The organism is Streptomyces sp. NPDC058307, from assembly GCF_042880295.1.
Classification (GTDB): domain Bacteria; phylum Actinomycetota; class Actinomycetes; order Streptomycetales; family Streptomycetaceae; genus Streptomyces.
Genome location: NZ_JBHVYZ010000010.1, coordinates 2,342 through 59,201 on the forward strand (window position 1 = coordinate 2,342; position 56,860 = coordinate 59,201).

Genomic DNA, 56,860 nt, shown 5'->3' on the forward strand with positions numbered 1-56,860 from the left:
CGTATCCCGCCCCGGTCAGCCGACACTCGTGGCCGGTGCCGGTGCCGGTGCCGGTGCCGGTGGCAGGGGCATGTTGTGCTTGTGGGATGCGGCCGACGGCCGGCTCGTCCATGGACCGCTGACAGGACATCCTGACCGTATCCGCTCGATGACGGTCCTGCCCCTCCCCGACGGCCGCATCCTCCTGGCAAGCGGCGGCGACACCGGGACGATCGCCGTGTGGGACCCCGTCACCGGGCGGCCGGTTCGCGACCCGGCCGGCAACTGGCCCGGCGGGGTGACCGGGATGTGTGCCGCGACCGTCCCCGACGGTGACACCCTGCTCGTCACCGCCACCCCCCGAGGCGCGGTCCGGCTGTGGAATCCGGACACCGGTGAGGCGGTCGGGCGCCTCAACCCGTATGGAAGCCCGATCCGTTCGATCGCAGCCGTTGCGATCGCCGTCGGCCGTACCCTGATTGCGGCCGCGGACACAGGGGGCCGCGTACACGTGTGGGACCCGGCCGTCGACGACCCCTGGGAACCAGGCGCGGCCGTGCAGTTGAGCGGACGCGCGCTCGACGATGCCGATCACCGTGCGGCAGCGGTGGCTGCTGTGCCCACTCACGACGGAACCGTGCTGGCCACCGCAGACGACCGCGGCGCGGTCATGCTGTGGGACCCCGCGACGGGTGGCCCCGTCGGTGACGGTCTGCCCGCCTCGACAGGCACCGCCGGGGTTCCGGTGATGACTGCCGCCATGCCGCACGGCGGCCGCACTGTCCTGGTCATCGGCACCAGACTTGGGCGCAACCTGCGGGTATGGGAACCGGAGAGCGGCACGGTGCGGCACATCGCCGTGGACGTGGCGGTCACCTGTCTGGCCACCGCAGGCCAAGACCTGATCGTCGGACACGACCGGGGAGTCCTCCGACTACCGCTCACACGGCAGTGACCTGTCCCGTGGCGCAGGGCCTGTCCGGGCACGTGCCGCTCCCGCACCACCGGGCCCTCGCCGGGCCGGAGGTGAACGGCCTGACGGCCGATCCCTGGAGACCGGCCGTCACACCGCGGGGCACGTACAGCGAAGCGCCCGTCACCAGCCGGTACCGAAGGTCTCGCAGCCTCGCGACTTCCCGATGGGCCCGATTTCAGGCGGAGGTACCAGTGACCGCGGTGCCGGACCTGGTCAGTGTGTACGTCACTCGCGCCCCGCTCCAGAAGTAGAAGGTGAGGGTCACGGCGGCGCCGTCGGTGACCTCGCCGAAGAACGCGCTCGGCAAGGTGATCGTGCCCGCGGTGTAGTCCGGCGTGAAGGCCACGTTGAACTGCTTGTACGTCGTCCAGGACTGCGGACCGGCGGGGCTGCCGTCGGCGTAGACGGCTTCCATGGTCGCCAGCTTGTCGCCGTTGAAGGCGGTGGGTATCACCAGCGAGGCGGTCGTACCTGTCGCGCTCGTCAGCACCGGCTTGTCGTAGGTGATGACGTTGACGGCCCAGGGGGTTCCGTCCGTGAACCGGAGGGACAGGACGGCATTCGTGCCGTGCTCCTGCGACGCGGTCAGCCGGCCGAGCGTCGCCGCCGCGATCGTCAGCGTGCTGCCACTGACGGTGTAGTCCACGCCTCGGACCAGGTGGCGGGCGCCGACGACATCGATCCTCGTCAGCCGTGTGCCGTTGAGATTCAGCGTGATCGTCGCGTCCGCCGGGGTCCCGCCCTTGGGCACGAAGAGCTGATCGGTGGAGGCGGTGCCGGAGCGCCCGGTCCAGCTCGAACGGATCTGCGCATAGAGGCTCGGGTCGTTCCATTGCAGAGTGCGGCGGTTGAAGCGACTGCCGTTGTCCCACAGCATCGTGGTCAAGCCCCGGTATCGCGCGTAGTGGCCGAGGTACTCGAGGTACTTGAGCGTCTCCCCCTCCTCGACCGTGCCGGGGCCGGAGTCCCAGCCGAGCAGCCCGTACTCACCGATGACGGCCGGGATCCCGTTGGCCACGAAGGCCTTGTGGACCAGGTCGAACGTGTCGGTCAGGTCCTGCTGGGTGGCCGCGTTGAAGGTCGTGTAGCCGGCGAGGTTCACGCTGAAGGGCCAGAAACTGTAGTAGTGGACCGAGGCCACGAGATTCGGGTCGTCGAGCGCGGCGAAGGTGGCGACCAGGCTGTCGATCTTGGCCTGATCCGGGGTGTCCCCAAGGGTCGGCATGACAAGCAGCCGGTCGGTGTTGCCTCCGCCGGTCGCGCGCACTACGGAGTGGAAGGTCGTGTTGAGCTCGTTCATCAGAACGGCGTTCTGCTCGTCGCCTGAACTGCCGGTGAAGAAGGGCTCGTTGACGCTCTCGAAAAGCAGTCGGCGCGACTCGTCCCGGAAGGTGGCCGCGATCTGCTGCCAGGTGGCCGTGTACTGGGCCAGGACCGCGTCATGCTGGGCCGGCATGTTCAGCACCCACTGCCACGCGTCACCGTGCATGTTGATCAGAACGTGGAACCCATCGGCCAAGGCCCAGTCGACCACCTCCTTGATCCTGGCCAGGAACACCGGGTCGAGGGTGTAGGCCGGAGCCGGGCCCTCGTGCTGGCCCCAGGTCACCGGGATCCGGATGCTCCTGAAGCCCTGTGTCTTCAGCCTGCGGAAGAACGCCCGGGTCACCCGAGGGTTGCCCCACGCCGTCTCGTCGGCGCCGATGGCCTCGAAGGTGTTGCCCAGATTCCAGCCGGGCTGCATGTCCGCGACCACGTCCAGCGCGGACGCCGACGCGGCGGAACCAGTGGACCGGGCAGCGGACCGGGCGGCGGCCTGGGCGGCCGATGGGGTGGACAACGCCGCGACGGCGAGGGCCGCGGAGGTCGTCATGGCCTGGCGGCGAGTGAAACCGGCTGAACTCGGCATTGAGCTCTCCATCGAGTCGAAAGGCCTGCCCTGATGTCGGCCGCGTCAACTCAACGTCGAAGCGCTTCGACACGTTGCGGGAGCCTAGCGCAGCCCGGCGACAGAGAGAATGGGCTGATCCGTATGGAAACTGCATCCAGTCCGAAAGTCCTTGCGTCGAAGCGCTTCCCTGCAATGGGCGGCGTCAGGCGCGGTGTCGCGCAGGCTCGTCGGGGTTCCCTGCTCATCTGACGCCGACGCCGACGCCGACGGGATCGGCGGTCGCCCGGCGGTGGATCTCGCGCGGAGTGGGTCAGGCCGGGGGGATCTCACGCCTCCACTGCACCGCACCCGGCCCGCGAGCAACGGACCGGAACGTCCCGGCAAGCCACGGGCCATCGAGACGCTCGGGCTCTGTCCTGGTCCGGGGCAGTGGGTGCGGTGACGCCTGGATATCAGCGGAGTCCGGTCGTGGTCGTCCATCGCGTAGCCGAGCAGGGCTTGATCAAGTTCTGTGGGTGTCCGGGTAGTTGCTGACGCCCAGGATGGCAGGGGCTCGTCCGGGCCCGTCACGGATCGCCGGGTGGTTTTGGCGACGTTGTCGGCTCCGAGGGTTTTCAGGGTGCCTATGGCGAGGTTGCGGAGGGTGACCACGGCACGGGGGGCGGTTCCGGTGTGAACGGTGGAGACATCCGGGCGAAGGTCACGTCCCTGATGTGGTGCGAGGAGTTTTCCACTCCCCAGTGTCCGCGAATCGCGGCGGCCAGTTCGGAAGGGTGGGCTTGGTGGGCGTCGAGGCTGGTGAAGGCGTAGACGCTCTCGCGTGTCTCGGGCTTTCGTGTCTGCTTGCTGCTTGCTGCTTGCGGCTTGCGGCGGCGGTGGACACGGAGGCCGAGGCGAGCGTGGGGGAAGGCGATCCCGCCGAGTCCGTCCGCGATTCCGCAGGTCTTTGACGGAGCGGGACTCTCTTCTGGCGTGCCCGGTGGTGGAGGCGGTGTGCGCGACGGCGATGTCCCGCCGGGGCAGGGCCGCGAGTTGGTGGTGGGCGGTGGGCTGGTTGGTTCAGATCGACGAACTCCTCGGTCAGGTAAGCGACTTGCAAGCCGAGTGGACCGAGGGCGCCGTCCAGCGGATCACCAACGAACACCACCCTCAAACAGCGCGTCCGCCGGCTCGCCACCGACAACCGAAGCCTCCACGAGCGACTCGAGGCCGCCCGCTCGAACTCCTGCCCCCGAGGTCGGAGATCGCATCATTGCCGCGGCGACCGAATGGACCCGTCGGCGAAGGACGGAGGTTCGCACGTGGTGACAGAACCTCGGATATCGCCAAAGGACCTGCGGGTGAGCGAGCGTTCAGTGGAGCAATGGCGCCGCAACTGGCTTGAGGGTGGCAGGCCGGCCCGACCACGCTGGTTGCGGCGGCCGTGCCCCGCACGCCGGCGCGGGGGAGGGAGATGACGCCTGTCATGCCGACGAGTCGACAGGCGTGTCCGATGTGGCCGAGGAGGATCTGCGGACGCGCAGGACGAACCCGGCGCTGTCGCAGCGGCCGGGCAGTGCCCGGAAGTCCTCCGCGTCCATGCGGGAACGCAGGAGCGACACGGCCTTGCGGGCGATCGACTCGCGTCGCGGGTCGACGGTGGTCAGCGGCGGTGAGGCGAAGCGGGCAGCTTCGATGTCGTCGAATCCGGCCAGGGCCACGTCGTCCGGGACGGCGACGCCGCTTCGTGCCAGGACCGACAGGGCGCCGATGGCGACCACGTCGTTGTAACAGAAGAGGGCGTCGAAGTGGACGCGGGTGCGCAGGAGACGAGCCACCGCGCCGGCGCCGGAGGACCACAGGTCGGCGTTGTCCACGCCGATGACCAGCGAGTCGTCGTAGGCGACCCCGGCGTCCTCGAGCGCTCTGCGGTAGCCGCGCAGACGTCGGCCGCCGGCTCGCGGCTCAGCCTGTTCGCACAGGGCGGCGATACGGCGCCGGCCCTGGGCGAGCAGGTGGGCGACGGCCGCGTGTGCGCCCTGCTCGTCCGCGATCTCGACGTAGTCCAGGCTCAGCCCGGCCGCCTGGGCAGGGCGTTCGCCGAGGATGACCGTGGGCTGGGTGAGGGGCAGGGGCAGGTAGTCCTCGGGGGTGAGGGCCTGCGGCACGTAGATGACCCCGTCCACGAGTTCGTTGTGCGACGTGGACAGGACGGCTCGTTCACGGTCGGCGTCTCCGCGGGTGGTCTCGACCACCACTTTCAGTCCCTGGGTCTCCGGGGCCCGGATGACCTGTTCGGCCAGCTCGGCGTTGAACGGCTGGTAGACGTTCGGGAGGACCAGCGCGATGGTGCCGGTGCGCTGGGAGCGCAGGCCGCGGGCGAAGGGGTTGATCCGGTAGCCGAGTTCCTCGACGGCCGCGCGGACGCGGTGCTCCGTTTCCGGGCTGAAGGAGCCGGTGCCGTTGATGACGTTGGAGACCGTCTTCGTCGACACGCCCGCCCTTTCGGCCACGGTACGCATGGTCACGCCCCGCCCCATGCGGCCATCCCCCCCAACGTCGATTCACGGACGGTCAGTTGGAAGTCGGCGACGACCAGCCGTCCTGGCTCCTGGTCGACCGTACCGTTCATGCGGTCGTTCAGCAGGGCCAGCGCTTCGCGGGCGATCTGGGCCCTGCCGGGGGCGACGGAGGTGAGCGACGGGTGGGCGTACCGCGCGTCGTCCGTGTCGTCGAACCCCGCCACCGCCACCTCCGCCGGGACCCTCAGCCCTGCCTCCTGCACGGCGTGCAGGGCGCCCAGCGCCAGCGCGTCCGCGAAGGCGACCACGGCGTCGAACGGGATGCCCCCTTCGATCAGCCGGCGCATTCCCGCGGACCCTTCCTGGCGGTTCCAGTGCGGGGTGCCCACTTCGAGGACGAGTTCGGGGAGGTAGGGCAGGCCGGCGTCGCGCAGCCCGTCCCGGTAGCCGTCCAGCCGCAGGTGGGCGGCGGCCCGCTCGGGCCGGCCCGTGTGGTCGGCACCGAGGGCCGCGATGCGGGTGTATCCCAGGGACACCATGTGTCCGACGAGGGCCCGGACGCCTTCCCGGTTGGCCATGGCGACCCGGTCGACGTGTGCGTCGTAGGCGCGTTCGGAGATGAACACCGTCGGCACGGTCCGGGCCACGGTGAGGGCCTGTGCGTCCGACAGGCCCACCGGGTACATCAGCAACCCGCCCAGGTGCGGCCCGTGTTCGCGGACCAGCGCGAGTTCTGCCTCGGCGTCTCCTTCGGTGAGCTCGATCAGCACGGTGAGCCCGTGGCGCTCCGCCTCCCGCATGATCTCCTCGGCGAGCGAGGAGAAGTACGGCTGGGACAGGTACGGCAGGGCGAGGCCGATCAGGTCGATCCGGCCGGTGCGCAGGTTGCGGGCCACCGAGTTGGGCCGGAAGTCCAGCTCCGCTATGGCGGCGTCGACCTTCCGCCGGGTCTGCTCGCTGACGTTGGGCTCGCCGTTGACCACACGGGAGACCGTTTTCAGCGACACACCGGCCCGCTGGGCCACGTCATTCATCGTGGACATGACCGAACTCTAGGCTCCGGCCGGGGCCGGGCGGCGCAGCCCGGCACACTCGGCCTCGGTGAGCGGCAGCACCGATCCGTGGCGGAGTCCCGGAGGCAGCGCGCAGACCTCCGGATCGGCCGCGGGAAGCCATACGGGGCTGTCCAGGCGGTCGGCCCGGAAGGGCACGTATCCGCGGCCGAGGAACTCGTCCAGCAGGAGCAGCCAGCCCCGACCGTCGGGCGCCGGAAGCACGATCGGCCCCTCGGCGTGCGCCAGCCCCGGCAGTTCTTCGGTGCCGCGGCCCACGCCCCGCGCCACCGGCTCGTAGTCGGGGGCGGTCAGGTCCCGGGAGCGCTCCACGAAGACGAACTTGGCGTCGGGGGCGTCCGGTGTGCCCGGCAGGCGCTCGTCCTTGGTGAACCGGTAGAACCATCCGTCGTGCTCCACGACGGTGGAGTCGATGACGGGGTACCCCGTGTCGACCCACACCCGTGGGTCCCCGAACGTGCGGAAGTCCTTGGTGGTCGCGCAGTACATGCGCTGGTATGAAGGGCTCTCGTGCAGCGGGTCGTCGTCCGGGTAGACGGTGGAGGCCCAGAACACCAGGTACTCCTCCCGGCCGGGGTCATAGACGGCCTCGGGCGCCCAGACGCACCCGGCCTGCTCCGGCATGACCGTGACCCGGTGCGGCCCGTCCCACCCGCGAAGGTCGGCCGAACTCCACACCAGCAGGTCGCGGCTGCCGTGCGCGATCGCCTGTTCCCAGCCCGCTCCGCCGTGGATGCGCAGGTCGGTGGCGAGCAGGTGGAATCCGCTGCCGTCCGCGGCCCGCACCAGGAACGGATCCCGCGCACCGCCGCCCGCGGGGGCGAGCGGGGCAATGCCGGTGAGTTCCGTCCAGCGGTCCATGCGGGGGCTGTCGCAGAGCGAGAAGCGGATTTGCTCGCCGTCGGCGCGGTGCTCGCCGGTGAAGTGGGCGAAGAGATAGCCGGCGGGCCGTTCGGGTCCCGCGCCGAGAGGCGGCTGTGCCGAACCTGCGGCTCGGTGATCGCGGTGGGCGCTCTGGGGCACGGGGGCTTGTCTCCTCGTCTGCGGGGGCGGCGTGGTGCGAGCTTCGCACCGGAGATTCATCGTTGTCAAAGAGCGAGACCTCCCTTTGCGCGAGGCAGGCCTCGCTGCGCCCCGGCTCAAGATTGGAGAATGCGACGAAGGCGATGGCCTTGAACTGCGCAGATGCTGATCAGAGCGGGGCTGCTTGGAAGTGCCGTTCGATGTCGGTCTGGCAAAAGGCCGACAGAAGAGGGTTGACGACGATGTACCTGGCGGCCATCCTGATCCCGCCTCCCAGCCGTAACACCCGGTTAACGCGGTGTGTCGGCGCACGCTTCCCGACGAAGCCGGCGGTCGCCGGCAGAAGAAGGTCGTCATGGCCTCCCTTGTCCCCGCCCCGGCACCCCTGTACGAGGACCCCGTCCACGCGGGTCCGACCGATCCCGTCGTGCAGTACGACGGCCGGCAGTGGTGGATGTTCTACACACAGCGCCGCTCAGACGTGGCCGCGCCCGGCGTCGCCTGGGTGCACGGCACCGCGATCGGCGTCGCGACCAGCGCGGACGGCCGCGACTGGCTCTACCGCGGCGTGCTGGACAGCCTCCCGTTCGAGCCCGGCACCAACACCTTCTGGGCCCCGGAGATCGTGCGGGCACCCGACGGGGTGTTCCACATGTACGTCAGCTACATCCGCGGTGTACCGGACCGCTGGGAGGGCCACGACCGGCAGATCCTGCACTACACCAGCGGCGACCTGTGGCACTGGGTCCAGGCCGGACCGGTGCCGCTCAGCTCACGTCAGGTCATCGACGCCTGCGTCCACCCGCTGCCCGACGGCTCGGGCTGGCGCATGTGGTACAAGGACGAGGCCCACGGCTCGCACACCTGGGCCGCGGACTCGGCCGACCTGTACGACTGGCGAGTACGGGGCCCGGTCCTGGAGCACCGGCCGCACGAAGGACCCAACGTCTTCGCGCTGGGCGGCCGGTACTGGATGGTCGTGGACTGCTGGGACGGCCAGGACGTGTTCCGCTCCGCCGACCTCGACGACTGGACCCCGGCGGGCCGCATTCTCGACGGATCCGGCACCCGCGAGGACGACCAGGGCGTAGGACACCACGCCGACGTCGTCGCGGGACCCGACGCGGCCTGGATCTTCTACTTCACCCACCCCGAGCGGGACCCCCAGTCCCCGGACAGCGACGGACCGGCGCAGCGCCGCTCCGTGGTGCAGCTGGCCCGGCTCACCACCCACGGCGACCAACTGCTGCTCGACCGCGACACCGTTCCGTTCCACGCCCTGCCCCGGCCCTGACGCCTACGGACCCCGGCCCTGACGTCCACGGACCCGGTCCCCGGCACTCCCGCCTGACCTTGACACCCGTACCGGCACACCCGCGCACACCACACCGCCGCCCCCCCGCGCGCTCCCCGAGAGGAACCACCATGTCCATCAACCACAACGACAACGGCACCCCCCAGCTCAGCAGACGACGCTTCGTCCAGGGCAGCCTCATGGCCGCCGTCCTCGGCGGCACCGCGCTGGGCACCTCCGCCTGCTCCACCAGCACCGCGGCGAGCGGCGCCGGCGGCAAGGGCTCCGTGTCCTTCTTCTCCTGGGACACGCAGACCGTCATGAAGCCGGTGCTGGACCTGTTCACCAAGCAGACCGGCACCGGTGTCTCCTTCTCCTACGCCCCTCCCGTGCCGCAGTACGTCTCCACCCTGCAGACCCGCCTCCAGGCCCACACCGGCGCCGACGTCTTCATCCTCACGGCCGAGGACAAGCAGCTGGTCGGCGGCGGTTTCGTGAAGAACCTGACCGGCCAGAAGTTCCTGGAGCCCATGAACTCCGCCAACAAGGACTTCATGACGGTCGACGGCAAGGTGTACGGACTGTCGATCTCCTCCTGGGCCGGCGGGATCATGTACAACAAGGAGCTGCTCGCCAAGGTCGGGGCGGACAAACTGCCGGACAGCTGGGACGGGTTCCTGAAGCTGTGCCGCAAGCTGAAGGACAAGGGAATCACCCCCTACTACGACGCCGCACACGACGGCAACTTCATGGCGCTGTGGGGTCTGCTCGGCGGGTACTTCGCCAGTCAGGGCAACTTCCCGGACGCCGACATCTTCGCGGGCAAGGCCACCTTCGCCGACACCTGGACCGAACCGCTGGTCGCCTACAGCAAGCTGTACACCCAGAAGCTGACGCCCAAGGCGGTGCTGGGTCTGACCAGCGACCAGGTGGTCAGCGAGTTCGCCAACGGACGGGTGGCCATGTTCGGCGCCGGCACCTGGAACGTGCCCACGGTCCAGAAGAGCGCCCCCCACCTGTCCTTCCAGACCGAGGCCATCCCTGGCATGACCCAGGGCAACAGCTACTGGACCGGTGCCGCCAGCCCGGGCTACGCGATCAACCCCAAGGCCAAGAACCCGGCGGCAGCCCTGAAGTTCCTCGAATTCCTGGCGAGCCCCGGCGCCGTGAAGGCGTACGGCAAGTCCAGCGGGGCGATCACCACCACCAGCAACTTCACGCCGAGCTTCGCGGAAGGCATCACCAACCAGGCCCTCGGCGCCCGCTCCGGCAAGATCTACCTTCCGGTCGTCGCCTGGCCGCGCCACTCCAACGAGCTCATCCAGGAGTTCAACACCCAGATGCAGCAGATGGTCCAGGGGTCGGTCAAGCCCCAGGACATCACCGCCGCGCTGGACAAGAAGCTCAAGCAGCTCGACGCGAAGTAAGCGGGAAGCGACAGCCCTCATGGCCATTCAGACCTCCGACCTCCCCACCCGGGCACGCGCCGGCACCGCACCCGGCGGGGCCCGCCCGGGCCGCCGCCGCCGGCTGCGCGAGCAGCTGACCACGCAGGCGTTCCTGGTACCGATCGCCGTCGTGCTGGTGGTGCTGTTCCTGGTGCCGCTCGCCGAGTCGGTGTACTACAGCTTCACCGACTACAGCGGCTCCTCACCGACCCGGCACCTGGTCGGGCTGCGGAACTACCGGCAGATCTTCACCGACCCCTCGGTGCTGACCGGCCTGGGCTTCACCCTGCTGTACGCGGTGGCGACCACCCTGATCGTGACCGTCCTGGCCATTCCGCTCGCGGTGATCCTCAACCGCCGCTTCCCCGGCCGCAGTCTGGTCCGTGCGGCGTTCTTCTTCCCCGCCGTGCCCAGCATGGCGATCCTCGGCCTGGTGTGGACGTTCGTCCTGTCGCCACTGTCCTCCGGGGTGATCAACTCCGTCCTGGGCAGCCTCTTCGGAGTCGGCCCGGTGCCATGGTTGTCGGACAACACCCTGGCCAAGGTCTCGGTGATCGTGGTCGGGGTCTGGGCACAGGCCGGCTGGCACGCCGTCCTCTACCTCGCCTACCTGCAGTCCGTCCCTCGCGACTACTACGAGGCCGCCACCATCGACGGGGCCACACCGCGCCAGCAGTTCTTCCGCATCACTCTGCCGCTGCTCGCACCGGCCATGACGGTCAGTCAGTTCCTGCTGCTCATCAACGGCCTCAGGGTGTACGACCTGCCGTTCACCCTCACCGGCGGCGGCCCCGGATACGACACTTACACCATCACCCAGGTACTCGTGCAACGCGGCATCGCCGAGGGCGACTACGGACTCGGCGCGGCGCTGGGCGTGATCTTCCTGATCGCGGTCGCCACCGTGCTGTCCCTGCAACTCTCCGTGACCCGCAGGCTGGAAAGGAGGTTCCGGTGACGGCGATCCTCTCCCGGCTGCGCACTCGGGGCTGGCTCACCAGCGCCTACATGCTGCCCGTATCCGCGGTGATGGCGCTGCCCTTCTACTACGTCCTCGTCAACACCCTCAAGTCACAGCAGCAGACCACCGGTTCACCGCTGGCGCTGCCGACCTCACCGGACTTCTCCACCTACCGGCGGGTCCTGAACCAGGTTCCCGTCGCGGCGGCCTTCGCGAACACCCTCTACGTCACGGTGTTCTCGGTCGCCCTGATGGTGCTGATCGGCGCCATGGCGGCCTACGCCCTGACGATCCGCCCCACCAGGTTCAACCGGCGTTTCGGCAAGCTCCTTCTGCTCGCGTTCGTCGTGCCCACCCAGTCCACGCTCATCCCCGTCTACCAGATCTTCGTGAAGCTGGGCCTGGTCAACAGCCTGAACGGCCTCGTGCTTGTCTACAGCGCCGGATCGATCTTCTGCTGGTTCGTCATCCAGGGCTACATGGCCACCCTGCCGTTCGAGGTCATCGAGGCGGCCCGGCTGGACGGCTGCGGTCCGTGGCAGGTCTTCTGGCGGATCGTACTGCCGCTGATCCGGCCCATCCTGGCCACCGTCGCGGTGTTCCAGACGATGTGGATCTGGAACGACTTCTTCACCCCCAACGTGTACCTCAGCGACCCGGGCAAGAGCACGATCGTGCTGGAGGTCTACACCTCGGTCGGGCAGTTCCAGGTCGACTGGCCCGCCTTCCTGACCCTCAGCGTCATGGCCCTGGTCCCGATGGTGGTCTTCTTCGTCGCGGTTCAGCGGCACATCATGTCCGGCCTGCTCAGCGGCGCCGTCAAGGGCTGAGAGCGGCAACCGCGCCCTGCCTCCGGCAAGTTGGCCGCCGCCTCCCTGATCGACCGGTGCGTTCGGCGCGCCCCTCTCCCCGTATCGCCGGGCACGGCGTGCGCACCGGTCTGCTTCACCTCACTCATCCGCTCCGTTCGAAGAGGAACGCAATGCGAAGATGGCCACGCCGCCTCATGGCGGCCCTGGGCAGCGCGGCTGCCACGCTGGGACTGGTGCTCGTCCCCAGCACGGCAGCCCACGCGGCGACCTGCACCACGTACTACATCTCGTCGTCGTCCGGCAGTGACAGCAACGACGGATGCAGCACCAGCACCCCATGGAAGACGCTCACGAACGTCAACGCGACGACGTTCACGGCCGGCAACCAGATCCTGTTCCAGTCCGGCGGTTCCTGGACCGGTGAACTCCAGCCCCAGGGATCCGGCGCCTCGGGGAACCAGATCGTGGTCTCCAGCTACGGATCCGGTGCCGCTCCCATCCTCAACGGAGGCGGTGCCGCGGCCACCATCTACCTCAAGGACCAGCAGTACTGGACCATCCAGAACCTGGAGATCACCAATCCGGCCGCCAGCGCGGCGCTGCGCAGCGGCATCCAGCTGGAGAACGACACCACCGGCATCCTCGCCGGAATCCACATCCTGAACAACAACATCCACGACGTGAAGGGCTACTGGGCGAACGTCCAGAACCCCGTCCAGCCGAGCCAGTCCTCCGGCATCGCCTTCGACGTCACCGACAACAACACCACCAGCGGCTGGGACGACGTCCAGATCAGCAACAACACGCTGACGCACGACGACGCCGGCGGCATCTACATCGGCTCACTCGTGGGCCTGAACCACAACATCAACACCACCAACGTCGTCATCGACGGCAACACGCTCACCGACATGGGCGGCAACGACATCGTCTGCGTCTTCTGCGCCTCACCGGTCATCCAGAACAACGTCGCCACCGACAACGGCTACCGCTACTCGGGCGCCGGCCTGTGGAACGGGTGGACCACCAACGCGGTGTTCCAGAACAACGAGGTCTCCCGCCAGTACCGCAACTTCGTCGACGGCCAGGCCTTCGACATCGACAACAACAACACCGGCACCGTCATCCAGTACAACTGGAGCCACGACAACCCGTTCGGCTTCACCGAGTGGTGCTGCCGCAGCGGCTTCGGCGCCAAGTCCTCGGTGATCCGCTACAACATCAGCCAGAACGACGGCGCGTCCAACGCGGTCTTCCCCGGCATGGGCGGCGTCGACAGCAACACCACCGCCCAGGTGTACAACAACACGATCTACATGGGCGAGGGCGACAACGGCGGCGTGACCGGCGGCACCCCTAACAGCACGGTCGCCTTCTCGAACAACATCGTCTACAAGCTGGGAACGGGCGGCTACTCCACCACCAGAACGACGTGGACCCACAACCTGTTCTACGGCAACCACCCCGCCAGTGAACCGGCCGACTCGGCGAAGATCACCGCAGACCCGCTGTTCGTGAACCCGGGTGCCGGCGGAACGGGCCGGTCCTCCGCGGCGGTCTACAAACTGCGCAGCGGCTCACCCGCCCTCGGCGCGGGCGCGGTCGTCTCCGGCAACGGCGGCCAGGACTACTTCGGCAACACCGTCTCCGCCACCGCAGCGCCCAACATCGGCGCCTACAACGGCCCGGCCGTCTCCGGACCCACGGCCCACGCGGGCGCGTACTGGCCGCTCGACGAGGGCTCAGGTACCGCCACCGCCGACCTCACCGGCGGCGCCAACAACGGCACACTGCAGGCAGGGGCCTCCTGGACGACCGGCAAGGTCGGCTCGGGCGCGGTCAGCCTGACCGGCGCGAGCAACTCCTGGGTGGACGTGCCCACCCCCGCCGTCGACACCAGCGGCAGCTACACGGTCTCCGCCTGGGTGAAGCCGAACAGCGTCACCGGCAACCAGACCTACGCGAGCATCGACGGGTCGAACATCAGCCCCTTCTACCTCCAGCTGTCGAACGGCACCTTCGCCTTCACCGTCCGCAGCTCCGACTCGACCGGCGCGACGTTCAAGCAGGTCACCGGCGGCAGTCCCGCCGTCGGCACCTGGTACCACCTGACCGGTGTGTACGACAACAGCGCCCACACCATCGCGCTGTACGTCAACGGCCAACTCCAGAGCACCACGGCGTTCTCCTCACCGTGGAAGGCCACCGGCCACACCACGATCGGCCGGGCCAAGTGGAACGGCGCGAACGTCGACTTCGCCAACGGCGCCATCGACGACGTACGGATGATCCCCCGGGCGATCACCACCCGTGAGGCGTACGCCCTCGGGACCGGCGCCGCGGGCTACTACCAGCTCGACGAGGGCAGCGGACAGACCGTCACCAACGTGCTCGGCAACACCGACGACGGCTACACCGAGGGCAACGCCACCTGGGCGGGCAGCGGCAAGGTCGGCAGCGACTCGCTCAGCTTCGACGGCACCGCCGTCACCATGGCGGTCGTCCCTTCCTCGGTGATCGACACGAGCCAGAGCTACACGGTCGGTGCCTGGGTGAAACTCAACTCCGTCAGCGGCAACAACCAGACCTTCGCCAGCCTCGTCGGCGGCAAGGTCAGCCCCTTCTACCTGCAATTGTCAGGAGGCAAGTTCACCTTCGTCACCCGGGCCTCCGACGCGAACGCGTCCGCGGCCACATCAGTGACGGCCGGCTCCGCGGCGACGACGGGCACCTGGTACCACGTCCTCGGCGTGTACGACAGCAGCGCACAGACGATCTCGCTGTATGTCAACGGCACCCTCCAGGGCAGCACGTCGTTCACCTCCCCCTGGAAGGCGAACGGCGCGACCCTCATCGGCGCGGGCACCTACAACCAGGGGCCGGTGGACTTCACCAACGGCCAGATCGACGACGTCCACTTCTACAACCGGGTGCTCAGCACCGCTGAGATCCAGACCCTCGCCGCCGGCTGAACCAGCGGCGCCGGGCGACGGGTGCCCACCCGGTCAGAGCAGCACGCGACCCGGGCCGGGCACCCGTCGCCCCTTCGGACGTACCCACGAGAAAGGAGCCGACGATGAGCACCTCTACGCACCGGCCCCGGACACCGGCGCAAGACCGTCCGCGCGGCAACCGTGGCGGCCGGGGCCGCACAGCCGCCTCGGCGCGTACGTCCGCCGCGGCACGCCCCACGGTGCCGCTCTGGCTGATCGCCGTCGCCGCGGTGCTGGCCGCGGCAGCCGTCACCGCGGCGGTCCTGCTCCCTGACATGCGGAACAGCCGGCCACCGGCCCCACCCGTCACAGCGGTGGTGGCCACGATCGACGGCCAAGAGATTCCGGTACGAGAGTTCGCCCTCTACCTCGCCCAGGAGAGAGCGGCGACCTTCACCCACTTCCGGCAGAGGTTCGGGGCCGTGGACGGCCCTCACTTCTGGACCACTCCGCACGACGGCCGGACACCCGCCGCATACCTCCGCGAGCGGGCACTCGCCGACGTCACCAGGATCACCGTCGAGTTGACCCTGGCCCATCACCAGGGCCTCGTGGCGGATTCCGGGTACGACGCCTTCCTGCACAACTGGCAGACGGAGAACGCCCGCCGCCGAAAGGCCGTCGCCGCCCACCAGGTCATCTACGGCCCGGTGCAGTACACCGAATCGAACTACTTCACCTATGTCCTGAGCAACCTCGCCGCCGCCCTCCGGGACAGGCTCACCGACACGCGGGCCATCAGCACGTCCGACAGCGCCCTTCGGTCCTACTTCACCGCCCACCGCGGCGACTTCCCGCACCAGTCCTTCGCCGCGGCACGCGAGGAGGTCCGGCAGGCGTATGTCCTGGACCGCTACCAGGCGGTGATCGGCCGCCTCACGGCATCGGCCCGCGTCAGCGTGCACCACGCGGTGTTCGACGCCCTCCCGGTGAGCTGACCCACTGACAGTTCAGCCCTTCACCGACCGGGCCGAGCCCCACAGGGCGCCCGGGTTGACCCGGTCCGGGTGGATCTCCAGCATCGCTTGGTAGAGCTCCTCCGTGGAGGCGGTGCGCGCGACGCAGTCCTCGAAGTCATCGATGTAGGCGCGGGTCTCGGCGAGGATGCCGGGGGAGTCGGGCCGGCCGGGACGCTTGTGCCCCGCCACGACATGGTCGGCTCCGAGGCCGGCCAGCACGCCGAGCGCCTCCTTCCACGCCTTGCGGCCCTCGCTCGGCGACTCGGCGAGATAGAGGTGCACGTCGTTGTAGGCGGCATCCCCGGCGACCACGAGCCCGATGGACGGGACGTGCAGTGCGGTCGTGTCGTCGGTGTCGGTGTGACCGAGCGGCACGACCGTCAACTCCCGGCCCTCGAGTTCGAGCACCCGGTCCTCCATCGGGTCGGCTGCCACGAGGCGGTCCGGGATCTGGCCCGGGAACCTCGCGTTCCAGAAACTCTCGACGAAGCCCGGCTCCATCTGCTTCGCCATGTGCTCGACGACCGCCGGCGTTGCGACCGCTCGGGCGTTCGGGAAGCGCTCAAGGAGAGTCGCCAGCCCGAACCAATGGTCTCCGTGCCCGTGGGTGACGTAGACCGTCGTCAGATTCCGGTCGTACGCTTCCACCCACTCGGCGAGCGCGACGGCTTGCTGGACCGTCATGACCGGGTCGACGAGTACCGCGTCCCGCTCGCCGTAGACGAGCGTCGAGGAGATGGGCGACCACATCCGCCGCTCCACACCGGGCGGCAGATCACTGATCTCGGTGGGGATCGAGGGTGAGATGTGGACTGCGTATCGTAGGTCCTTCTTACCGGCCATGGCCGACTCCTGTCGTTTGGTCGTCATGGGGCCCGTGCCCCGCGGTCGAGGCGGCCGTGTGGGGCGCACTCGTTTCTATGCCTGCAGAAACTTCCGGAACCAGTCGAGTGCTTCCGAGCCGGCGCGCTCGAACTGGGCGCGGTACGGGTCGAAGTGGCCGCCGGGGATGAGGATCAGCTTCTTGGGTTCGAGGGCGTCCTCGTAGGCCTCGAGAGCGACGTCGGTCACCGTCAGGTAATCGTCCTTGGCAACGATCATCAGCAGAGGCGTGGGGGACACCCTGCGGATGAACGACCCGGGCTCGTACATGCGCGCCATGCGGGTGGAGCGCACGGTCACCTTGTTCTCCCAGACTCCCTCGGGAAGTTCCTGGAGATAGAAGTCGACCGCGTCCGGGGAGTAGTAGGACGCGCGGACCGCGGGATCGGCGCTGACGATCTGCTGGTAGTCGAGTGGTTCTCCGCGGGCGGCTCTGCGCTCCTCCTCCGAGAACCCCTCCTCAAGGGCGGGAACGAGATGCGGAGGCACCCGCCGAAGGCCCTGCCGGTAGCCGCTGATGTTCGGGACCTGCGCGACGACGGCCTTCAGGCGCCGGTCCGTGGCACCGAGCACGATGGCGTGCCCGCCGGCGAAACTGCTTCCCCAGACGCCGAGCCGGTCCGGATCGACCTCGGGCTGCGCCTCCAGGAAGGAGATCGCCCGGCGCCAGTCCTCGGCCTGCACCCACGGATTGACGTCCTGACGTGGCTCGCCGTCGCTGGCGCCGAACGTGCGGTGGTCGTGGAGGAGTACGGCGAAGCCCGCCTCGGCGAACCGCCGGGCGAAGCCCTCCAGGGCGTGCTCCTTGACGCCCGCGTAGCCGTGAGCCATGGAGATGGCCGGATGCGGACCTTCGCCTTCGGGTACGAAGTACCAGCCGCGCAGAGTCACTCCACCGTCGGCGGTGAAGGCCACGTCTCGCCTGTCAGCCATGGTTTCTCTTTTCCTTGGTGTCACTCCTGCCGCGCCGGGTGGGTGGCGGGCCGGTGGGGTGGGCTGCCGTCGGGGGGCCGTCGGCGAGCCAGGACTCGATCTGCTTCCAGCCCTCGGACCATTCCGGGTCGAGCATCATGGTGTGTCCGACGCCGGCGATTTTCCGCAGTCGCGCCCCGTAGCGCCGCGCGGTGGACCGTACGGAGACGAGGGGCACGAGCCGGTCCTTCGCGGCGGCGAGTACCAGGACCGGCAGCGGCGGCACGCGCGTCGGCCGGTGGAAGAGGAACTGGTACTGGACGAGCGGGGAGTCGGGGGTCAGGCGCTTGCTCGCCTCGGCCGTCGCCGGGTCGTCCGGGTAGGCGTAGAGGATGTGGGGACCGAGCTTGAGCGGCCTGCCGGCCATGTAGCGCGGCACTTCCCACGGCTGCCGGCGCAGTACCGCCAGAATCGTGTGCACCGCGGGGCGTGGGGGCAGCGGAGCGACCAGGATCATGGCAGCGGCGTTCGCCGCCGCGGCCGCGCGTTGGACGACGAGCGCGCCCATGGAGTGCCCGATCAGCACGACGGGCCCCGGGAGCGAGCGTGCGGCGCGGACGACGTCGGCCTCGTAGTCGCTCAGCGCGGAGCGGGCGGTGGTGCCGCCGCTGCCGCCGTGGCCGCGCAGGGAGACCGCCCAGCTGTCGTGTCCAGCCGCGGCCATCCAGTCCTCCCAGACCCAGGCGGCGTAGCCAAGACCGTGCACGAACAGCAACTGGGGCGTTCCTGGTGCCGCGGGTCTCAGTGGCGCGGCGTGGAGCATCTCCAGTGCCGGTTCCCCGGTGAGACCTGGAAGCGTTGTTGCTCTCATAGCGGCGGACCCTAACAGCCTGGTACACAGGTGACAACGGTATGGCTCTGTCATTTCTTAGATGACGCACACCTGGCGTTGTCACATATGTAAGCGCTACGCTCCTGTACACATCAGGGGTCGTCCCTCTCGCCCCGCGCTTCCCGGGGCTATCTGCAACCCGGTACCGACCGGGAATCGAGTCGGCCATCGTCGCGGCGCCGAGAGCAGGCCGAGACCGGCAGCCCTTCGGATGAGGCGTTCAACGGAGAGTGCAAATGATCATCGATACGGCATCGCTCGACGCCAGGTCGAGCTACAAACTTCTCATCGGCAGCGTTCTGCCGCGCGCGATCGCCTGGGTCAGTACCCGGTCGACTGCGGGCATCGGCAACGTGGCCCCGGTGTCCTTCTTCACCGTCGTCGGCCGCCTCCCCCCGATCGTGTCGATCTCCCTTCAGCCCCGCTCCGACGAGATCACGCTGAAGGACACGTTCGTCAACATCCAGGACACCGGTGAGTTCGTGGTGAACATGGCGTCGATCGGCCATGCCGACGAGGTGCACCGCTCCGCCTTCGAGTTCGACCCGGAGGTCGACGAATTCGAGGCACTCGGCCTGGAGAAGGGCACGTGCGAGGTCGTAGCGGCGCCCCGGATCGCCGACGCCCCCATTTCCCTGGAGTGCGTGGTCGATCGGATCATCCCCATGCCCCCGATGCCGGACCACGTGGTCTGGGGGCGCGTGGAGCGCTTCCACGTGCGCGACGACCTCTACCTGCCCGGCGGGCGCATCGACATCGGTGCCCTGGGGGCCGTTGGGCGTCTGGCCGCCGAGTACTCGCTCGTCGACAACATCTTCACCACGCCCCTTCCCGAGGAGCTCGTCGAGCGTCTGCGCGTGACGCGCAGCGCGCGGCTCGACGAACGTCCGACGGACTTCTCACCCATCGACACGGCGGAATGGTCGCCTTCCGGATCAACGAGGACGGAACCGAAATGACCAGAGACCTTGTTCGCACCGACCCGGCCGGTACCGGCGGTGGCGAGGCGCTCCCGCAGGCGCCGACACTGCTGCTCGTCCACGGCTTCCTGGACGATGCCACCGTCTGGGACGGCTTCGTCGAAGCCCTGAAGGGTGCCGTGGCGACGGCCCGTATCGATCTTCCGGGTTCCGGGACCCGTGCGTCCTCCGCCGGGGACGTGGAGAAGCTGAGCCTGGCCCTGTTCGCCGACGAGGTCGCATCCGTCGTCGACGACATCAAGGGCCCCGTCGTCGTGGTGGGCCAGAGCGTGGGCTCCCAGGTTGCTGAACTCGCGGCCGCCGCCCGGCCCGGGCGCGTCGCCGGACTGGTTCTGCTCACGCCGGTCCCGCTCGGGGGCACCCGTCTGCCCGAGGAAGCCGTCGTGCCGTTCCGGGCACTCGGCGGGAACGCGGAGGCCCAGCGTGCCGTTCGCACCCAGCTCTCGCCGGCGCTCGACAAGGAGGCACTGGACGAGCTGGGCCGAAGCGGCCTGCTGGTCGCCCCGCCCGTGGTCGCACGGTACGTCGACATCTGGAACAACGGTGCCGAGGAGGCACCGGAACAGAGCGCGTACTTGGGCCCCGTCCTCATCGTCCGGGGCGACAGCGACGGTTTCGTCACCGAGGAAGTTGTCACGGGTGCCATCGCGCCTCGCTTCCCTGCTGCGCGTCAGGCGACGGTGCCCGGCGGTGGGCACTGGCTGCACGTGGAGCACCCCCACGCCCTGGCCCGCGAAGTCCTCGGCTTCCTCCAGAACCTGAATGCCGGCGATGCGGCTTCGGGCTGGCGCAGCGGCTTCTCGGAACATTCCGAGAACACCTTCGCCCAGGGCTTCGCCGAGGATGTCGTGCTGGAGGCCAGCATTCTTGCCCGGCCGATCGCCGGTCGGTCGCTCGTCGCCTCCGCTCTCGCGGCTGCGAGCACGATCTACGAGTCGCTGGAGTTCACCGCCGAGGCCTCCGCCGCCACCACGACCTACCTGCAGTGGAAGGCGACGGCGTTCGGTGGAGTGGAGTTCTCCGGCGTCACTTTTCTGGAGAAGAACGCAGAGGGCGATGTCGTCCGGGCGGCGATCCACCATCGTCCGCTCGGAGCAGTCCTGCGATTCTCCGCCACGGTCCGCGACCGGCTGGCCGGCATCGTCCCGCCCGACCACTTCTATGCGGGCGACCCGCAGCCCGCTCAGGGCGCATAGCCCAGTTCCCCGTATGTCGCGCGTGGCCACCTTCAGCAGCCGTGTCCGCAGGAAAGAAATGGAAGACCGATGAGCCATCTTGGGTTCGACATCAACGACCACGTCGCCGAGATCGTCCTGGACAACCCGCCGCAGAACCGTATCGACGAACAGATGGCCGAGGAGCTGCTCGCAGCGGTCGAGAAGGCGGAGTCATCGGGGGCGCGGGCGATCCTGCTGCGGGCCGAAGGGCCTGACTTCTGCTTCGGCGGGGACATCGTCACGTGGCCCGACCTCGACGTGCGGCAGCTGCGCATGCTGTTCGAGCGGTACATGTTCGCCTTCAACCGCTTCGAGCAGATTCCCGTGCCAGTGATCGCAGCGGTGAACGGCCTGTGCTTCGGCGGGGGCTTCGAACTCGCCCTGCGCTCCGACGTCATCTTCGCCGGCGAGGGCGCACGGTTCGGGCACCCCGAGCAGACGCTGGGCATCGTCACCCTGCTTGGCGGCATCTACCGAGCGGCCGCTCGGGCCGGCCGCGCCAGGGCCTACGAATGGGCACTGACCTCGGAACAGGTGCCCGCTGCCACCATGGCGCAGGCCGGAGTCGTCAACCACGTCCTCCCCGATGACGAAGTCCTCGAAGCCGCCCGGGCGTTCGCGCGCAAGGTGGCCGCAGGGCCCACCCGGGCGCACGCCGCGCACAAGGCGCTGTTGCGGATGTGGGAAGCGGGGGGTGTGAGCGCAGCCGACGACTCGATGTTCGACATCGCCATCCCCCTCTTCGAGTCCAAGGACGTGGCTGTCGCTCTCACGTCGGCCGTGACGGCCTACAAGGCCGGACAGCCCCGGCCCACCGTCGACTTCACCGGGGAATAGGGGTTCCCTCGCGGGGCCGTCGTGCAGGCGGCCCCGCTCATGCGCTCTGGCCATGGGTCACAGGTGAAAGCGATAGGCTCTTACAGAGGCGATGCAAGAACCCTGACGGCACCAGGAGGACACGATGAGTGCGGCGGTCCAATGGCCGGCCTCGGCCCGCTATGAGGAAGTCGAGCACAACGCCCCGGGCGGGCTGGGATTCGTACAGGACCTCTTGAACACAGCGAGCCTGGGCAAGCCACGCCGGCCTGACCTCCTGGAGTCCGTCGATACGGCGGAGCCGTGGCTCCGGTCCTCCCTCGCAACGCTCAGCAGCATCGACTCCACCGCTCCTTCCGCTCCAGGCCCCCTTGATGCACGGGGCCTCGCTCGCCTCCGATCGCTGCGCGACGACCTCCGTGCCGCGCTGGCCACCGGGCATGCCGACGAACCATCCGCCGCCGTCGCCGCGCCGTCGATCGAGACGACGGCAGCCGTCAGTCTGGACGCCGGAGGCGCGCGGCTGCACGCTCGCGGCAAGGGTGTCGAACTTCTCCGCTCGTACGTCATGATCCAACTGGCCGCAGCCACCTATGCCGACACGATGCGGCGACTGAAGGTGTGTGCGAACCCTCGCTGTCGCGGCGCGTTCTACGACCGTTCCAAGAACTGCTCGCGTCTCTGGCACGACGTCACCACCTGCGGGAACACCCAGAACGTACGGGCCTATCGGGCTCGTCTGAAGGAACGCGGGCTCTCCTCGGCGCGGTGATGCGACGGCGTCCGCAAGCGGACGCCGTCGCGCGCGGTGCGGGCGCTGCCGAAGATGCTCAGTCACAGAGACCGAGTAGGCCCGGCCGGACGGCGACGCCGAAGCATGGCTGACGCCTCCCGCCGCGGCACGCCGGGCGACCTCGCCGTACGGTGTGATCTGCCCGGCGGAGTTCGCGGGATGCTCGTCGGCTGCCGCTTCGTCACGCGGGCCGTCTCCAGCTTGAGCCCCGTGCGGCCTCGCGTCGAACGCGGGCGTCGCTGATCGCGGGGCAGGCTCTGCAGGCGGCCTTCGCTGCCCCGATCTCACCTACGTCACCAGCCCTCTGCTGCCGGAACTCCCTTCGGCCGGAGGCCGGTTGCCAACGGCACCTGGGTTCCATGAGCGGCGCCGCCCTCGGACCCAAGCCCACCGCGCTGCCGACCGACCTCGGTGCTGGTCTCACCCGGCCCGCCCAGTCCGGAACCGCCGCCCAGTCGCTGTCTGCGCCGTTCGCTCTCGGTTCGGCGATCAACGCAGCCGGCCGCACCGCCCTGCACGTGACTACGGGTGCCAAAGGCGGCTGACCCGGCCCCGGGTGAACCCTTTGACGCATGGCCCAGTTGCCCGGCGGAAGTGCGGCACAGCCCCTCGACAACATGCCTTGTACATAGTCATTAGCATTTTGACTATGTACGAATCGCCTCTCTCGATGTACCGTTACCGCCAGCGGGGCGGCATTGAGGCCGCTTCGCGAAAGGGTGATGTCACGTGATCTCGAAAGTTTGTCCGAGTGTCGCCGAGGCCGTGGCGGGCATCGAGGACGGGGCAACGATCATGATCGGTGGCTTCGGCAGAGCCGGTCAGCCCGTGGAGTTGATCGACGCCCTTCTCGAGCAGGGCGCCCGCGAACTCGTGGTCATCAACAACAACGCGGGCAACGGAGACACGGGCCTGGCCGCTCTGCTCGCCGCAGGCCGCGTCCGCAAGATCATCTGCTCGTTCCCGCGCCAGAGCGACTCCTATGTCTTCGACCGCCTCTACCGGGCGGGGAAGATCGAGCTCGAACTCGCCCCGCAGGGGACACTGGCTGAACGCATCCGAGCCGCAGGCGCGGGAATCGGCGCCTTCTTCACTCCAACCGGCTTCGGCACCCCGCTGGCCGCCGGCAAGGAGCATCGGGTCATCGACGGGCGCGACCACGTGCTGGAACACCCTCTGCACGCCGACCATGCGCTGGTGAGCGGCCATCTGGCCGACCGCTGGGGCAACGTGGTGTACCGCAGGACCGCGCGGAACTTCGGGCCGATCATGGCTGCCGCCGCGCAGAGCACCGTCGTACAGGTGGACCGCGTCGTGGAGTTGGGCGCGATCGATCCCGAGACCGTTGTCACGCCGGGGATCTTCGTCGATCGGGTGGTCGGTGTCGGAGAGCGGACGTGGCTGCGTGAGGGTGCCTTCGTCGGCGCCGCGGACGCGGAGGGCAACCCGAACCCGAGCACCATCGAATCACGGGACGAAAACCGATGACCGTTCTCAGCCCCGGCCTTTCCCGCCGCGAACTCGCCGCCCGCATAGCGCTCGACATTCCCGAGGGCTCCGTCGTGAACCTGGGGATCGGCGCGCCGACGCTCGTGGCCGATGCCATCCCCGAAGACGTGGAAGTCGTCCTGCACACCGAGAACGGCATGCTGGCGATGGGGCCCGCACCAGCGCCAGGCCGCATCGATCCAGACCTCATCAACGCGGGGAAGCAGCCGGTGACCGAGCGGCCGGGAGCCTCCTACTTCCACCACGCCGACTCGTTCGCCATGATGCGCGGAGGGCACCTGGACATCTGCGTGCTCGGGGCGTTCCAGATATCCGAGCACGGCGACCTGGCCAACTGGCACACCGGCGCCGTCGACGCCATACCCGCGGTCGGCGGGGCGATGGACCTGGCGATCGGTGCCAAGTCGGTGTGGGTGATGACTGATCTGCTCACCCGGGACGGCACACCAAAACTCGTCACACAGTGCACCTACCCCCTCACCGGCGTGGGCTGCGTCACCCGCGTCTACACCGACCACGCGGTATTCGACATCACCCCCGCCGGCTTTGCGGTGCGCGAGTTGTTCGGCACCGCCACGATCGACGCGCTCACCTCGGCGACCGGCCTGCACCTCAGGGATGGACGAGCTGTCCCCCTTGCCGACCGTTCCTGACAAGACGCCAGCACAATCCCGCCACTCGACGACCATGAACGAAAACGGACGAGGTCATGACCGCCAGCTTCGTATATGACGCGCTACGAACCCCTTTCGGGAAGTACGGCAAAGCACTGGCGGGCGTACGCCCGGACGACCTCGCCGCACATGTCATGAGCGCCCTCGTCGAGCGGCAGCCGGACCTGGACCCGGAGCGGATCGACGACATCGTCTTCGGCAACGCCAACGGCGCCGGCGAGGACAATCGCGATGTGGCCCGAATGGGCGCACTGCTGGCGGGGTTCCCCACCAGCACGCCCGGCGTGACCGTCAACCGCCTGTGCGGCTCCGGAGTCGAGGCGGTCATCCAGGGCAGCCGCGCCATCGAAGCAGGTGACGCAACGCTCGTGCTCGCCGGCGGCGTCGAGTCGATGAGCCGCGCACCGTGGGTCGTGCCCAAGCCGGATCGAGCCTACCCGGCAGGCAACGCGACCATGGTCTCCACAACCCTGGGATGGCGGCTCGTGAACCCCCGCATGCCCGAGCAGTGGACCATCCCCCTGGGACAGACAGCCGAGATCCTCGCGGAACGCTTCGCCATCTCACGCGAGGAACAGGACGACTTCGCCCTGCGCAGCCATCAGAACGCGGCGCGCGCATTCACCGAGGGCGCCTACGCGGCAGAGGTCATCGGTCTCCCCGGTGTCCACCTCGACCGTGACGAGGGCATCCGCGACGACACGAGCATGGCCGCCCTCGCCGCGCTCAAGCCGGCATTCGTCGCCAACGGAAGCGTCACAGCGGGCAACTCCTCTCCCCTCAACGACGGTGCCTCCGCAGTACTGCTCGGAGCCGAGAACGCACTGCCCGGAACACAACCCCTGGCCCGCATCACCGGACGAGGAGTGGCCGGCAACGACCCTGACGTCTTCGGCATCGCCCCGGTGGAGGCAGCCAACCGCGCCCTCGCCCGCGCCGGCAGAACCTGGTCGGACGTCGACCTCGTCGAACTCAACGAGGCATACGCCGCCCAGAGCATCGCCTGCATGCGGCTCTGGCCCGAACTCGATCCCCGGAAGGTGAACGTCGACGGCGGCGCCATCGCCATCGGCCACCCCCTCGGCGCCTCCGGAGGACGCATCGTCGGACACCTCGCACACGCACTTGCCGCACGCGGCGGCGGTATCGGAGTCGCCGCGATCTGCATCGGCGTCGGCCAGGGACTCGCGGTAGTGCTCGAAGCATGACCGGGCACACCACATCGGACAACGGCGGGGTTTTAGCCCACTGTGTGCAGCGGGATCCTTCGGATGGCGGCGACGCCGATACCGCCGCCGCGCGCCTGCCGGCCGAGGCGACCGCTTTCGCCCGCACGGCCGCCCGGGGTCCCACCCGCGAAAGCCCCTGCAGGGCGGCGATACCCACACCCCACCCTGGTAGAAGGAGAACGACGAAATGACGCTCCAAATAGGTGACCTCGCCCCCGATTCCACGGCAGAGTCCGCCACCGGTGAACTGCGTTTTCATGAACGGCTCGGCGAGAGTTGGGGAATATTGTTCTCCCGTCCCGCCGAGCTGGCCGACCTCGCTCGCCGCGAGATCCCGACCGGGCGGCGAGCGAGGGTCCGGGCGTTGACGCTTCCCGCGCACCAGCTGTGGCCTGTGCATATGCCGGCGGCCGCGGCCTGCTCCTGGTCGCCAAGCTCGCCGAGCGCTGGGGCCACCGCACAGCAGTGAGGGCAAGGTCATCTGGGCCGGACAGACCATCCCGGGCAGAGGCAACTCCGAGCGCAGACCTGTGACGGCGGACTTGAGACCGTAGAGAGACGAGACCACCCGGGGCCGGCTCGGGGCTCGCGGAGCACGATCAGTCGATGAGGGCGGAATGTCCTTTCGGCTCCTGTCCTTCGCGTCGCAGTCTGGAAGGTGACGTGTCGAACCACCGACGTACCGCACGAGTGAGGCTGGACTGTTCCTGCATCCCCGGGCTGGCCGCGATCCGCGAGAAGGACAGGTCGGTCGTCGTGATCAAGTCCAGGGCCTGACTCCTGCGTACACGATCGACGACACCGGAGAAGGTCGTTGCCTCCTTGAACAGGGACCGCTGCAGTGAACGCGGGTGGAGACTCAGCAGGCGCGCGACCCTCGACAGGTCAGGACCGCTGGATCCGAGCTGTTCGCTGAGAATCGCTGCGACCAGGTCCGACATCGGCACGTGCTGGTGGCCGAAGTGTGTTTCGAGATGGTCCATCGCGATGTCGTGAAGCAGGTCGTCGCCGCCGCTGACCGGTGTCGAGAACAGTTGGCTCGGGACGCGCAGGACCGCGCTCGGACAGTCGAATCTGACCTCGGCCCCGAAGTGCTTCCGGTAGGAGCTTTCCTGTGCCAGGCGAGCGTGTGGAAGCAGGACCGAACGAAGCCCGTAGGGTGCGTCGCCGTGGATGAGTGTCAGGACTGGTGGACGATCCCGATGCCGTAGTCGATCGCCTGTGGTGATGCGTTGATGCCCATGGTCGCCTAGCGAAGGCCGACCACACCGGGACTTCCCAGCGGATCGTCGGTTTCCTCGAGTGAGAGAGCCGGGCTGTAGACGAACAGGTACCGGCTCGCGCACTCGACGGCCTCGCCGATCGTGCGTGAGTTCTCCATGGCGATCGCCAGCGGTCCCAGCACATGCAGATCCTGTTGCGCCGCCATCCTCAACCCGAGGTCCGGAAGCGCGAATCGGCCGGCCGTTTCCTCGAGAACGCGCTCGACCAGTCGGAGACTGGCGAACGAGTTGCCCTCGGCGATCCTCCCCTCGTCGAAGCCATAGCCGCGAGGAGTTCGGGGCCCGAGCCGCCGATCTCGGTGACGAGCGCGGACAACCCCTGCAGGGCAGAGCACCGGACAGGAAGATCGGTGTCACGCAAGGACAAATCCTTGTCAACTCTCGACGGAACTCCCGTCCGAAGTGGCTGGCATCGCAGAAACCCCACCGGTGCGCGATCGCGGCAATGGAGAGGTTCGTGTTCACCAGGTCGGCTCTGGCCGCTGCCAGGCGGTGCATGCGGATGACCGTCCCGACGGTGTCCCCGGTCGACGCGAAGGCCCGGTGGACCGTCCTCGGAGAAACGCTGTGGGCGGCAGCGAGGTCGGGCCGGCGAGGAGTGGGTGTCAGTGGTCACGAGGTACCTCCGGGTGCGGTGTTGTCGGCCCCCGCTCCAGCCTCCTCGCCCGCATGCTGGTCAGTGGCATCCTCGTACCGGGCGTGGGCCCGGTGGTCGCCGGGGTGGAGCCCAGGGCCGTCTTCCAGAAGATCCTCCAGGGCGGGCTGGTCGACAAGAGCGCGCTGCGCGAGGACTACGTGGACGAACTCCTCCAGGTGGGCCGCCGCCCTGGCTACCCGGCCGTCGCACGAGGCGTGTACCAGGCTCTGCCCAGCCTCATCGCGGCCCGCTCGCGCTACCCCGAGGTCAAGGCTTCCGTCCACTTTGTCTACGGCGAGAAGGACTGGTCCCGCGTCTCGGGCCGGGAGGCCAACAAGAAGCTGCTGGCGGCGGCCGACTTCACGCAGGCCGCGGAGGCCGGCCACTTCATCGCCCTGGTACGGCCCGACGCGCTGGCCGACCTGCTGACCCTGCCGGCGTGACCGCCGAGCGTGCCATGGTCACCCCCGTTCGGGTGTAGTGCGCACGGGGGGACGGGCCGGACCATGGCGCGTGACAGCGTCGTGGCACGCAAAGGAGCAGCACATGGCGGAGATGCAGATCGAGTTCGATGTCCCGGCTCAGATGCGTGACGGCACGGTGCTGCGCGCGGATGTCTACCGGCCCGGGGGTACCGGGCCGTGGCCGGTCCTGCTGAGCCGGCTGCCGTACGGCAAGCAGACGCCTCTGGCGGGCATCGTCCTCGATCCCCTCGCGGCGGCCAGGCGCGGCTTCATGGTGGTCATCCAGGACACCCGTGGCCGGTTCGCCTCCGAGGGGCAGTGGGAGCCGTGGACGTACGAGGAGAGCGACGGCTACGACACCGTGCGGTGGGCAGCCGCCCTGCCCGGCGCGAGCGGCTCCGTCGGCATGATCGGCGGCAGCTATTTCGGCAACACCCAGTGGATGGCCGCGCTGTCCAAGCCACCGGAGCTGAAGGCGATCGCGCCGATGGTCACGTGGTCCGATCCGGACGACGGACTGTGGACGCGCGGCGGCGCGATCGAACTCGGCATCACAGCGCCCTGGACTCTCATGATGGGCGCCGACGCGCTGATGCGCCGGCACAGCACCGACCCCGCCGCTCTCGTGGGCGGCATCACCGGCCTCGTACAGGATCTCGACGGCCTGGCGGGCGGCGGTTACGGAGAGCTGCCGGCCGGGCGGTTCCCCGCGTTCGCCCGGCACGACCTGCCCGAGCTGGGTTACGAGCGGTCACGGCGGGAGCCCGAATGGGCGAGGTCCTGCCGGGTGACGGACCGGCACGACGAGGTCGACCTGCCCACCTTCCAGGTCGGCGGCTGGTACGACATCTTCAGCCAGGGCACGCTCGACAACTTCACCGCCATGCGCGGCGCCGGCCGGTCCGGCACGCTGGTCATGGGCCCGTGGAGCCACGCCAACCAGCAGCACGTGATCGGCGACGTCAACTTCGGGTTCGCCGCGAACTCCCAGTTCATGGGCATGCGCGGACGCCTGCACGACCTGCAACTCGACTGGTACCAGCGCACGATCGGCGACGGGGAGGCTCTGGAGCCGGACACCGGCAAGGTGCTGCTGTTCGTCATGGGCATCAACCAGTGGCGCGAGGAGACGGAATGGCCCCTGTCGCGGGCCGTGGACACCGACTTCCATCTGCGCGCCGACGGACGCCTGACCCCTGAGCCGCCGTCCACCGCCGAGCAGCCCGAGGAGTTCACCTACGACCCCCTGGATCCGGTGCCCACCACCGGCGGCGCGCTCCTGCTGTCCGAGGAGTTCCGCCCCGGTCCCCTCGATCAGTCCGCCGTGGAGGTGCGCCAGGACGTCCTGGTCTTCACCACCGACCCGCTCACCGAGGACACCGAGGTGACCGGCCGGGTCCGGGCGGTGCTCTTCGCCGCCACGGACGGCCCCTCGACCGACTGGGTGGCACGGCTGTGCGACGTCGACGAGAACGGTGTCTCCCGCAACGTGACCGACGGCATCGTGCGGGTGCGCACGGCGACGCCGGGCGAGGCGGCAGAGCACGTCGTGGACCTGTGGTCGACGAGCATCGTGTTCAGGGCGGGACACCGCATACGGGTCCAGGTCACCTCCAGCAACTTCCCCCGCTGGGACCGCAACCTCAACACCGGCGAACCCGAGGACAGCGCGACCACGGCCCGAGTGGCGCGGCAGCAGGTCTTCCACGACCCCGCACGCCCCTCCCGCATCGTCCTGCCCGTGGTCCCGGTTCCAGCGTGACCGGGAGCGAGGGGGAGCCCGCCGATCCGTTGCTCCGGTGGGCAAGGGCGCCGACGTAGCCATGTCGGCTCGGTCGAAGAGCGGCAGGCATCCTGCGGCGGAGGCGATGACCTCCCACGGGCGCCTGCCCCTCGGCAAACGCCGCGGTGAAGAATCCTCGGTCAGCAGACCGAGGAAGGTTCCGCTCGACCGGCCTGCGATGACGCGGCCGGATCCGGAGGGGGCGGCCATCCGGTCGAGTACGGCACCGAGGTCCTGGGCCAAGGGTGCACGAGTGGCCCGCCTGCTCGCCCTGATGCCAGAGTTGGCCACCGAACTCCAGCTGGTGGTCAAGGCCCGCTACGCCGCCCACGATTCACTTCATCGGCGTCATCGGCGCCCTGCCCAAGACCTCCAGCGACAAGACCCAGCGCTACCTGCTGCGCAACCGCCGGAGCACCGAACCGAACCCGCCGCCTCGGCGCCACGTCGACCGGCATGGAACCTCTGCTCCTCGAGCAACGCGGCACCGTCCGGTGGCTGCTGCTCAACCGCCTCGAGCGGCGCAACGCCCTCGAGTAGAGGCGGCGGACGGGCAGCCGTCCTCGACGTCCGTGTGCGGGTGCGGCGCTTGGTGTGTTCCACGCGCGGCTGCCGGCCGCCCTTCCGCAAGCGGATGCCCGGAGTCTTTGGGCGTGACCAGCGACGCACGGCGCGTCTGACCAGGTAAGTCAAGGCTGTGGTGAAGGAGTTGGCGGGCGGGCGCGGGATCTCGTTGGCCGGAGATACTCGCGGCCGTCCTGCTCGCCACACGGCCCTGCGCGCCCTGCTGCGCATCCCGTTGCCCACCGGGCGGACGCCCCGCGTGATCGGCGTCGACGACTTCGCTCTGCGCAGGCCGCACCGCTATGCCACCGTGGTGATCGACGCCGAGACCTATGAGCGGATCGACGTGCTGCCCGCCCGCACCACCGACACGCTGGAAGCCTGGTTGCGCGGGCGCGAGCATCCGGGCGTCGAGATCGTGTGCCGTGACGGCTCCGACACGTCCCTGGCGAGCGTGAAGAAAGCACTCGACGCGGGCGCGGTTGCCGGGGAAGGCGTCCTCCACGGCGTCCGCGGCGCCGGCCCGGTCGGCGGGCAGAGTCACATCGTGTCGACCGGGTCCCACGGCGAGATACAGGTCGTGCTCCTGGACGAACTACAGCGAGTCAGCGACGCCCAGCTTCTCGAACAGCCCGCGCAGCACGTACGGCTGGACTTCCAGGCCGACTCCGGACAGCTGGTGCAGCGCCGTCTCGAACTCGAAGCGGCCTCGCCGAAAGGAGGTGGCGCAGCCCCCGGGGACGTTGTGGCGCTCCGCCAGGAGGGCGTCCGGTCCCAGCGTTGGAGGGTGGCGGCGGTCGGTCCGGCGTTGCCCCGCGCCGATCACCACCGCGTCGAAGTCCGTCGTCGTGGTTACTGTTCGGCGGCCTCTCGGGCGATCTGCTCGAACTGGGCGCCCATGGCCTCGCCGAGCGCCTGGGCGGCGGAGAGCGGGCGCACCATCACCGTGAACTCGTCGATCTTCCCGTCGTCGTCGAAGTGCAGGAAGTCGCATCCCTGGAGCTGCTTGCCGGCGACAGTGGCGGTGAAGACGAAGGCGTGATCGCGGCCGTCGGGATTGGCGATCTCACGGACGTAGGTGAAGTCCTCGAAGACCCGGAGCACGCCGCGCAGGATCGCCGCGGTGATCGCCTTGCCCGGGTACGGCTTGAAGGTGACGGGGCTGGTGAAGACGACGTCGTCGGCCAGCAGAGCGGCCACGGCGTCCAGGTCGCGGCTCTCGACGGCCTTGCGGAAGGGATGCATGAGCCCACCTCGATACTCAAGAATTTGAATAGGTGCGGTAGAGAATAGAGGGCCCGTTAGGACTTGTCTATAAGGGGAGTGGTGACTATTTAGTCGCGTTGTTGATTAATCTGTTAGCGTACATTCATGGCTTTGCGGAACGCGGTGATGGCCGCACTGTTGAAGGGCGAGGCGTCCGGGTACGACCTCGCGAAGGCGTTCGATGCGACGGTGGCCAACTTCTGGATGTCGACGCCTCAGCAGCTCTACCGGGAGCTGGATCGCATGGAGGCCGAAGGGCTCGTCACGGCCCACGTCGTCGAGCAGGAGCGCCGCCCCAACAAGCGGCTGTTCTCCTTGACGGAGGCCGGGCGGAAGGCCGTCCACGCCTACACCGCCGAGCCCTTGGGTAAACCGGCGGTGGTCCGGGACGAGTTGCTTGTCAAGGTGCAGTGCGTGGACGTGGGTGACATGGAAGCGGTCCGGACTGCCATCGCGGAGCGCATGGAGTGGGCCACCGCCAAGCTGGCCCACTACGAGAGGCTCCGCCAGCGTCTGCTCGACGGGCGTTCGGAGGAGGCGTACTTCACCGAGGCCGAGCGCATCGGCCCGTATCTCACCCTGCTGCGCGGGATGTCGTTCGAGCGGGAGAACCTCCAGTGGGGGGACATGGCGTTGCGCAGGATCGAACAGCGCACAGCCGTACCGCGGGCCGACGGCTGACCGCGGCGATCCCACCTGCACGATCAGTCAGCAAAGTGAGGGGTGGGGCGGTCGTGCCCGCCACGCCCCTCACCGGTGCTCGGACTACGCCCGGGCGAGGACCGGCTGCGGTTCCTCGTCGGCGGGAATGCGATGCAGCCCCTTGCGGTCGTAGAACCGGGTCACGCCGAAGCCGAAGAGGCCGGCGACCGCGAGTCCCACGCCCAGCATCACCCAGCCCCGGGTCAGACCCGCGTCGGCCTGGGCGTCGTAGTAGAGGATGGAGCGGACGGCGCCGGTGATCTGGCGCAGGGGCTCGAACTCGCCCAGGGCGCGGTAGAAGCCGGGGAGGGCCTGGAGGGGGACCGTGGCGCCGGACGTCGGTACCGCCATGGCGATGTAGAAGATCGTGATGAACAGCATTCCCGGCGTGCCGAACACGGCGAGCAGTCCGAGCCCGCCGATGCCGACGACCGCGATCGTGCACACGGAGAAGAGCCACAGCAGGGGCAGGTGAGAGGCGTCCATGCCCATGATGCCCACCGCACCGGCCAGGGCCAGGCTGCCCATGAGCAGGGACAGACCGATCATGAGCGTGCTGCTGATGGCCAGGGTCTGGACGCGAGTCGCGCGCAGCAGCGGGTTGTGGATCCGTAGCGGGCCCATGTCGTTGTGGGTGTAGCCGAGGGCGTGGTCCACCTGGCCGCTGATGACGTTGGCGGCGAGCATGCCGCAGACGACGAGGACGAGCGAGTAGTAGAAGGCGCTCAGACCGAGGCCGCTGTGCGAATCGAGCGGATGTCCGTCCTCGATCTGCACCGCGGCCGGGTCGGCCAGCAGCAGGCGCGCGGCAGCGGGCAGTTCGGCCCGCGCGGCCTTGGCCTGAGCGGTCAGCTGTTCACCCACCTGCGCGGAGGCCGACTGCGCGGCCGTCGTCGTGGCCTGCCGCGCCATGCTCGACCCCACGCTGCCGGCGGACTGGTTGGTCAGCACGGTGAGGGTCGGACGGACGGGCTTGCCGGCCACCCCGGCGCCGGTGAGGGCGGCGACGGTGGCGGTGAAGTCGCGGGGCACGACGAGCGCGCCGAACAGCTTGCCCTTGCCCAGTTCCTCCTTCATCTCCTGCTCGTCCATCACCTTCCAGTCGATCCTGTCTCCGCCCTTTGTCGACTTCTTGATCGACTGGGTGATCTGCGCACCGAGGTCGGTCTGTTTGCCACCGACCTTCGACCCCTCATCGGCGCTGACCAGACCGACGGGCAGCTTGTGCAGGTGGCCGGCAGGGTCGATGTTGGCGCCGACGTAGAACACCGTGAACAGCAGGGCCACGAAGCCCACGATGACGCCGTTGACGGTCCACAGACGCTTCGCGCGCAGGACGCGGAAGGGGTGGGCATTACTCATTTCCAGCTCCGGTACGAGGAAGGGAGAAGTGCAGCAGAAGGGGCCGCCGGCGTCGTCGCGGGCGGAGCCTCATACGGCCGAGGAGGTGTCCCCGGTGGACGCGACCACCGGGGACAGGGCCGGCCGCTTGGCGTGGCGGCCGTCGCCGGAGGAGCGGCCCCGCAGGCGGCGGCCGACCCAGGGGCCGAGGAAGGTGCCGGCCCAGCGCAGTTCGGCCCCTACGGTCCTCCAGCCGGAGATACCTGTCCTCTCGGCCGGAAGAGGACGGGTCCATGTGTCGTCGCTGTCCGGCAGACCGAGCGCCTGGGCCACGGCAGCCGCGATGCGCGCGTGCCCCAGCGGGCCCGCGTGCAGCCGGTCGGTGCTCCACAACCGCGGATCGGTCGCCGCCGCGTGTGCGGCGGTCTCCGCCACCACCACACCGTGGCGGCCGGCGGCCTCCCGGACGCGTGCGTTGAGCGCGAGAACACGGTGGCCGATCGGGCGGGCCAACGGCGTGATGCGCCCGACGTCGGGAAACATGAGGGTCGCGACGGTGGCGCCCTGCGCGGTGAGGGCGGCGAACATCGCCTCGACGTGGCCGGCCACCTCGTCGAGGTCACAGCTCGGACGCAGCACGTCGTTGACCCCGGCCACCACGGTGGCGAGGTCGGGCCGCATCGCGAGCGCCGGGGCGAGCTGTTCGGCACGCACCTGACCGGCCTTACGGCCACGCACCGCGAGGTTGGCATAACGCAGTCCGGGGCTGTCGCGGGCGACCTGCTCGGCGAGCCTGTCCGCCCAGCCCCGAAGACCACGGACGTCGTCGCCGTCTCCGAGTCCCTCGGTATGACTGTCGCCCAAGGCGACATAGCGCAGGTACCCACTGCTCGACACAGGACCGACCGCCTCTCGTCAACGCTGCTGAAGAAGTGGCACACGGCCAGCACTAAACAACTATGCACCTACTCATATTGTTGAGTATAACGATAGCTGCGGGCCACCTTCCTGCAAAGTGACGCCGCTCATGCAGCAGAAGCCGTCGAGTGCGATCCATCGCCGCAGGCCACTGCCTCGGTCCCGCGCCGACCTCACCGCCCGTTCCCTCTTCAGGCCTGAGCGCGGACCACGGTCAGCGCCGGCACCCTCGCGCCTGGGTCTTCAACGGCATGCACAACGAGGACGCGGTCGGCTTTACCATCGCCCGCCGTTTCGCGCCGAACCGCCCGTACCGGGTCACCTTCAACGGTGGCGTCCACGGCCCGGGCGACAACGCCTACTGCCAGGCCGTTATGGCGTAAGTCGGGTCTGCCCCCGGACGGGTCGAAGGCGCCTGACGAACAAAAGGCCAGGTCAGGCGCCTTTTCTCGTGCCTCTGGAAGAAGCCCAGCCTCCTCGGTGAATACGACACCAGAACGTTCTTCGTCTGCTGGTAGTGCTCCAGCATCATCTTGTGCGTCTCCCGCCCGATCCCCGACTGCTTGTACCCGCCGAACGCGGCCGGGTGGGCGTGGTAGCAGTTGGTCCAGACGCGGCCCGCCTGGATCGCCCGCCCTGCCCGGTACGCCGTGTTCATGTCCCGGGTCCACACGCCCGCCCCGAGCCCGTACAGCGTGTCGTTGGCGATCTTCAGGGCGTCGTCGAAGTCGTCGAAGGACGTCACCGAGACGACGGGGCCGAAGATCTCCTCCTGGAAGACCCGCATATGGTTGTCGCCCTCGAAGATCGTCGGCTGGACGTAATAACCGCCCTTCAACTCACCGTCGTACTCGATGCGTTCGCCGCCGGTGAGGACTTCGCGCCCTCCTGCCGACCGACGTCCAGGTAGGAGAGGATCTTCTCCAGCTGGTCGTTGGACGCCTGGGCACCGATTATCGTGTCGGTGTCAAGGGAAGGGCCCGACTTGATGAGCTCGGTGCGGGCGACGGCGGCCTCGAGGAACTCGGCGTAGGTGCCGCGCTGGATCAGTGCCCGGGACGGACAGGTGCAGACCTCGCCCTGGTTGAGGGCGAACATTGTGAACCCTTCGAGCGCCTTGTCACGGAAGTCGTCGTCCCGCGCCCAGACGTCGTCGAAGAAGATGTTCGGCGACTTGCCGCCGAGTTCGAGGGTGACCGGCTTGATGTTCTCGGAGGCGTACTGCATGATCCGCCGTTCTGTTGTGGTCTCGCCGGTGAACGCGACCTTGGCCACCCACGCACTGGACGCGAGCGGCTTGCCCGCCTCCACCCCGAAGCCGTTGACGATGTTCACCACGCCCGGCGGCAGCAGGTCCGGGACCAGGCTCATCCAGTAGTGGAAGGAGGCCGGGGTCTGCTCGGCGGGCTTGATGACGACCGCGTTGCCCGCCGCGAGGGCCGGGGCCAGCTTCCACACCGCCATCAGGATGGGGGAGTTCCACGGGATGATCTGCGCGACGACACCGAGCGGCTCATGGAGGTGGTACACCACCGTGTCGTCGTCGAGCTCCCCGAGCGAACCCTCCTGCGCGCGGATCACCCCCGCGAAGTACCGGAGTGGTCGATGGCCAGGGGGACGTCGGCCGCCAGCGTCTCGCGCACCGGCTTGCCGTTCTCCCAGCTCTCCGCGACCGCCAGCCTTTCGAGGTTCGCCTCCATGCGGTCGGCGATCTTCAGCAGGACGGCGGACCGCTCGGTCACCGAGGTCCGGCCCCAGCCCGGGGCGGCGGCGTGCGCTGCGTCCAGCGCCCGCTCCACGTCCTCCGCGGTGCCCCGCGCGATGAAGCGGTCGTAGCGTGCCTGGTGGGAGACGATCGGGCCCTCGGTGCCGGGTGCCGCGTAGCGGGTCATGGTGGCCAGCCTCCTTCAGTAGCTGCCCGCCGTTGGGCAGCTCTGCGCGTGAGGCCAGGAGCGCGGACGTTGCAACCACGTTGCCGTCGGCGCGGCCAGCTCCGACTCCAGCGCGGCCAGCCGGGCCCGGACGCTCGCCGTGGGCCGTACGGCGGCGAGCGCCCGCCACACCTCGAGGTCGTCCTCGCCCCACGGCGCGTGTGCCCAGTCCGCCAGCAGGTCGGGATCCCGGCGGGCGACCAACGCCGTCCGCAGCGCGTCCGCGACCCGGCGCCTGAGCCGCACCACGGCCGGAGCCTGTGACGCCGGCAGCAGCGGACCGGCGTGCCCCTTCGCCGCCGCCGCGACCGCCCCGCTCTCCAGCCGTCGCTCGACGATCAACACATCCGACTCGACCGGCACGGCCGGCTGGCACGGCAGGCCGGTACGGCCGGGACGCCAGCAGCCCCGGTCCGAGAACCCTGCGCCGCCGGGCCAGTTCAGCCCGCAGCGTCACCGGCGTCACGGACTCGTCCTCGTACGGCGCGCACAACCGTTCATCCCCGGTCAGACCCTCCGGGTGCCGGGAGAGCAGCACCAGGATCTCGCTGTGCCTGCGGCTGAGCCTGCCCCTGCGGCCGCCGCCGACCACCAGCGCCTCGCCCCGGCCCAGTGCGCTCAGCTCGGCTCTGCCGGTGGCCGGCTGCTGCGGGAGGAACAGCGCCAGCTGGGACTCGGCGGCCCGCGCGACCGCCTGGACGAAGCCCAGGCTGTGCGGATGCGCGAGCCCGTCCCCGCCGGTGACGTCCACGGCCCCCAGCACCCGCCCGGTCCGCGGATCGTGCACCGGCGCCGCCGCGCAGGTCCACAGCTGCACCCGGCGGATGAAGTGCTCCGCCGGCCGCGAAGGCCTGCACCGGCCGTCCACCCCGACCGCCGTACCCGGGGCGTTCGTCCCGACAGCGGTCTCCGCCCACCGCGCACCCGGCACGAAGTTCATCCACTCCGCCTGCCGACGGGTCCTCGCACGGCCGTCGACCCACAGCAGCCTGCCGTGCTCGTCGCACACGGCGAGCAGATGCTCCCCGTCGGAGGCGAAGGTCCCCATCAGCTCACGGAACAGCGGCATGACCCGTGCCAGCGGATGCTCGCCCGGTACGAACCGAGGTCACCGTCGCTGAGTTCGACGTTCGCCGTTCCGTCGGGCCCCACACCGGCCCACGCGGAACGCCGCCACGAGTCGGCCACCACCGGGCGCACCGGCCGCTGCACGGTGCCCGCCTCGGTGAACGTCTCGTGCGCACGCCGCAGCAGCCGGACGCGCTCGGCAGGATCGGCCCCCAGCTCCAGGGCCACCCATGGACAGCTCAACTCGGCCTCCCGGAAGGCGATGCGACCGGGGACATCGACATCGTCACTCTCGGTACACGCGCAGACGACCTCTCCGACCGACGCCACCCGAACGATGCGCGACTCACACGGCTTCGACCATGCTCAGATAGCGCTCCCAGTCCCAGTACGGCCCAGGGTCGGTGTGATCCGAGCCCGGCACCTCGTAGTGCCCGATGATGTGCGTGCGGTCCCTGGGCATGCCGTATCTCTCGCAGATCCCCGCCGTCAGCTTCGCGGACTCCTGGTAGAGGGCCTCGGTGAAGTAGGCGGGCTGGTCCACCCATCCCTCGTGCTCGATGCCGATGCTGCGGGTGTTGTAGTCCCAGTTCCCGGCGTGCCAGGCCACGTCCGCCTCCCGCACGCATTGCGCGACATGACCGTCGGCCGAGCGCACGACGTAGTGGGCGGACACCTCCTTCGCCGGATCGCGGAAGATGCCCAGGGCGTCGGTGTAGGAGGTCTGGGTGACGTGGACGATCACCCGGTCCACCTCGTAGGACCAGGGGCGGTCCGACTCGGTGAAGTTGGACGGCGTGGCCGGCTGCCACTCGGCGAGCGGGTGGTCGACGGGCTGCGGGGCGGCCCCGGCTCGCACCTCGGGAAGCAGTGCGTACGGTACGGCGGCCAGGACGGCCCCCTTCAGCAGCCGCCGTCGGTCGAGCAGCGGTCTGGCGCGTTCCATGGTCAACTGCCTTTCGTCTCAGCGGTGTTCATCCGCGCGACGGTCACCGCGATCTCATGGAGCCGGTCGTGCACTCCGCGGTGAGTCTCGCGCGCCGGCAGCCCTTCCTCGCGGATCTTCGCCGTGCGGATGTGGTTGGTGTCGCGGACGAACAGGGCCTGGCCAAGACCGATCGTCCAGGGCAACTGCGTGCCTTGCGTGAATCACGGTACGGCGGCTGCCGGTTGCGCAGGAGGGCGCTCGGTGTTCCGGTGGACGACCTCGGGAATGTGGATAACCCGGTCACCCGGACGGGTGAGTTGACGGGCGCTCAGGCCCGTTCGCCCACGACCACCGGGTCGTCCAGTACGGCTCGCACCACCGAGTGCGCGGCCCCCAGCAGAGGCCCCTGCGAACCCAGGCCGGACACGGACACCGGGCAGGCCGGACCGGCCGTCCGCCGCGCCAGCTCGTCTTGCAGGGAGGGCAGCAGCCAGGGTGCGAGCCCGGCCAGCGCACCGCCGAGCACCACGGCTTCGGGGTCCAGCAGATTGACCGCCCCGGTCAGCGCGATGCCGAGCGCCTGCCCGGCCTCACGCAGGGCGCCCCGTACGGCCTCGTCGCCGTCCGCCGCGTGCCGGCCGAGCAGTCCGACGCGGTCCTCGCCCGGCTCCAGACCGGCCGCCCGCAGCACCGCCTCCTCGCCGGCGTACTGCTCCAGGCAGCCGCGCCCGCCGCACGGGCACCGGGGTCCGTCCGGGTGGACCGGGACATGGCCCAGCTCGCCCGCGAAACCGCGGGTGCCGCGCAGCAGTTGCCCGTCCACGACCAGTGCCGCGCCGATGCCGATCTCCGCCGAGACGTGCAGGAAGTCATGGGGAGTGCCGTCGCCGAGCCAGAGTTCGGCCAGAGCGCCGAAGTTGGCCTCGTTGCCCACGGTCAGCGGGAGGTCCTCGGGCAGCAGCGGGCCCAGGTCCGTGTCGTGCCAGTCGAGGTTCGGGGCGCGCACGACGGTGCGGGCGTCCCGTGCGACCAGACCGGGCACCGCCACCGCGAGACCGGCGGGCCACAGGCCCTCGCCCTCAGCCTCCGCCACCACCCGGCGCACCAGCGAGGCGAGTTCGGCGAGCACCGGTTCGGGGGAGCGGCCCCGGTTCGCGCCGTACCGCACCAGCCGCGAGCGAACCTGTCCGCGCAGATCCACCGCGCAGACGGCTAGGTGGTCCACACCGACCTCGGCACCTATCCCGGCAGGTCCGCGACCGCTGACGGCGAGTGCGGAACCCGGTCTGCCGACCCGGCCGGGACGCTCGGGGCCGAGCTCCTCCAGGAGCCCCGAGCGTATGAGTTCGTCGACGAGGGTCGAGACCGCGGCCCGCGTCAGGCCGATACGTGAGGCCACCGCGGCGCGCGACAGCGGTCCCTCGGCACGCACGGTGTGCATCACACGGGCCAGGTTGCGGCGGCGCATGCCCTGCTGGGTGTCGGGCAGACCGCGCCCGGGCCTCGCCGGGTGGGCGTCACGCAGCGGTGCGGTCATGCCTCCCTCACCCCTCAGAGGTCCCCCGCTCCAGCAGCGGCGCCGCGTCGGAGAGTACCTCGGCGATCCTGGCCAGCGTCGTGTCGTCCCGCTCCACGGCCTCCAGCACCGGACCGGCGGCCGTGTTCCAGCGCCGGGCGACCGCACCCGGGTCCTCGCCGGTCAGCAGTCCCGCGGCCTGCGCGGCGGCGCCGAGAGCGACCAGTTCCTTGGCCTCGGGCACCTGGACAGGCCGTCCCGAGAGCCGGCGTACGGTCTGCTGCCACGCGGTGCCCTGCGCGCCGCCGCCGATCAGCAGCAGCGGCGTCGAACGGTCCGCGTCCTCGTCGAGCACCAGGTCCAGCGCCCCGAGCAGCGCCTGCACGGCACCGTCGTAGGCCGCCTGGAGGAGCTGGCCCCCGGTGGTGTCGTGGCGCAAGCCGTGCAGCAGGCCGGAGGCGTTCGGCAGGTTCGGGGTGCGCTCGCCGTCCAGGTAGGGCAGCAGGGTGACCCCCGAGACGGGCTCCACGGCCTCGCGGTCGAGGCCCAGCAGCGTCGCGATGCGGTCGACGGCGAGGGTGCAGTTCAGGGTGCAGGCCAGGGGCAGCCAGTCGCCGTGGGCGTCGGCGAAGCCCGCCACCGTGCCGGTCGGGTCGGTGGGGCGGTGCTTCGAGACGGCGTACACCGTGCCGGAAGTGCCCAGGCTCATCACCGGCGTCCCGGGGCGCAGCCCGAGGCCCAGCGCGGCGGCCGCGTTGTCGCCGGTGCCGGGGGCGACCAGGGTGCCCTTGGAGAACGGCAGGTCATGGCCGTCGCGTACGGTGCCGGCCACCTCGCCGGGCCGGACCACGCGAGGGAGCAGAGCGGAGTCGAGCCCCACGCGCGCGAGGATCTCGTCGTCGTACGACTCCGTCGCGGACGCCCACCAGCCGGTGCCGGAGGCGTCGCCGCGGTCGGTGGTGCCCTCCCCGGTGAGCCGCTCGGTGAGGTAGTCGTGGGGCAGGCGGACCGCCTTCGTGGCGCGCAAGGCCTCCGGCTCGTGCTCGGCGAGCCAGGCCCACTTCGTCACCGTGAAGGAGGCGCCAGGCACGCTGCCGGTGCGTTCCGCCCAGGCCTTCGGGCCGCCCAGTTCCTCGATGAGACGCCTGGCCTGCGGCGCCGAGCGGACGTCGTTCCACAGCAGGGCCGGGCGCACCGGCTCGCCCTGTGCGTCAAGTGTGACCAGGCCGTGCTGCTGGCCGCCGATCGACACCGCGGCGGCCTCGCGCGCGGCGTCCCCGCACTGGCGCAGGGCCTCGGACAGCGCGTCCCACCACTGGCGCGGGTCGCTCTCCCGGCCGGCCCCGGAGGACACGGTGTGCGGTGCCTGGCCGCGCGCGACGACCTGGCCGGTGGCCGCGTCGACCACCAGCGCCTTGGTGGACTGGGTGGACGTGTCCACGCCGACGACGAGCGGACCCTCGGCTGCTGACATCGGGCTCTCCCTTTTTGCGCGGCTCATGATCTCGATGCGGCAGGTCTCTCCACCGCAGACGCCTTGTCTCTTCCCGGAGACGTGTGTGCATACTAATTTGTAAACCGCCATGACGAAATAGTCCGGAGCAGCAAGGAGCCGCGTCATGAACTACCAGCCCACCCCCGAGGACAGGTTCACCTTCGGCCTGTGGACCGTCGGCTGGCAGGGAAGGGACCCGTTCGGCGACGCCACCCGCCGTGCCCTCGACCCGGTCGAGACGGTGCGGCGCCTGGCCGAGCTCGGCGCCCACGGCGTGACCTTCCACGACGACGACCTGATCCCCTTCGGGTCCTCGGACAGTGAGCGCGAGGGCCACATCAAGCGCTTCCGCGAGGCCCTGGACGCGACCGGCATGAAGGTGCCGATGGCGACCACCAACCTCTTCACGCACCCCGTCTTCAAGGACGGCGCGTTCACCGCGAACGACCGCGACGTGCGCCGTTACGCGCTGCGCAAGACGATCCGCAACATCGACCTGGCGGTCGAGCTGGGCGCCGAGACCTACGTCGCCTGGGGCGGCCGTGAGGGCGCCGAGTCCGGTGGCGCCAAGGACGTGCGCGTCGCTCTCGACCGCATGAAGGAGGCTTTCGACCTCCTGGGCGAGTACGTCACCGAGCAGGGCTACGACCTGAAGTTCGCGATCGAGCCCAAGCCGAACGAGCCGCGCGGCGACATCCTCCTGCCCACCGTCGGCCACGCGCTCGCGTTCATCGAGCGCCTGGAGCGTCCCGAACTGTACGGCGTGAACCCCGAGGTCGGCCACGAGCAGATGGCCGGGCTGAACTTCCCGCACGGCATCGCGCAGGCTCTGTGGGCGGGCAAGCTCTTCCACATCGACCTCAACGGCCAGTCCGGCATCAAGTACGACCAGGACCTGCGCTTCGGCGCCGGCGACCTGCGTGCCGCCTTCTGGCTCGTCGACCTCCTGGAGAGCGCCGGCTACGCCGGTCCCAAGCACTTCGACTTCAAGCCGCCGCGGACCGAGGACCTCGACGGTGTGTGGGCGTCGGCCGCGGGCTGCATGCGCAACTACCTCATCCTCAAGGAGCGCGCCGCCGCCTTCCGTGCCGACCCGCAGGTCCAGGAGGCGCTGCGGGCCTCGCGCCTGGACGAGCTGGCGCAGCAGACGGCGGCGGACGGCCTGAAGTCGCTGCTCGCGGACCGCAGTGCCTTCGAGGACTTCGACGTGGAGGCGGCCGCCGCACGCGGCATGGCCTTCGAGCAGCTGGACCAGCTCGCCATGGACCACCTCCTGGGTGCGCGCGGCTGAACGAAGCCCACGCGCGTGTGCCGTCGGCCGTGAGTGGCCTCCGCCGACGGCACGCGCGCGTGCGGACTTGCCGCGATCGTCGCGGCGGTCCCAGCCCTCGCACCTGCCGGGGTTTCTCGCGCGTGCCGGGACCTTCGCACGTGCCGGGACCTTCGCGCGGAGTGTGCCGGAATCGTGCGATCCACGGCATGAGGCCGTATCAACGTCCGCGCGGGGGTCGCGTCATGACCGGTTCGAGGCGACTCTGGACGGCATGGCCATGCCGCCGGTACCGCCCCAGCCGCCCGGACCGCCGGGTGACACCCCGCCTCCGGGCGGTGGCTTCGGACCACCTCCTGACGACTTCGGACCCAACGGACCGAACCCGTACGGCGGTATGCCGTCGACCCAGCCGATGGGTTCGGTCGGCGGCCCCGGGCCGAGCGGCCCAAGTAGCCCGCGAAAGCGCCGCAGCCCGCTGCTCGCCCTCCTCGTCGTGATCCTGGCCGCCGTCGCGGTGGCCGCCGTGGTCCTCATGGCGTCGGACAGAGACGACTCGCCGGACAAGAACCCGGCGCCGGCAACCAGCACGAGCCGATCTCCCAAGCCGTCGTTCAGCCTGCCGACGCAGCTCCCCAGCGAGCTGCCCAGCGAACTCCCGTCGCAGTTCCCGAGCGACATCCCCAGCGAGTTCCCCAGCGACCTGGAGTCGCTGCTGCCGTCCCTGATCGGGTGATGCGGCCCTGCAGCTGCCGCGGCCTCCCGGATCCGGCGCAACGGCACGCTTCTGCGAGGCCTGGCCGAACTACCCCTGGGGTTCTGCTGAGGCGAGTTCCGCCGAGGCCAGAGCCGTCGCCGGATCCAGGGCCGCCGGGCCCGCGAGTATCCAGCGGTCCCGTTCCTGCCGGTACGGCCACCACCGCCCGTCCCGCCCCAGGCGCAGCTGCACCGACGCGTTGACGGTCGTCCAGCGGTTTCCCTCTGCCCGTAGTGGCGGTCGTTCGTCCTCGTCCCAGGCCGAGTCCAGAGCGACACGCGCGCGTGCGAGTGTGCCGCCCGAGGGCTCCCACTCCTCCTCCAGGACGGACAGCGCGTCCGCACCACCGAGCTCCCACGCGCGCGTGGCGTTTGCCAGCGACCCCGGATCGCGGCCCGATCCAGTGGCGAGCCGTTCCGTGAGTGCCTGGTCGGATGCGGCGACGGCAAGGCGTACCGCGTCCTGGGCGACCGTCAATTCAGGGAGCGGGGCGGGACGATCGGACGGTGTCCGAAGAGCCTCCGCCAGCAGCCGACGTGCTTCTACGGCGGTCCGGGCGGCCAGGTGGCGGACGGCGACCGGGTCGACTCCCGGTCCCGGTGGGGCCTCGGCGTCCAGCGAGGGTGGCAGGCCGGGCTCCTCGGGCAGCTCCCCGAACGTGGGAAGGGGCGGCAGGATGGCGCCGGTCGCATAGGCCTCGGCGGCATCCACCCCCTCCGCTTCGGGAGCTTCCTCCGCGGGCGCGGCGCTGCGGGCCTGGAGGTCTTCCAGAAGGGCATGTTCGCCGCGACCGCGCATCAGCAGCAGCACGAACGGGTCCTGGTCCAGCAGCCGGGCCACCTGATAGCAGAGGGCAGCCGTGTGCCCGCAGTGGTCCCAGGCGTCGCAGTCGCACTCCGGTTCCAGATCGCCCAGCCCTGGCAGGAGTTCGATGCCCGCGGACGCCGCGTCCTCCACCAGATGCGGCGGCATCTCGCGGTCCAGCAGCGCCGCGACATGCCCGGCCCGCTCGACGGCCATGTCGAGGAGGCGGTCCCACTGTTCGGCCGGCAGTTCGGCCAGCAGGACGTCGGCGCGGTGCGTGGTGCGGTCACGGTCCTGAACGACGGCCGTGATGCGCCCGGGACGTACCGACACCGCGCCCACCGCGCCCGCGCGTGCGAGGCTGCGGCCCCTCTTCAGCTGGCCCGAGTCAAGTGCGGCGTCCTCCAGGGCCCGCAGCCAGGCCATGCCCCACCACGTCTGCGCGAAGCCCCGCCCGTGCGTGGGCGGCAGCGCCGCGAACGTGCGCTCCGTGTCACCCTCGTGTCCGGTCATCGAGCGCCCCCTCGCAGTTCCACCAGATCGGCCAGTTCGGCGTCCGTCAGCTCGGTGAGTGCCGCCTCGCCGGCGCCGAGCACCGCGTCGGCCAACTCCCGCTTGCGGCGCAGCATGTCGGCGATGCGGTCCTCGATCGTCCCCTCGGCGATCAGACGGTGCACCTGCACGGGGCGTGTCTGGCCGATGCGGTAAGCGCGGTCGGTGGCCTGTGCCTCGACGGCCGGGTTCCACCAGCGGTCGTAGTGCACGACGTGTTCGGCCCGGGTGAGGTTCAGACCGGTGCCCGCCGCCTTCAACGACAGCAGGAACACGGGCACTTCGCCGTCCTGGAACCGGCGCACCAACGTCTCACGCCGGGCGACCGGCGTCCCGCCGTGCAGGAACTGCGACGGCAGGCCACGCGCCGCGAGATGCCGCTCGATGAGACGGGCCATGCGCACGTACTGCGTGAACACCAGGACGCTCGCTTTTTCGGCGACGATGGTGTCGAGGAGCTCGTCCAGCAGCTCCAGCTTGCCGGAACGACCGGCGATCGCCGGCTCCTCCTCCTTGAGGAACTGCGCCGGGTGGTTGCAGATCTGCTTCAGCCCGGTCAGCAGCTTCACGATCAGCCCGCGCCGCGCCATGCTGTCCGCCCCGGAGATCTTCGCCAGGGTCTCGCGCACCACGGCCTCGTACAGGCCGGTCTGTTCCGGGGTGAGCGACACGGCGCGGTCGGTCTCTGTCTTCGGCGGCAGCTCCGGGGCGATTCCCGGATCCGACTTGCGGCGCCTCAGCAGGAAGGGGCGCACCAGCCGGGCGAGACGCTCTGCGGCGGCCGGGTCCTGGCCGCTCTCGACGGCCTGCGCGTACCGCGCGCGGAACGTGCCGAGCCGGCCCAGCAGACCTGGGGTCGTCCAGTCGAGGATCGCCCACAGCTCCGACAGGTTGTTCTCGACCGGGGTTCCGGTGAGCGCCACGCGTGCGTGTGTCCCGATCGAGCGCAGCGCCCGGGCGGTCGCCGCATACGGGTTCTTCACGTGCTGCGCCTCGTCCGCCACGACCATCCCCCACGCGGTTTCGGCGAGCCGGGGCGCGTCCAGGCGCATCGTGCCGTACGTGGTGAGCACGAACTCCCCGTCCGCCAGGCGGTCGAGCTCACGCCGTGGACCGTGGAAGCGGCGCACGGGCGTACCCGGTGCGAACCTCTCGATCTCGCGCTGCCAGTTGCCCATCAGGGACGTCGGACACACCACGAGGGTGGGACCGGCGGTCGCCGCGTCGGTCTGCCGGTGCAGATGCAGCGCGATCAGGGTGATCGTCTTGCCGAGTCCCATGTCGTCGGCCAGACAGCAGCCGAGGCCCGAGGACGTCATCCGGGCCAGCCAGTTCAGGCCCCGGCGCTGGTAGTCCCTGAGAGTCGCCGCAAGTGCGGCGGGTTGCGGGACCGGCTCCTGGGCCTCCGGGTCGGCAAGCCGGTCCCGCAGGGCCGCCAGCCACCCGGTGGGCTGTACGTCGACCCTGCGGCCGTCGACCTCGGCGGAGCCCGTCAGAGCCGCCCTCAGGGCGTCGACGGGCGTCACCTTGTGGTCCTGCCGGGCACGGGCCCGGCGCACCTCCTGAGGGTCGACCAGCACCCACTGGTCACGCAGCCGGACCACCGGACGGTTGGCCTCGGCGAGCCGGTCCAGCTCCTCGCGCGTAAGCTGCTGGTCGCCCAGCGCGAACCACCAGTCGAACGTGAGCAGGGCGTCGGCGGACAGGACCGACGGAGTGTCCGACGGCACCCGGTCGTGGCCGTCCGGCGGACCGACCATCGCGCGCGTGGTGAGTTTTCTGGCCATGTCCTTCGGCCAGTGCACCACGACGCCCAGGTCGGCGAGAGCTCGCGCTCCGGCTCCCAGCAGCTCCGTGATCTCCTCGTCGGTGAGTTCGACCGCGTCCGGGACGGCCGCCGAGAGCAGCGGGGTGAGCGCGGGCCACGCGCGTGCGGCCCTGCGGAGCGCGAGCAGACCGTCCATGCGCGCGTGGGTACCGAAGGCGGTGCCCTCGCCCCACACGTCGGCCGCGTCCGCCACGATCGTCGGATCACTCACGCTGTGCACCTGGAGCACGGCCCGGAAGGCGGGCGCCTCATCACCGGCCAGGCCGCCATCACCGGCCAGGCCGCGCACCTCGATCCGCAACGAGACACGTACGCCCGCGTCGTGGCCCGCGGCGACACCCGCCGCCCACGCACGCTGCTCGGGCACGTGCTGCGGTTCCTGGGCGGCGTATGCGGGTCCGCCCGTCACGAGGGACGCCGCGGGGGAGCGGGGCAGAGCGTCGGCGACCGCGTCCAGGAAGGCGCGCAGCAGCTGTTCGGGATCGGGCAACCGCAGCGGCTCGGCGGTGCTCAGCGGTACGGCGTACGCCTCGGGGGGCATCGCCGCGGCGAGCCGGCGGACCCGCTCGATGTCCGCGGCGTCCAGCGGACCCACGCGCCAGGCGTCGTGATCGGTGGGGGACAGGCCGGGCAACAGCAGCCCCTGTGCCACGCACTGCAGGGCCAGGACGCCCGCGGCCCCCCAGAAGACGGTCGCCCTGTGCGCGTGCGCGGAGGCACGCGCACGCGTGAGGACCGGCAGGGCGGCACGGACCGGGAGCAGCACCGCGGGCAGGTTCACCAGCTCCACACCGCCCTCGCCGGGCCTCACCAGTGCCAGGTCCTCGACCGTCCCCGCCACGACAGCGGGAGGAGGAGCGCCGTCGGGCTGCCAAAAGGCCACAGTGCCGGTGCGAGCCGGGTCGCCGGGCACGAACACGGCGCTGCAGGAGGCCAGTTCGGAGATCTCGGACGGTGATGCCGCGGGAAACCTCTGGACAGAGATCGCGGGACTCCTCAAACTTGACTACGTTGTCGGGGTGGTCGAGGGTACATCACCTCTCAGGCCTTCAGGGCGGTGCCCTGCATCACCTTCGCGCGGTGGTGTTGTCACCCCCTGGGTCCCCGGTGCTGACCCCCGTCCGTACACGGGGGGTTGCCGCATGGTCTCGACAGGCCACCGCCTCGTACGTTTCCTCAGGTCAGCGCGTTTCCTGAGAGAGCCGGAGTCGGACATGCCCCAGAGCGCCACAACCGTCGCACCTCACCCGCGCGGTACGTCCGGCTCCCTGCCCGGCACTAGCGAGTTCGCGCCCCTCTTGCGCGCGGTGAAGGGCCAGCGCCTCCTGGACCGCCGCCACGACTGGTACGCCCGGACCGTCGCCGTCAACGCGCTCGCCCTCGCCGGCCTCATCACGGCCGTCGCCCTGTCCGGCGACTCCTGGCGAACCCTGCTGCTGGCCCCCCTCCTTGCCGTGTTCTGCGCTCGCACCGCCTTCATAGGGCACGACGCGGGCCACGCGCAGATCACCGGCGACAAGGCGACCGGCCGCCTCATCGGTCTGATCCACGGCAACCTGCTGCTCGGGATGAGCTACTCGTGGTGGAACCACAAACACAACCGCCACCACGCCAACCCCAACCACATCGGCAAGGACCCCGACGTCGCCGCCGACATCCTGGTCTTCACCGGTGAACAGGCGACGGTACGCACCGGCTTCAGGCGTTGGCTCACCCGCCACCAGGCCTGGCTGTTCTTCCCGCTCACGCTCCTCGAAGGCATCGCCCTGAAGATCCAGGGCTTCCGCGACCTGCGCCGACAGGAGCCGGGGGAGCGTGCCGTCGAAGGCGCTCTCCTGGTGAGCCACCTCGCCGCCTACGCCACGCTGCTGCTGACCGTCATGTCCCCCGGAAAGGCGCTCGCCTTCGCGGCGATCCACCAGGCGCTGTTCGGCCTGCACCTCGGGATGGCCTTCGCCCCCAACCACAAGGGCATGGAGATGCCGGACCCGGACGGGGAGCCGTGGGGGCACCTGCGCCGCCAGGTACTCACCTCCCGCAACATCCGCGGCGGCCCCGTCACCGACTGGTTCCTCGGCGGTCTCAACTACCAGATCGAGCACCACCTCTTTCCCAGCATGCCCCGGCCGCATCTGCGCCTCGCGCAGCCGCTGGTGCGCGCCCACTGCGCGGATCTGGGTATCCCTTACACGGAGACCGGGCTCGTCGACTCCTACCGACAGGCCCTGGGCCACATGCACGAGGTGGGCGAGCCGTTGCGGACGGAGCGCTAGAAGGCGAACATCCGGGGCGTCTCGGGGCGAGGTCTCAGGGATGTCTCAGGGTCGCGGTGCGGAACTGCAGGAAGCGCGGACCCGTTCTTCTGGACAGAGAGCGGCAACCGCCGCGAAGGAGGCGACGTACATGTCGAAGAACGCGAAGATCGCCGCAGGGGGAGTGGCGGTCGGGCTGCTCCTGCTGATCTGGCTGCCGTGGTGGGCCTCGGTTCTGATCATCCTGGGGGTCCCGGCCGCCGCATACCTGACGCTGGACCCCTCGCAGCGGCGCCGACTGCGCCGCGTCACCCGCAAGGAACTCGGCCGCTGACGCCCCCCCGCACCGGCCGGGAGCACGACAGTCCCGGACGGTGCGGCGCGGCGGTTCAGCTGGGACGTACGGCCATCTTGTCGAGCGCTTCCAGCAGTCCGGGCAGCTCCGGGCCCCGGCCCACCGGCAGGACCTCCCCGGGCTCGTCGTCGAGCAGCACGAACGCGATGTCGTCCGTCCTGGCCACCAGTGACCAGCCGGGACCGTCGGCACGCAGCGTCCGCGCGTCGCCCGGCGCGAAGGACGACCGGACCCTGCCGAGGGGCGGCGGCGAATCCACGTAGGCGCGGGCCTCCGCGAGGACACGCCGGATGCCGCTGTGGCCCTTGCGGACCTCCTTCTCGGCCTCACCGGAGGCCGTGTGACCCACTGCCCTGTCTCCCGCAGCCGCGTCTTCCGCTGCCCTGTCTCCCGCAGCCTCACTGTCCGTGGCCTGGTCCTGCGAGACGGCGCGGGCCGAGGCGTCACCGTCCGTGGTCACGCGACCCGCGATCTCCCCGTCCACGATCCGGCCGTCCATGCTCCTGCCGACCGCGGCCTTGTCGCCCCCCGTGGACCCGCCGTTCGGCCTCGAGAAGTTCGCGTCGTCGATCTGTTCCCGCCACCTCGCCCACTGGAGCGCGATCTCATCGGCGCCCAGACGCCGCTGCGCGGATCCCCACACGGACGTGTCAGGCGGCGTCAGCGGCGGGCCGTCGCCGGCCTCGGGATCGGGGTCGTGCGGCGCCGGCACACCGGGTGCCGCGACGGCGACCGCGAGCGGCCAGCCGGGCAGGGCGGCCACGACGGTTCGCTCGTCGGGCGACAGGTCGTACTCCATGCCGCAGTCCCAGGACGCGATGGCGACGGCGACCAGCGAGACGTCGTCGACGACGACCGTCCACCGGGCGCCGCTGCCGTCCTGACCGAGCACCAGTCCGTACCCGTCGGCCAGCGGTGCCAGACCGAGCGCCGCGCAGGCCTCCGGATAGTCGTCGCCCAGCACGCTCGGGAACTTCGCCGGCGTCAACAGCACCGCCGTCAGCACATAGAGCGCGTCGTCCCCGGCGGCGACGGCGTCCTCGTCCGTCCCGGCCATCCCAGCCTCCCCATCGGTTCGTCCAACGGCGCGCACATTAGTGTGCGCAGAAGGCGCTTGTCACGACTCCCAAGAACACCCGGAGCTGCAGTTTTCCGGCTGGACGGGGCGAATCGCCCCTCACTTGCCGGCCGCTCAGGCCGCAGGCAGTCCAAGGAGCGCACGTGCCACCGTACGCGGCGACTCGTCGCGCTCCCGCGCGAGGGCAATGACGGCCCGGCACGCGAGCTCGTTGACCCCGAACGACAGAGCTTCCGGCGAGACCCAGGCCGAGGCCTCGTCGATCCGGTCCTGGTCGTCCTCCGCGCAGGCCGAGACGTACGCGGCGGCGGCCTCGAACAGATTGTGCGTGCGGGTCTGCCGCCCGGTGGGCTCCTCGATGCGCACCGAATTGACGAATCCGGCGCTGTACTTGCGGATCCTGCCCCACATGCCGACCACCATCCCCCTGCGTCACGTGATCCATCGAACCTTCGTCTGCTCCTCCCCACCGTAGAATTGGAGCCTTTGGCCGCAGAAGAGGGGCGGAGCTCCCGTGTCGTTCAGAAGGGCCGGAAAACGGTCAAGCGGGTTTGCGGGAAGAGATACTTGTGTCTGCTCGCGACATGGCGACCAGGGGGAGTGATCGGTGAATTCGGTGAATTCAGCCGGAGAGACGGGCGGTCGGGTCGAAGGCGGCGGCAAGGACGGGCGGCACGCCGTCGTCGTGGGCGGGAGCCTCGCAGGGCTTCTCGCGGCGCACGTCCTGGCCGGGCACGCCGACCGGGTGACCGTGCTCGAACGCGACCGGTTTCCGGAGGGCGCCAAGCCGCGGCCCGGCGTGCCGCAGGGCCGTCACCCTCATGTGCTGCTCCAAGGCGGACAGACGGCCCTGGAGTCGCTGCTGCCGGGGTTCCTGGCGGAGCTGCGGGAAGCGGGGGCACCCCGGGTGGGCATGCCGGCCGACATGGTGCTGTGGCAGAGCGGCCGCTGGTTCCGGCGGGTGCCCGCGACGACGCACATCTACACCGGCTCCCGCGCACAGCTCGAGGAACTGGTGCGGCGGCGGGTTCTCGCCAACCCGGTGATCAGGGTGCGGGAGGGCACCGACGTCGTCGGGTTCCTCGGCGACGCCACGCGCGTGCGAGGCGTCCTGGTGCGGGACCGCTCAGGCGACACCCGCGCGGAGTCCCGCCCCCTGGAGGCCGATCTGGTCGTCGACGCCTCCGGCAGCGGCACGAAGGCCCCGCAGTGGCTCGCGGCGATCGGCGCCGAGCGCCCGCGCGAGGAGACCATCGACACCGGACTCGCCTACGCCTCCCGCGTCTACCGCGGCACGGACGGCGCACTCGACGGCGAGACCCGCGGCTACTACGTCTATCCCGACCCCGAGCAGGTGCACGCAGGCGGTGCCCTGCCCCTGGAGGACGGCAGCCATCTGGTGATCGTCTCGGGGCTGCGCGGCAACGAACCGCCAACCGGCGACGACGAGTTCGTGACGTACGCCAAGAGGTTGCCGCATCCGCTCCTGCACCGGTGGCTGGAGGACGCCGAACCGCTCTCCCCGCCGTTCGGCCACCGCCGGACCTCGAACGTGCGCCGACGCTACGACCTCCCCGGCCGTCCGGCAGGCTTCCTCGCCACCGGCGACGCCCTGTGCACCTTCAACCCGATCTACGGGCAGGGCATGGCCGTGGCCGCCATGAGCGCGGTCGCCCTGCGTGACACGCTGGTCGACCGGCGCCGGACGCCGACGACGCGGCGCGTGCAGCAGGCGCTGCTCGTGGCGTCCCGGCTCGCGTGGGACATCTCCGCCGGGGCCGACCGCAAAATGCCGGGCGCGGCCGGCACCGCGATCGACGGTGGACCCGCGGACCGCTTCGCCGGGTGGTACCTGAACCGCGTCCAGGAGCGCGCCCCCGGCGACCCTGTCGTGGGGCGGGCTTTTCGCGCCGTCGTGACCCTCTCCGAGCCCGTCACCGCCCTGTTCGCTCCGCCCGTGGCCAGGGCCGTCCTCTTCGACCCACCCGCGCCGACGCCGGCCGAACCGCCCACGACACCGGAGGAGCCCGAGTCCCGGGAGCAGTGATCAGTTCAGCTCGGACTGTGCGCTTCGGTGGCGATCCCGGCGCCGGTGCAGCGCCTGAGCAGAGGCCGCGTCGAGCGAAGTGATCGTCTCCCGCAGCCACCTGAGTTCGGCCCGGGACGTGGCGCGGGCAATGGTCAGCACACCGCGCCTGAACGGATCGTCCAACTCCTCGGCCCTCAGCGGACGGTCGCCCTCGTAGAAGAAGCTCGCGGGCTCCTCCAGGAAGGCGAGCCGGCGCCGCAGTACGGTCGCCTGCGCGCCGGCGTCGTCCAGGTGCCGGAGGAAGGCGAGCACCGTGAACCACCGGTTCTCGTCGCTGACGTCACGCGCGGCCGGTTCGGCGAGCCGGCGGCGCAACTCTCGGCGGCCTTCGTCGGTGAGCGTCAGGACATGGCGGGGCGCGGCCACGGCACCGGGTTCCGTCGCGCGTGCCAGCAATCCCGCCTTCTCCAGCCGCTTGATGGCCGGATACAGCGTGCTCTCGGCCACGGGGCGCACGTGACCCGCCAGCGCCGCGATGCGTTTGCGCAGCTCATAGCCGTGCAGCGGGGTGTCGTAGAGGAATCCGAGGATGGCGAGCTCCAGCATGCCCGCATTCTGCCGCATGGGCGCTGTACATCCCTGTCGCATTACTACGGACGCGCAATACATCGGTGACGATGTATTCTCCTTCGCGATGCATCGAGGGAGGGCACATGAGGCAGGCCGAGTTCGACGGCAGGGGAAGCCGCATCCGCTGGACCGAGACGCCCGGCGAGGAGCCGGCACGCGTGTACGTGCACGGCCTGGGAGCGATCTCGACCGTCTATCACGCGCACATCGCGGCCCGGCCCGAACTCGCGGGCCGGCGCAGCCTGTTCGTCGATCTGCCCGGACACGGCGTCAGCGACCGTCCCGAGCACTTCGGGTACACGCTGGAGGACCACGCGGACGCCCTGGCCACCGCTCTGGACGCCGCCAATGTGACCGGTGCCGAGCTGATCGCGCACAGCATGGGCGGGTCGGTCGCGCTCGTACTCGCCCACCGGAGACCGGAACTCGTCTCCCGGCTGGTCCTCACGGAAGCCAATCTCGACGCCTCACCCCCGGCCACGGCGGGCAGCACCGGGATCGCCGCCTACCAGGAGGACGATTTCGTCGCAGGCGCCCACGCGCGCGTGCTCGAGAAGGTCGGCCCCCTGTGGGCGGCGACCATGCGGCTGGCCGACCCGCGTGCCCTGCACCGCAGCGCGGTCGGACTCAGGCGCGGATCGGCGCCCATGATGCGCGCGATCCTCGAAGGGCTGCCGGTCGATCGCGTATACCTCCAGGGCGAGCTCAGCGGCGAGCTGGAGGGGCGCAAGACACTGGAGGCGGCAGGCGTGCGGGTGGTGACCGTCCCCGGCGCCGGGCACAACGTCATGTTCGACAACCCCGACGCCTTCGCCGCGGCGGTCGCCGGGACGGACTGAACGCGTTCAGTACTCGCGGACGGCCAAAACCAGGAAACGGTCGTCCTCGTCGACGTACGACGTCATGTGCCATCCCGAACCGGCCAGCAGCGGACGGAGGTTGGGCTCCGCGCGCAGGTCCTCGGGGGTGATCGGCCGCCCCTGGCGCGCGGCGAGCGCCGCTCTGCCGAGCGGATGGAACAGGGCCAGGAGGCCGCCGGGTCGCACCACCCGGGCCAACTCGCGCAGATTGTCCGCCGGTCGGGACAGATGGGAGATGAGGCCCGCACCGAAGACGGCGTCGAGCGAGCGGGAGCGGAGCGGCAGCGCGGCCACGTCGGCGAGCAGCAGATGTGCGTCCCGATCCCTGCCGGCCCGTACGGCGGCTTCCAGCATGGCCGGGGTCGATCGGCCCCAACGACCACTCCCGAGGGCCCCACGGCGGCACAGAGGGGCGGCAGGGCCCGTCCGGTGCCGCAACCGGCGTCGAGCACGCGGTCGCCCTCGCGCAGACCGAGTTCCGCGACCGCGGCGGCGTAGGCCGGACCGTCGTCCGGGAACCGGCTGTCCCAGTCGGCGGCACGGGCCGAGAAGAACTCCTGAACGTGTGTGTGGTCGTCGCTCATGTTCCGCATGGTCCCTCACCGACAGGGGTGAAGGCGCGGTGCACACGTTCGAACGTGACGCGATCGTTCAGACGCACCTCTGCGCCAGATTGCAGCATCTTTCGAAATGCGCCCTCTTTGTGCGCCCCTGCCCCGGCTAGCGTCCCTTGGCCATGGGACACCTGGACCACGCAGCCCTGGGCTGGCTGACGCCCACACTTTCGTACGTCATGGCCTGTATCGGCGCCGCGCTCGGCCTGCGCTGCACCATGCGCGCTCTCGGAGCCACCGGACGGTCGCGCCGCAACTGGCTCGTCACCGCGGCCTCTGCCATCGGGACCGGCATCTGGACCATGCACTTCGTGGCCATGCTCGGCTTCAGCGTCAGCGGTACCGACATCCGCTACGACGTACCACTGACCATCGCGAGCCTCCTGGTCGCCATGGTCGTCGTCTCCGCCGGCGTCTTCGCGGTCGGCTACAGCCGTGACCGGGTCCGCGCGCTCTTCCTGGGCGGACTCACCACCGGCCTGGGCGTGGCGAGCATGCACTACCTGGGCATGGCCGCAGTACGGCTGCACGGCAGCGTCCACTACGACCCGGTCCTCGTCGGACTCTCCGTGCTCATCGCCGTCGTCGCGGCGACGGCGGCCCTGTGGGCGGCGCTCAACATCAAGTCGCCCGTCGCCGTCACCATCGCGTCCCTGATCATGGGCGCCGCGGTCAGCAGCATGCACTACACCGGGATGTTCGCGGTCAGCGTGCGGGTCTCGCCCTCCGGCGGCGTCCTGCCCGGGGCGACGGCGATGCAGTTCATCTTCCCGCTCGCCGTCGGACTCGGCTCCTACCTGTTCCTGACCTCGGCCTTCGTCGCGCTGTCGCCCACGACAGGAGAGCGCGAGGCAACCGCCTCCGCCCAGCGCACGGTCGAGAGCCTCACCTCCTAGCGGCGGATCCGGGCCCCGGACGGCCCGACGACACGCCCCCGAACCACTCCCGAGCGAGGAGGCCATGCGTACATCGCGTAGGACCCCCAGAGCCGGCGCCGAGACGCCGCACCAGACACCCGCGCGCGGGCGTCGCGCACATGCCGGACCACCGGCCGACGAAAGCCCGGACGACCCCGTGGGTCCCCCGGCCGAGGACATACCCGTGCACGCGGGACACTGGCGGATACGCCCCCGCACGGTCCGCGCCAAGATCGTCTGCCTGCTCATGGTGCCGGTGGTCTCACTGCTCGCGCTGTGGGCGTACGCCACCGTCAGCACCGCCCAGGACGTGTCCCGGCTACGGCAGTTGCAGCGCGTGGACGACGCCGTCCGCTCTCCCGTCGCCGACGCCGTGACCGCGCTCCAGACGGAGCGTGCCGCCGCCGTCCGTTACGCCACCGACCCGTCCGTCGCGCAGAGCGACGACCTCCGCAGGCTCGCCGGGCGCACCGACCGGGCCGTGGCACGACTGCGGCTCGGCGACGACAACACCGTCGCCGACGGCGAGGAACTGCCCGCCGGTGTCGCCCAGCGGCTCGAAGCCTTCGTGACCGGCGCCGAACAACTGCGCTCCGTGCGCACCGCCGTGCTGGACCGCAGCGCCGGATGGGACGAGACGTACGGTCGCTACACCAGGACCATCGCCGGTGCCTTCGCGGTCGGCGGTGCCCTCACCGGCATCCAGGACGCCGACCTCGGCTCCGACGCGCGCGTGCTGCTCGAGTTCTCGCGCGCGGGCGAGTCACTGGCCCAGGAGGACGTCGTGCTGTCGAGCGCGCGGTTGGCGGGCGTCCTCGCCGGAGAGCGGCTGCGGCTGTTCACCGGGGCCGTCGACACCCGCCGGACCCTCACCGAGGCAGCCGTGACCGACCTGCGCGGCTCCGACCGCGCGGCCTGGCACAAGGTCGCCGGCAGCGGTGCCTACGCCGCCGTGACCGCCGCCGAGGACCGCATACTGGCCGCCGCTCCCGGCGTCCGCGCCGTCGAGTCGACGCCGGAGGCCACCTGGCGGGCGGGACACACGCGTGTGCAGGACGGCATGCGGGCCGTCGAAGAGGCGGCGGGCAGCGGGGTCGCCCACCGCGCCGACCCGTTCACCCGCGGTCTGCTCACCCCGGCCGGGGCCGCGGTCCTGCTCGGCCTGCTCGCCGTCGCCGCCTCGCTCGTGATCTCCGTGCGCATC

The 56,860-nt window shown here is 70.1% G+C and carries 46 protein-coding genes and 6 pseudogenes (1 of these 52 only partly in view); 26 read left to right on the top strand and 26 right to left on the bottom strand.

Annotated features, from left to right (window positions below):
• Positions 1–70: 70 nt before the first annotated feature.
• Positions 71–934 (top strand): WD40 repeat domain-containing protein, encoded by an 864-nt coding sequence (locus tag ACFVYN_RS09915; protein WP_389995468.1) that lies wholly within the window; start codon positions 71–73, stop codon positions 932–934.
• A 196-nt stretch (positions 935–1,130) separates the two neighbouring features.
• On the opposite strand, the gene ACFVYN_RS09920 is transcribed toward ACFVYN_RS09915, so the two are convergent.
• The 4 genes from ACFVYN_RS09920 to ACFVYN_RS09935 form a co-directional block, all read right to left on the bottom strand.
• The gene (locus tag ACFVYN_RS09920) at positions 1,131–2,864 is read right to left on the bottom strand and encodes a cellulase family glycosylhydrolase (protein ID WP_389995152.1); all 1,734 of its coding nucleotides are present in this window, start codon (positions 2,862–2,864) and stop codon (positions 1,131–1,133) included.
• 1,445 nt (positions 2,865–4,309) lie between these two features.
• Complete coding sequence (locus ACFVYN_RS09925; RefSeq protein WP_389995471.1) at positions 4,310–5,347, bottom strand: LacI family DNA-binding transcriptional regulator; 1,038 nt, start codon at positions 5,345–5,347, stop codon at positions 4,310–4,312.
• Positions 5,348–5,349: 2 nt separating this feature from the next.
• Complete coding sequence (locus ACFVYN_RS09930) at positions 5,350–6,390, bottom strand: LacI family DNA-binding transcriptional regulator (RefSeq protein WP_232649861.1); 1,041 nt, start codon at positions 6,388–6,390, stop codon at positions 5,350–5,352.
• Positions 6,391–6,399: 9 nt separating this feature from the next.
• Positions 6,400–7,443 (bottom strand): glycoside hydrolase family 43 protein, encoded by a 1,044-nt coding sequence (locus ACFVYN_RS09935; protein WP_389995156.1) that lies wholly within the window; start codon positions 7,441–7,443, stop codon positions 6,400–6,402.
• Between the two features lie 355 nt (positions 7,444–7,798).
• On the opposite strand from ACFVYN_RS09935, the gene ACFVYN_RS09940 reads away from it, so the two are divergent.
• The 6 genes from ACFVYN_RS09940 (at position 7,799) to ACFVYN_RS09965 (ending at position 15,889) form a co-directional block, all read left to right on the top strand.
• Complete coding sequence (locus ACFVYN_RS09940) at positions 7,799–8,737, top strand: glycosyl hydrolase (RefSeq protein ID WP_389995159.1); 939 nt, start codon at positions 7,799–7,801, stop codon at positions 8,735–8,737.
• A gap of 131 nt (positions 8,738–8,868) precedes the next feature.
• Complete coding sequence (locus ACFVYN_RS09945; RefSeq protein ID WP_389995162.1) at positions 8,869–10,164, top strand: ABC transporter substrate-binding protein; 1,296 nt, start codon at positions 8,869–8,871, stop codon at positions 10,162–10,164.
• Between the two features lie 19 nt (positions 10,165–10,183).
• Positions 10,184–11,143: a carbohydrate ABC transporter permease gene (locus ACFVYN_RS09950; RefSeq protein ID WP_389995165.1), complete on the top strand. Its 960-nt coding sequence runs from the start codon at positions 10,184–10,186 to the stop codon at positions 11,141–11,143.
• Positions 11,140–11,976, top strand: coding sequence for a carbohydrate ABC transporter permease (locus ACFVYN_RS09955; protein WP_232649866.1), 837 nt, complete (start codon positions 11,140–11,142; stop codon positions 11,974–11,976). Before ACFVYN_RS09950 ends, ACFVYN_RS09955 begins: the two co-directional genes overlap by 4 nt.
• A gap of 152 nt (positions 11,977–12,128) precedes the next feature.
• Positions 12,129–14,930, top strand: coding sequence for a LamG-like jellyroll fold domain-containing protein (locus tag ACFVYN_RS09960; RefSeq protein WP_389995168.1), 2,802 nt, complete (start codon positions 12,129–12,131; stop codon positions 14,928–14,930).
• Between the two features lie 104 nt (positions 14,931–15,034).
• On the top strand, positions 15,035–15,889 hold the full coding sequence (locus ACFVYN_RS09965) for a hypothetical protein (protein ID WP_389995171.1): 855 nt from the start codon (positions 15,035–15,037) through the stop codon (positions 15,887–15,889).
• A 12-nt stretch (positions 15,890–15,901) separates the two neighbouring features.
• On the opposite strand, the gene ACFVYN_RS09970 is transcribed toward ACFVYN_RS09965, so the two are convergent.
• From ACFVYN_RS09970 to ACFVYN_RS09980, 3 genes are all read right to left on the bottom strand, one after another.
• Positions 15,902–16,753, bottom strand: coding sequence for an MBL fold metallo-hydrolase (locus tag ACFVYN_RS09970; RefSeq protein ID WP_389995174.1), 852 nt, complete (start codon positions 16,751–16,753; stop codon positions 15,902–15,904).
• Positions 16,754–16,828: 75 nt separating this feature from the next.
• On the bottom strand, positions 16,829–17,725 hold the full coding sequence (locus ACFVYN_RS09975; RefSeq protein WP_389995177.1) for an alpha/beta hydrolase: 897 nt from the start codon (positions 17,723–17,725) through the stop codon (positions 16,829–16,831).
• Positions 17,718–18,575, bottom strand: coding sequence for an alpha/beta hydrolase (locus tag ACFVYN_RS09980; RefSeq protein ID WP_389995180.1), 858 nt, complete (start codon positions 18,573–18,575; stop codon positions 17,718–17,720). The genes ACFVYN_RS09975 and ACFVYN_RS09980 overlap by 8 nt, the downstream gene beginning before the upstream one ends.
• A gap of 257 nt (positions 18,576–18,832) precedes the next feature.
• On the opposite strand from ACFVYN_RS09980, the gene ACFVYN_RS09985 reads away from it, so the two are divergent.
• The 7 genes from ACFVYN_RS09985 (at position 18,833) to ACFVYN_RS10015 (ending at position 25,793) form a co-directional block, all read left to right on the top strand.
• Positions 18,833–19,555 carry a flavin reductase family protein gene (locus tag ACFVYN_RS09985; protein ID WP_389995183.1) on the top strand — a complete coding sequence of 241 codons (723 nt, stop codon included), beginning with the start codon at positions 18,833–18,835 and terminating at the stop codon, positions 19,553–19,555.
• On the top strand, positions 19,552–20,772 hold the full coding sequence (locus ACFVYN_RS09990; protein WP_389995186.1) for an alpha/beta fold hydrolase: 1,221 nt from the start codon (positions 19,552–19,554) through the stop codon (positions 20,770–20,772). Before ACFVYN_RS09985 ends, ACFVYN_RS09990 begins: the two co-directional genes overlap by 4 nt.
• A gap of 69 nt (positions 20,773–20,841) precedes the next feature.
• Positions 20,842–21,630, top strand: coding sequence for an enoyl-CoA hydratase/isomerase family protein (locus tag ACFVYN_RS09995; RefSeq protein ID WP_389995189.1), 789 nt, complete (start codon positions 20,842–20,844; stop codon positions 21,628–21,630).
• A 124-nt stretch (positions 21,631–21,754) separates the two neighbouring features.
• A complete protein-coding gene (locus ACFVYN_RS10000) occupies positions 21,755–22,381 on the top strand; it encodes a CGNR zinc finger domain-containing protein (RefSeq protein ID WP_389995192.1) in 627 nt (208 codons plus the stop codon).
• A gap of 750 nt (positions 22,382–23,131) precedes the next feature.
• Positions 23,132–23,890, top strand: coding sequence for a 3-oxoacid CoA-transferase subunit A (locus tag ACFVYN_RS10005; RefSeq protein ID WP_389995195.1), 759 nt, complete (start codon positions 23,132–23,134; stop codon positions 23,888–23,890).
• Positions 23,887–24,564 (top strand): 3-oxoacid CoA-transferase subunit B, encoded by a 678-nt coding sequence (locus ACFVYN_RS10010; RefSeq protein ID WP_389995198.1) that lies wholly within the window; start codon positions 23,887–23,889, stop codon positions 24,562–24,564. The genes ACFVYN_RS10005 and ACFVYN_RS10010 overlap by 4 nt, the downstream gene beginning before the upstream one ends.
• A gap of 56 nt (positions 24,565–24,620) precedes the next feature.
• Entirely contained in the window at positions 24,621–25,793 is a 1,173-nt protein-coding gene (locus ACFVYN_RS10015) for a thiolase family protein (protein WP_389995201.1), read from the top strand.
• Positions 25,794–26,413: 620 nt separating this feature from the next.
• Here ACFVYN_RS10015 and ACFVYN_RS10020 read toward each other — a convergent pair.
• From ACFVYN_RS10020 to ACFVYN_RS10030, 3 genes and pseudogenes are all read right to left on the bottom strand, one after another.
• Positions 26,414–26,797: a helix-turn-helix transcriptional regulator gene (locus ACFVYN_RS10020; protein ID WP_389995204.1), complete on the bottom strand. Its 384-nt coding sequence runs from the start codon at positions 26,795–26,797 to the stop codon at positions 26,414–26,416.
• 266 nt (positions 26,798–27,063) lie between these two features.
• Positions 27,064–27,432: an AraC family transcriptional regulator ligand-binding domain-containing protein gene (locus ACFVYN_RS10025; RefSeq protein ID WP_389995207.1), complete on the bottom strand. Its 369-nt coding sequence runs from the start codon at positions 27,430–27,432 to the stop codon at positions 27,064–27,066.
• A 55-nt stretch (positions 27,433–27,487) separates the two neighbouring features.
• Positions 27,488–27,706: pseudogene (locus ACFVYN_RS10030) on the bottom strand (helix-turn-helix transcriptional regulator); the annotation flags it as partial.
• A gap of 39 nt (positions 27,707–27,745) precedes the next feature.
• On the opposite strand from ACFVYN_RS10030, the pseudogene ACFVYN_RS10035 reads away from it, so the two are divergent.
• The 3 genes and pseudogenes from ACFVYN_RS10035 to ACFVYN_RS10045 form a co-directional block, all read left to right on the top strand.
• Positions 27,746–28,177: pseudogene (locus tag ACFVYN_RS10035) on the top strand (alpha/beta fold hydrolase); the annotation flags it as partial.
• 103 nt (positions 28,178–28,280) lie between these two features.
• The gene (locus ACFVYN_RS10040) at positions 28,281–29,960 is read left to right on the top strand and encodes a CocE/NonD family hydrolase (protein ID WP_389995210.1); all 1,680 of its coding nucleotides are present in this window, start codon (positions 28,281–28,283) and stop codon (positions 29,958–29,960) included.
• Between the two features lie 568 nt (positions 29,961–30,528).
• A pseudogene (locus tag ACFVYN_RS10045) lies at positions 30,529–31,014 on the top strand (transposase); the annotation flags it as partial.
• A 126-nt stretch (positions 31,015–31,140) separates the two neighbouring features.
• On the opposite strand, the gene ACFVYN_RS10050 reads toward ACFVYN_RS10045, so the two are convergent.
• Positions 31,141–31,374 carry a hypothetical protein gene (locus ACFVYN_RS10050; RefSeq protein WP_389995493.1) on the bottom strand — a complete coding sequence of 78 codons (234 nt, stop codon included), beginning with the start codon at positions 31,372–31,374 and terminating at the stop codon, positions 31,141–31,143.
• A gap of 23 nt (positions 31,375–31,397) precedes the next feature.
• A complete protein-coding gene (locus ACFVYN_RS10055) occupies positions 31,398–31,790 on the bottom strand; it encodes a nuclear transport factor 2 family protein (protein WP_057616073.1) in 393 nt (130 codons plus the stop codon).
• Positions 31,791–31,916: 126 nt separating this feature from the next.
• On the opposite strand from ACFVYN_RS10055, the gene ACFVYN_RS10060 reads away from it, so the two are divergent.
• Entirely contained in the window at positions 31,917–32,492 is a 576-nt protein-coding gene (locus tag ACFVYN_RS10060; RefSeq protein WP_389995213.1) for a PadR family transcriptional regulator, read from the top strand.
• Positions 32,493–32,576: 84 nt separating this feature from the next.
• On the opposite strand, the gene ACFVYN_RS10065 is transcribed toward ACFVYN_RS10060, so the two are convergent.
• The 8 genes and pseudogenes from ACFVYN_RS10065 to xylB all read right to left on the bottom strand — a co-directional run bounded on the left by ACFVYN_RS10065 (position 32,577) and on the right by xylB (position 41,689).
• Complete coding sequence (locus tag ACFVYN_RS10065; RefSeq protein WP_389995216.1) at positions 32,577–33,875, bottom strand: DUF3533 domain-containing protein; 1,299 nt, start codon at positions 33,873–33,875, stop codon at positions 32,577–32,579.
• A 69-nt stretch (positions 33,876–33,944) separates the two neighbouring features.
• Positions 33,945–34,751, bottom strand: a complete 807-nt coding sequence (locus tag ACFVYN_RS10070) for an SGNH/GDSL hydrolase family protein (RefSeq protein WP_389995219.1) — start codon at positions 34,749–34,751, stop codon at positions 33,945–33,947.
• Positions 34,752–35,232: 481 nt separating this feature from the next.
• Positions 35,233–36,664: pseudogene (locus tag ACFVYN_RS10075) on the bottom strand (aldehyde dehydrogenase family protein); the annotation flags it as partial.
• A gap of 15 nt (positions 36,665–36,679) precedes the next feature.
• Positions 36,680–38,014, bottom strand: a pseudogene (locus ACFVYN_RS10080) (GAF domain-containing protein).
• A 103-nt stretch (positions 38,015–38,117) separates the two neighbouring features.
• Positions 38,118–38,717, bottom strand: coding sequence for an N-acetylmuramoyl-L-alanine amidase (locus ACFVYN_RS10085; protein ID WP_389995222.1), 600 nt, complete (start codon positions 38,715–38,717; stop codon positions 38,118–38,120).
• A 2-nt stretch (positions 38,718–38,719) separates the two neighbouring features.
• Entirely contained in the window at positions 38,720–38,902 is a 183-nt protein-coding gene (locus tag ACFVYN_RS10090) for a hypothetical protein (protein ID WP_389995225.1), read from the bottom strand.
• 125 nt (positions 38,903–39,027) lie between these two features.
• Positions 39,028–40,236: an ROK family protein gene (locus ACFVYN_RS10095; protein ID WP_389995228.1), complete on the bottom strand. Its 1,209-nt coding sequence runs from the start codon at positions 40,234–40,236 to the stop codon at positions 39,028–39,030.
• Positions 40,237–40,243: 7 nt separating this feature from the next.
• The gene (gene xylB, locus ACFVYN_RS10100; RefSeq protein ID WP_389995232.1) at positions 40,244–41,689 is read right to left on the bottom strand and encodes a xylulokinase; all 1,446 of its coding nucleotides are present in this window, start codon (positions 41,687–41,689) and stop codon (positions 40,244–40,246) included.
• Positions 41,690–41,834: 145 nt separating this feature from the next.
• Here xylB and xylA point away from each other — a divergent pair, with 145 nt between their 5' ends.
• Both xylA and ACFVYN_RS10110 read left to right on the top strand, forming a co-directional pair.
• Entirely contained in the window at positions 41,835–43,001 is a 1,167-nt protein-coding gene (xylA, locus tag ACFVYN_RS10105) for a xylose isomerase (protein ID WP_389995235.1), read from the top strand.
• Between the two features lie 253 nt (positions 43,002–43,254).
• Positions 43,255–43,716, top strand: coding sequence for a hypothetical protein (locus ACFVYN_RS10110; RefSeq protein ID WP_389995237.1), 462 nt, complete (start codon positions 43,255–43,257; stop codon positions 43,714–43,716).
• Between the two features lie 69 nt (positions 43,717–43,785).
• Here the strand turns inward: ACFVYN_RS10110 and ACFVYN_RS10115 are convergent, their stop codons facing one another.
• Positions 43,786–45,054, bottom strand: coding sequence for an SWF or SNF family helicase (locus tag ACFVYN_RS10115; RefSeq protein ID WP_389995241.1), 1,269 nt, complete (start codon positions 45,052–45,054; stop codon positions 43,786–43,788).
• The gene (locus tag ACFVYN_RS10120) at positions 45,051–47,906 is read right to left on the bottom strand and encodes an SNF2-related protein (RefSeq protein WP_389995473.1); all 2,856 of its coding nucleotides are present in this window, start codon (positions 47,904–47,906) and stop codon (positions 45,051–45,053) included. Before ACFVYN_RS10120 ends, ACFVYN_RS10115 begins: the two co-directional genes overlap by 4 nt.
• A 229-nt stretch (positions 47,907–48,135) precedes the next feature.
• Between ACFVYN_RS10120 and ACFVYN_RS10125 the strand changes: the two genes are divergently transcribed.
• Both ACFVYN_RS10125 and ACFVYN_RS10130 read left to right on the top strand, forming a co-directional pair.
• Positions 48,136–49,194, top strand: a complete 1,059-nt coding sequence (locus tag ACFVYN_RS10125) for an acyl-CoA desaturase (protein WP_389995243.1) — start codon at positions 48,136–48,138, stop codon at positions 49,192–49,194.
• Positions 49,195–49,324: 130 nt separating this feature from the next.
• Complete coding sequence (locus tag ACFVYN_RS10130) at positions 49,325–49,507, top strand: hypothetical protein (protein ID WP_057609876.1); 183 nt, start codon at positions 49,325–49,327, stop codon at positions 49,505–49,507.
• Positions 49,508–49,562: 55 nt separating this feature from the next.
• Here the strand turns inward: ACFVYN_RS10130 and ACFVYN_RS10135 are convergent, their stop codons facing one another.
• Complete coding sequence (locus ACFVYN_RS10135; RefSeq protein WP_389995246.1) at positions 49,563–50,585, bottom strand: hypothetical protein; 1,023 nt, start codon at positions 50,583–50,585, stop codon at positions 49,563–49,565.
• Between the two features lie 135 nt (positions 50,586–50,720).
• Positions 50,721–51,017: a hypothetical protein gene (locus ACFVYN_RS10140; RefSeq protein ID WP_389995248.1), complete on the bottom strand. Its 297-nt coding sequence runs from the start codon at positions 51,015–51,017 to the stop codon at positions 50,721–50,723.
• A gap of 274 nt (positions 51,018–51,291) precedes the next feature.
• Here ACFVYN_RS10140 and ACFVYN_RS10145 point away from each other — a divergent pair, with 274 nt between their 5' ends.
• On the top strand, positions 51,292–52,653 hold the full coding sequence (locus tag ACFVYN_RS10145) for an FAD-dependent oxidoreductase (RefSeq protein ID WP_389995476.1): 1,362 nt from the start codon (positions 51,292–51,294) through the stop codon (positions 52,651–52,653).
• On the opposite strand, the gene ACFVYN_RS10150 is transcribed toward ACFVYN_RS10145, so the two are convergent.
• Entirely contained in the window at positions 52,654–53,241 is a 588-nt protein-coding gene (locus tag ACFVYN_RS10150) for a PadR family transcriptional regulator (RefSeq protein WP_389995479.1), read from the bottom strand.
• Between the two features lie 107 nt (positions 53,242–53,348).
• On the opposite strand from ACFVYN_RS10150, the gene ACFVYN_RS10155 reads away from it, so the two are divergent.
• Positions 53,349–54,104, top strand: coding sequence for an alpha/beta fold hydrolase (locus tag ACFVYN_RS10155; RefSeq protein WP_389995250.1), 756 nt, complete (start codon positions 53,349–53,351; stop codon positions 54,102–54,104).
• A 6-nt stretch (positions 54,105–54,110) separates the two neighbouring features.
• On the opposite strand, the pseudogene ACFVYN_RS10160 reads toward ACFVYN_RS10155, so the two are convergent.
• Positions 54,111–54,709, bottom strand: a pseudogene (locus ACFVYN_RS10160) (class I SAM-dependent methyltransferase).
• Positions 54,710–54,861: 152 nt separating this feature from the next.
• Here ACFVYN_RS10160 and ACFVYN_RS10165 point away from each other — a divergent pair.
• Positions 54,862–55,635, top strand: a complete 774-nt coding sequence (locus ACFVYN_RS10165) for an MHYT domain-containing protein (protein ID WP_389995253.1) — start codon at positions 54,862–54,864, stop codon at positions 55,633–55,635.
• A gap of 64 nt (positions 55,636–55,699) precedes the next feature.
• Positions 55,700–56,860, top strand: partial view of a nitrate- and nitrite sensing domain-containing protein gene (locus tag ACFVYN_RS10170; RefSeq protein WP_389995255.1) — the 5' portion only. 1,365 nt of this gene lie beyond the right edge of the window; only the first 1,161 of its 2,526 coding nucleotides appear in the window; its start codon is at positions 55,700–55,702; its stop codon lies beyond the right edge, outside the window.

Bases quoted from the DNA above. Each gene is read 5' to 3' on its own strand.
- ACFVYN_RS09915 (WP_389995468.1), top strand. From the start codon at position 71: ATGTTGTGCTTGTGGGATGCGGCCGACGGCCGGCTCGTCCATGGACCG.
- ACFVYN_RS09920 (WP_389995152.1), bottom strand. From the start codon at position 2,864: ATGCCGAGTTCAGCCGGTTTCACTCGCCGCCAGGCCATGACGACCTCC.
- ACFVYN_RS09925 (WP_389995471.1), bottom strand. From the start codon at position 5,347: ATGCGTACCGTGGCCGAAAGGGCGGGCGTGTCGACGAAGACGGTCTCC.
- ACFVYN_RS09930 (WP_232649861.1), bottom strand. From the start codon at position 6,390: ATGTCCACGATGAATGACGTGGCCCAGCGGGCCGGTGTGTCGCTGAAA.
- ACFVYN_RS09940 (WP_389995159.1), top strand. From the start codon at position 7,799: ATGGCCTCCCTTGTCCCCGCCCCGGCACCCCTGTACGAGGACCCCGTC.
- ACFVYN_RS09945 (WP_389995162.1), top strand. From the start codon at position 8,869: ATGTCCATCAACCACAACGACAACGGCACCCCCCAGCTCAGCAGACGA.
- ACFVYN_RS09950 (WP_389995165.1), top strand. From the start codon at position 10,184: ATGGCCATTCAGACCTCCGACCTCCCCACCCGGGCACGCGCCGGCACC.
- ACFVYN_RS09960 (WP_389995168.1), top strand. From the start codon at position 12,129: ATGCGAAGATGGCCACGCCGCCTCATGGCGGCCCTGGGCAGCGCGGCT.
- ACFVYN_RS09965 (WP_389995171.1), top strand. From the start codon at position 15,035: ATGAGCACCTCTACGCACCGGCCCCGGACACCGGCGCAAGACCGTCCG.
- ACFVYN_RS09970 (WP_389995174.1), bottom strand. From the start codon at position 16,753: ATGGCCGGTAAGAAGGACCTACGATACGCAGTCCACATCTCACCCTCG.
- ACFVYN_RS09975 (WP_389995177.1), bottom strand. From the start codon at position 17,725: ATGGCTGACAGGCGAGACGTGGCCTTCACCGCCGACGGTGGAGTGACT.
- ACFVYN_RS09980 (WP_389995180.1), bottom strand. From the start codon at position 18,575: ATGAGAGCAACAACGCTTCCAGGTCTCACCGGGGAACCGGCACTGGAG.
- ACFVYN_RS09985 (WP_389995183.1), top strand. From the start codon at position 18,833: ATGATCATCGATACGGCATCGCTCGACGCCAGGTCGAGCTACAAACTT.
- ACFVYN_RS09990 (WP_389995186.1), top strand. From the start codon at position 19,552: ATGACCAGAGACCTTGTTCGCACCGACCCGGCCGGTACCGGCGGTGGC.
- ACFVYN_RS09995 (WP_389995189.1), top strand. From the start codon at position 20,842: ATGAGCCATCTTGGGTTCGACATCAACGACCACGTCGCCGAGATCGTC.
- ACFVYN_RS10000 (WP_389995192.1), top strand. From the start codon at position 21,755: ATGAGTGCGGCGGTCCAATGGCCGGCCTCGGCCCGCTATGAGGAAGTC.
- ACFVYN_RS10010 (WP_389995198.1), top strand. From the start codon at position 23,887: ATGACCGTTCTCAGCCCCGGCCTTTCCCGCCGCGAACTCGCCGCCCGC.
- ACFVYN_RS10015 (WP_389995201.1), top strand. From the start codon at position 24,621: ATGACCGCCAGCTTCGTATATGACGCGCTACGAACCCCTTTCGGGAAG.
- ACFVYN_RS10020 (WP_389995204.1), bottom strand. From the start codon at position 26,797: ATGGACCATCTCGAAACACACTTCGGCCACCAGCACGTGCCGATGTCG.
- ACFVYN_RS10040 (WP_389995210.1), top strand. From the start codon at position 28,281: ATGGCGGAGATGCAGATCGAGTTCGATGTCCCGGCTCAGATGCGTGAC.
- ACFVYN_RS10055 (WP_057616073.1), bottom strand. From the start codon at position 31,790: ATGCATCCCTTCCGCAAGGCCGTCGAGAGCCGCGACCTGGACGCCGTG.
- ACFVYN_RS10060 (WP_389995213.1), top strand. From the start codon at position 31,917: ATGGCTTTGCGGAACGCGGTGATGGCCGCACTGTTGAAGGGCGAGGCG.
- ACFVYN_RS10065 (WP_389995216.1), bottom strand. From the start codon at position 33,875: ATGAGTAATGCCCACCCCTTCCGCGTCCTGCGCGCGAAGCGTCTGTGG.
- ACFVYN_RS10085 (WP_389995222.1), bottom strand. From the start codon at position 38,717: ATGGAACGCGCCAGACCGCTGCTCGACCGACGGCGGCTGCTGAAGGGG.
- ACFVYN_RS10095 (WP_389995228.1), bottom strand. From the start codon at position 40,236: ATGACCGCACCGCTGCGTGACGCCCACCCGGCGAGGCCCGGGCGCGGT.
- xylB (WP_389995232.1), bottom strand. From the start codon at position 41,689: ATGTCAGCAGCCGAGGGTCCGCTCGTCGTCGGCGTGGACACGTCCACC.
- xylA (WP_389995235.1), top strand. From the start codon at position 41,835: ATGAACTACCAGCCCACCCCCGAGGACAGGTTCACCTTCGGCCTGTGG.
- ACFVYN_RS10110 (WP_389995237.1), top strand. From the start codon at position 43,255: ATGGCCATGCCGCCGGTACCGCCCCAGCCGCCCGGACCGCCGGGTGAC.
- ACFVYN_RS10115 (WP_389995241.1), bottom strand. From the start codon at position 45,054: ATGACCGGACACGAGGGTGACACGGAGCGCACGTTCGCGGCGCTGCCG.
- ACFVYN_RS10125 (WP_389995243.1), top strand. From the start codon at position 48,136: ATGCCCCAGAGCGCCACAACCGTCGCACCTCACCCGCGCGGTACGTCC.
- ACFVYN_RS10130 (WP_057609876.1), top strand. From the start codon at position 49,325: ATGTCGAAGAACGCGAAGATCGCCGCAGGGGGAGTGGCGGTCGGGCTG.
- ACFVYN_RS10135 (WP_389995246.1), bottom strand. From the start codon at position 50,585: ATGGCCGGGACGGACGAGGACGCCGTCGCCGCCGGGGACGACGCGCTC.
- ACFVYN_RS10140 (WP_389995248.1), bottom strand. From the start codon at position 51,017: ATGTGGGGCAGGATCCGCAAGTACAGCGCCGGATTCGTCAATTCGGTG.
- ACFVYN_RS10150 (WP_389995479.1), bottom strand. From the start codon at position 53,241: ATGCTGGAGCTCGCCATCCTCGGATTCCTCTACGACACCCCGCTGCAC.
- ACFVYN_RS10155 (WP_389995250.1), top strand. From the start codon at position 53,349: ATGAGGCAGGCCGAGTTCGACGGCAGGGGAAGCCGCATCCGCTGGACC.
- ACFVYN_RS10165 (WP_389995253.1), top strand. From the start codon at position 54,862: ATGGGACACCTGGACCACGCAGCCCTGGGCTGGCTGACGCCCACACTT.